This window comes from Nonomuraea sp. NPDC001699, from assembly GCF_053596455.1.
The window spans coordinates 70,114-127,088 of sequence record NZ_JBSFGF010000014.1 but is presented as its reverse complement, the minus strand read 5'-3'; the positions used below and the strand labels follow the sequence as shown (position 1 = coordinate 127,088).

51 protein-coding genes and 3 pseudogenes are annotated in these 56,975 nt (G+C 69.3%); 31 read left to right on the top strand and 23 right to left on the bottom strand.

Annotated elements, in window-relative coordinates; all coding sequences use genetic code 11:
* Positions 1-41 precede the first annotated feature (41 nt).
* The 8 genes from rimP (at position 42) to truB (ending at position 7,854) form a co-directional block, all read left to right on the top strand.
* The gene (gene rimP / locus ACWCSU_RS34375) at positions 42-536 is read left to right on the top strand and encodes a ribosome maturation factor RimP (RefSeq protein ID WP_364094057.1); all 495 of its coding nucleotides are present in this window, start codon (positions 42-44) and stop codon (positions 534-536) included.
* A gap of 12 nt (positions 537-548) precedes the next feature.
* Complete coding sequence (gene nusA, locus ACWCSU_RS34370; protein ID WP_357694420.1) at positions 549-1,553, top strand: transcription termination factor NusA; 1,005 nt, start codon at positions 549-551, stop codon at positions 1,551-1,553.
* On the top strand, positions 1,537-1,836 hold the full coding sequence (locus ACWCSU_RS34365) for a YlxR family protein (protein ID WP_357694418.1): 300 nt from the start codon (positions 1,537-1,539) through the stop codon (positions 1,834-1,836). The genes nusA and ACWCSU_RS34365 overlap by 17 nt, the downstream gene beginning before the upstream one ends.
* Before the next feature lie 125 nt (positions 1,837-1,961).
* Positions 1,962-5,072: a translation initiation factor IF-2 gene (gene infB, locus ACWCSU_RS34360; RefSeq protein WP_449940552.1), complete on the top strand. Its 3,111-nt coding sequence runs from the start codon at positions 1,962-1,964 to the stop codon at positions 5,070-5,072.
* 120 nt (positions 5,073-5,192) lie between these two features.
* The gene (locus ACWCSU_RS34355) at positions 5,193-5,489 is read left to right on the top strand and encodes a DUF503 domain-containing protein (protein ID WP_357694667.1); all 297 of its coding nucleotides are present in this window, start codon (positions 5,193-5,195) and stop codon (positions 5,487-5,489) included.
* A gap of 39 nt (positions 5,490-5,528) precedes the next feature.
* Positions 5,529-5,969: a 30S ribosome-binding factor RbfA gene (rbfA, locus tag ACWCSU_RS34350; protein ID WP_364094065.1), complete on the top strand. Its 441-nt coding sequence runs from the start codon at positions 5,529-5,531 to the stop codon at positions 5,967-5,969.
* Positions 5,966-7,000 carry a DHH family phosphoesterase gene (locus ACWCSU_RS34345; RefSeq protein WP_449940550.1) on the top strand — a complete coding sequence of 345 codons (1,035 nt, stop codon included), beginning with the start codon at positions 5,966-5,968 and terminating at the stop codon, positions 6,998-7,000. Before rbfA ends, ACWCSU_RS34345 begins: the two co-directional genes overlap by 4 nt.
* Positions 6,982-7,854, top strand: coding sequence for a tRNA pseudouridine(55) synthase TruB (gene truB / locus ACWCSU_RS34340; RefSeq protein ID WP_357694410.1), 873 nt, complete (start codon positions 6,982-6,984; stop codon positions 7,852-7,854). Before ACWCSU_RS34345 ends, truB begins: the two co-directional genes overlap by 19 nt.
* Before the next feature lie 79 nt (positions 7,855-7,933).
* Here truB and ACWCSU_RS34335 read toward each other — a convergent pair whose 3' ends face one another.
* Positions 7,934-8,953, bottom strand: a complete 1,020-nt coding sequence (locus tag ACWCSU_RS34335; RefSeq protein ID WP_364094072.1) for a TRM11 family SAM-dependent methyltransferase — start codon at positions 8,951-8,953, stop codon at positions 7,934-7,936.
* Positions 8,954-9,055: 102 nt separating this feature from the next.
* Between ACWCSU_RS34335 and ACWCSU_RS34330 the strand changes: the two genes are divergently transcribed.
* The 8 genes from ACWCSU_RS34330 (at position 9,056) to ACWCSU_RS34295 (ending at position 18,194) form a co-directional block, all read left to right on the top strand.
* Entirely contained in the window at positions 9,056-9,982 is a 927-nt protein-coding gene (locus ACWCSU_RS34330) for a bifunctional riboflavin kinase/FAD synthetase (RefSeq protein WP_357694406.1), read from the top strand.
* 186 nt (positions 9,983-10,168) lie between these two features.
* Positions 10,169-10,438, top strand: coding sequence for a 30S ribosomal protein S15 (gene rpsO / locus ACWCSU_RS34325; protein ID WP_195896693.1), 270 nt, complete (start codon positions 10,169-10,171; stop codon positions 10,436-10,438).
* A 397-nt stretch (positions 10,439-10,835) separates the two neighbouring features.
* Positions 10,836-13,172: a polyribonucleotide nucleotidyltransferase gene (locus ACWCSU_RS34320; RefSeq protein ID WP_364094077.1), complete on the top strand. Its 2,337-nt coding sequence runs from the start codon at positions 10,836-10,838 to the stop codon at positions 13,170-13,172.
* Positions 13,173-13,218: 46 nt separating this feature from the next.
* Complete coding sequence (locus ACWCSU_RS34315) at positions 13,219-14,526, top strand: M16 family metallopeptidase (protein WP_357694402.1); 1,308 nt, start codon at positions 13,219-13,221, stop codon at positions 14,524-14,526.
* 113 nt (positions 14,527-14,639) lie between these two features.
* On the top strand, positions 14,640-15,377 hold the full coding sequence (gene dapB / locus ACWCSU_RS34310; protein WP_189652749.1) for a 4-hydroxy-tetrahydrodipicolinate reductase: 738 nt from the start codon (positions 14,640-14,642) through the stop codon (positions 15,375-15,377).
* Positions 15,378-15,522: 145 nt separating this feature from the next.
* Positions 15,523-15,996, top strand: a complete 474-nt coding sequence (locus ACWCSU_RS34305) for a GNAT family N-acetyltransferase (RefSeq protein WP_357694400.1) — start codon at positions 15,523-15,525, stop codon at positions 15,994-15,996.
* Between the two features lie 9 nt (positions 15,997-16,005).
* Positions 16,006-16,668 carry a TenA family protein gene (locus tag ACWCSU_RS34300; protein ID WP_357694398.1) on the top strand — a complete coding sequence of 221 codons (663 nt, stop codon included), beginning with the start codon at positions 16,006-16,008 and terminating at the stop codon, positions 16,666-16,668.
* Positions 16,659-18,194 carry a PucR family transcriptional regulator gene (locus ACWCSU_RS34295; RefSeq protein WP_357694397.1) on the top strand — a complete coding sequence of 512 codons (1,536 nt, stop codon included), beginning with the start codon at positions 16,659-16,661 and terminating at the stop codon, positions 18,192-18,194. The genes ACWCSU_RS34300 and ACWCSU_RS34295 overlap by 10 nt, the downstream gene beginning before the upstream one ends.
* Here ACWCSU_RS34295 and ACWCSU_RS34290 read toward each other — a convergent pair.
* Entirely contained in the window at positions 18,181-18,417 is a 237-nt protein-coding gene (locus tag ACWCSU_RS34290; RefSeq protein ID WP_449940542.1) for a glutaredoxin domain-containing protein, read from the bottom strand. The genes ACWCSU_RS34295 and ACWCSU_RS34290 overlap by 14 nt on opposite strands.
* A 130-nt stretch (positions 18,418-18,547) precedes the next feature.
* Between ACWCSU_RS34290 and ACWCSU_RS34285 the strand changes: the two genes are divergently transcribed.
* Genes ACWCSU_RS34285 through ACWCSU_RS34265 form a run of 5 tightly spaced genes read left to right on the top strand, consistent with a single transcriptional unit; the run spans position 18,548 to position 25,677 of the window.
* Positions 18,548-20,173, top strand: coding sequence for an ABC transporter substrate-binding protein (locus ACWCSU_RS34285; protein WP_449940540.1), 1,626 nt, complete (start codon positions 18,548-18,550; stop codon positions 20,171-20,173).
* Positions 20,173-22,134 carry a prolyl oligopeptidase family serine peptidase gene (locus tag ACWCSU_RS34280; RefSeq protein ID WP_449940538.1) on the top strand — a complete coding sequence of 654 codons (1,962 nt, stop codon included), beginning with the start codon at positions 20,173-20,175 and terminating at the stop codon, positions 22,132-22,134. Before ACWCSU_RS34285 ends, ACWCSU_RS34280 begins: the two co-directional genes overlap by 1 nt.
* Entirely contained in the window at positions 22,134-23,087 is a 954-nt protein-coding gene (locus tag ACWCSU_RS34275) for an ABC transporter permease (RefSeq protein ID WP_364094097.1), read from the top strand. The genes ACWCSU_RS34280 and ACWCSU_RS34275 overlap by 1 nt, the downstream gene beginning before the upstream one ends.
* Positions 23,084-23,926 (top strand): ABC transporter permease, encoded by an 843-nt coding sequence (locus tag ACWCSU_RS34270; RefSeq protein WP_357694387.1) that lies wholly within the window; start codon positions 23,084-23,086, stop codon positions 23,924-23,926. Before ACWCSU_RS34275 ends, ACWCSU_RS34270 begins: the two co-directional genes overlap by 4 nt.
* Before the next feature lie 2 nt (positions 23,927-23,928).
* Complete coding sequence (locus ACWCSU_RS34265; protein ID WP_449940728.1) at positions 23,929-25,677, top strand: ABC transporter ATP-binding protein; 1,749 nt, start codon at positions 23,929-23,931, stop codon at positions 25,675-25,677.
* Here ACWCSU_RS34265 and ACWCSU_RS34260 read toward each other — a convergent pair.
* The 10 genes from ACWCSU_RS34260 to ACWCSU_RS34215 all read right to left on the bottom strand — a co-directional run bounded on the left by ACWCSU_RS34260 (position 25,674) and on the right by ACWCSU_RS34215 (position 35,360).
* Positions 25,674-26,249, bottom strand: coding sequence for a helix-turn-helix domain-containing protein (locus tag ACWCSU_RS34260; RefSeq protein WP_357694385.1), 576 nt, complete (start codon positions 26,247-26,249; stop codon positions 25,674-25,676). The genes ACWCSU_RS34265 and ACWCSU_RS34260 overlap by 4 nt on opposite strands.
* Positions 26,250-26,298: 49 nt before the next feature.
* On the bottom strand, positions 26,299-27,117 hold the full coding sequence (locus ACWCSU_RS34255; protein WP_449940535.1) for an alpha/beta fold hydrolase: 819 nt from the start codon (positions 27,115-27,117) through the stop codon (positions 26,299-26,301).
* Positions 27,118-27,124: 7 nt separating this feature from the next.
* Entirely contained in the window at positions 27,125-27,850 is a 726-nt protein-coding gene (locus ACWCSU_RS34250) for a GAF and ANTAR domain-containing protein (protein ID WP_449940532.1), read from the bottom strand.
* A gap of 92 nt (positions 27,851-27,942) precedes the next feature.
* Positions 27,943-28,941: an adenosine deaminase gene (locus ACWCSU_RS34245; RefSeq protein ID WP_357694379.1), complete on the bottom strand. Its 999-nt coding sequence runs from the start codon at positions 28,939-28,941 to the stop codon at positions 27,943-27,945.
* A gap of 2 nt (positions 28,942-28,943) precedes the next feature.
* A complete protein-coding gene (locus ACWCSU_RS34240; RefSeq protein WP_357694377.1) occupies positions 28,944-30,683 on the bottom strand; it encodes an adenine deaminase in 1,740 nt (579 codons plus the stop codon).
* Positions 30,680-32,029, bottom strand: coding sequence for a purine-cytosine permease family protein (locus tag ACWCSU_RS34235; RefSeq protein ID WP_357694375.1), 1,350 nt, complete (start codon positions 32,027-32,029; stop codon positions 30,680-30,682). Before ACWCSU_RS34235 ends, ACWCSU_RS34240 begins: the two co-directional genes overlap by 4 nt.
* Before the next feature lie 107 nt (positions 32,030-32,136).
* Entirely contained in the window at positions 32,137-33,012 is an 876-nt protein-coding gene (locus tag ACWCSU_RS34230; protein WP_449940527.1) for a 1,4-dihydroxy-2-naphthoate polyprenyltransferase, read from the bottom strand.
* A 12-nt stretch (positions 33,013-33,024) separates the two neighbouring features.
* Positions 33,025-33,513 carry a GNAT family N-acetyltransferase gene (locus ACWCSU_RS34225; RefSeq protein WP_357694371.1) on the bottom strand — a complete coding sequence of 163 codons (489 nt, stop codon included), beginning with the start codon at positions 33,511-33,513 and terminating at the stop codon, positions 33,025-33,027.
* 164 nt (positions 33,514-33,677) lie between these two features.
* Positions 33,678-33,857 (bottom strand): CGNR zinc finger domain-containing protein, encoded by a 180-nt coding sequence (locus ACWCSU_RS34220; RefSeq protein ID WP_449940727.1) that lies wholly within the window; start codon positions 33,855-33,857, stop codon positions 33,678-33,680.
* Between the two features lie 99 nt (positions 33,858-33,956).
* Positions 33,957-35,360, bottom strand: coding sequence for an aminotransferase-like domain-containing protein (locus ACWCSU_RS34215; RefSeq protein WP_449940525.1), 1,404 nt, complete (start codon positions 35,358-35,360; stop codon positions 33,957-33,959).
* Here ACWCSU_RS34215 and ACWCSU_RS34210 point away from each other — a divergent pair.
* From ACWCSU_RS34210 to ACWCSU_RS34200, 3 genes are all read left to right on the top strand, one after another.
* Positions 35,359-36,474 carry a DMT family transporter gene (locus tag ACWCSU_RS34210; protein ID WP_449940523.1) on the top strand — a complete coding sequence of 372 codons (1,116 nt, stop codon included), beginning with the start codon at positions 35,359-35,361 and terminating at the stop codon, positions 36,472-36,474. The two genes, ACWCSU_RS34215 and ACWCSU_RS34210, sit on opposite strands and share 2 nt — an antisense overlap.
* Positions 36,475-36,568: 94 nt before the next feature.
* Entirely contained in the window at positions 36,569-37,591 is a 1,023-nt protein-coding gene (locus ACWCSU_RS34205) for a hypothetical protein (protein ID WP_364094119.1), read from the top strand.
* Between the two features lie 9 nt (positions 37,592-37,600).
* Positions 37,601-37,999 (top strand): ASCH domain-containing protein, encoded by a 399-nt coding sequence (locus ACWCSU_RS34200; protein WP_364094121.1) that lies wholly within the window; start codon positions 37,601-37,603, stop codon positions 37,997-37,999.
* 486 nt (positions 38,000-38,485) lie between these two features.
* Here ACWCSU_RS34200 and ACWCSU_RS34195 read toward each other — a convergent pair whose 3' ends face one another.
* The 4 genes and pseudogenes from ACWCSU_RS34195 to ACWCSU_RS34180 all read right to left on the bottom strand — a co-directional run bounded on the left by ACWCSU_RS34195 (position 38,486) and on the right by ACWCSU_RS34180 (position 42,022).
* Complete coding sequence (locus ACWCSU_RS34195; RefSeq protein ID WP_357694361.1) at positions 38,486-38,764, bottom strand: GntR family transcriptional regulator; 279 nt, start codon at positions 38,762-38,764, stop codon at positions 38,486-38,488.
* A 42-nt stretch (positions 38,765-38,806) separates the two neighbouring features.
* Entirely contained in the window at positions 38,807-39,283 is a 477-nt protein-coding gene (locus ACWCSU_RS34190) for a GntR family transcriptional regulator (RefSeq protein WP_397042918.1), read from the bottom strand.
* A 517-nt stretch (positions 39,284-39,800) separates the two neighbouring features.
* A pseudogene (locus ACWCSU_RS34185) lies at positions 39,801-41,046 on the bottom strand (IS256 family transposase).
* 664 nt (positions 41,047-41,710) lie between these two features.
* A complete protein-coding gene (locus ACWCSU_RS34180; protein ID WP_357694357.1) occupies positions 41,711-42,022 on the bottom strand; it encodes a hypothetical protein in 312 nt (103 codons plus the stop codon).
* 552 nt (positions 42,023-42,574) lie between these two features.
* Between ACWCSU_RS34180 and ACWCSU_RS34175 the strand changes: the two genes are divergently transcribed.
* The gene (locus ACWCSU_RS34175) at positions 42,575-42,790 is read left to right on the top strand and encodes an SDR family oxidoreductase (protein WP_357694355.1); all 216 of its coding nucleotides are present in this window, start codon (positions 42,575-42,577) and stop codon (positions 42,788-42,790) included.
* A pseudogene (locus ACWCSU_RS34170) lies at positions 42,787-42,939 on the top strand (short-chain dehydrogenase); the annotation flags it as partial. The gene ACWCSU_RS34175 and the pseudogene ACWCSU_RS34170, both read left to right, overlap by 4 nt.
* Before the next feature lie 441 nt (positions 42,940-43,380).
* Here ACWCSU_RS34170 and ACWCSU_RS34165 read toward each other — a convergent pair.
* The 3 genes from ACWCSU_RS34165 to ACWCSU_RS34155 all read right to left on the bottom strand — a co-directional run bounded on the left by ACWCSU_RS34165 (position 43,381) and on the right by ACWCSU_RS34155 (position 47,451).
* Entirely contained in the window at positions 43,381-43,848 is a 468-nt protein-coding gene (locus ACWCSU_RS34165) for a transposase (RefSeq protein ID WP_449940518.1), read from the bottom strand.
* Positions 43,849-44,507: 659 nt separating this feature from the next.
* A complete protein-coding gene (locus tag ACWCSU_RS34160) occupies positions 44,508-45,164 on the bottom strand; it encodes a JAB domain-containing protein (RefSeq protein ID WP_449940516.1) in 657 nt (218 codons plus the stop codon).
* Positions 45,165-46,734: 1,570 nt separating this feature from the next.
* On the bottom strand, positions 46,735-47,451 hold the full coding sequence (locus ACWCSU_RS34155; RefSeq protein ID WP_357694351.1) for a GntR family transcriptional regulator: 717 nt from the start codon (positions 47,449-47,451) through the stop codon (positions 46,735-46,737).
* Between the two features lie 881 nt (positions 47,452-48,332).
* On the opposite strand from ACWCSU_RS34155, the gene ACWCSU_RS34150 reads away from it, so the two are divergent.
* The 3 genes from ACWCSU_RS34150 (at position 48,333) to ACWCSU_RS34140 (ending at position 51,674) form a co-directional block, all read left to right on the top strand.
* On the top strand, positions 48,333-48,779 hold the full coding sequence (locus tag ACWCSU_RS34150; RefSeq protein ID WP_449940513.1) for a GNAT family N-acetyltransferase: 447 nt from the start codon (positions 48,333-48,335) through the stop codon (positions 48,777-48,779).
* A 237-nt stretch (positions 48,780-49,016) separates the two neighbouring features.
* A complete protein-coding gene (gene dapA, locus ACWCSU_RS34145; protein WP_449940511.1) occupies positions 49,017-49,934 on the top strand; it encodes a 4-hydroxy-tetrahydrodipicolinate synthase in 918 nt (305 codons plus the stop codon).
* Between the two features lie 54 nt (positions 49,935-49,988).
* Positions 49,989-51,674: a ribonuclease J gene (locus tag ACWCSU_RS34140; RefSeq protein ID WP_357694345.1), complete on the top strand. Its 1,686-nt coding sequence runs from the start codon at positions 49,989-49,991 to the stop codon at positions 51,672-51,674.
* Between the two features lie 100 nt (positions 51,675-51,774).
* Here ACWCSU_RS34140 and ACWCSU_RS34135 read toward each other — a convergent pair whose 3' ends face one another.
* From ACWCSU_RS34135 to ACWCSU_RS34125, 3 genes and pseudogenes are all read right to left on the bottom strand, one after another.
* Positions 51,775-52,551 (bottom strand): ABC transporter permease subunit, encoded by a 777-nt coding sequence (locus tag ACWCSU_RS34135; protein WP_449940510.1) that lies wholly within the window; start codon positions 52,549-52,551, stop codon positions 51,775-51,777.
* Positions 52,548-53,312 (bottom strand): ABC transporter permease subunit, encoded by a 765-nt coding sequence (locus ACWCSU_RS34130; protein ID WP_449940509.1) that lies wholly within the window; start codon positions 53,310-53,312, stop codon positions 52,548-52,550. The genes ACWCSU_RS34135 and ACWCSU_RS34130 overlap by 4 nt, the downstream gene beginning before the upstream one ends.
* Before the next feature lie 65 nt (positions 53,313-53,377).
* Positions 53,378-54,028, bottom strand: a pseudogene (locus tag ACWCSU_RS34125) (ABC transporter ATP-binding protein); the annotation flags it as partial.
* 112 nt (positions 54,029-54,140) lie between these two features.
* Between ACWCSU_RS34125 and ACWCSU_RS34120 the strand changes: the two are divergent.
* Positions 54,141-55,502 carry a sensor histidine kinase gene (locus ACWCSU_RS34120; protein WP_449940507.1) on the top strand — a complete coding sequence of 454 codons (1,362 nt, stop codon included), beginning with the start codon at positions 54,141-54,143 and terminating at the stop codon, positions 55,500-55,502.
* Positions 55,499-56,140 (top strand): response regulator transcription factor, encoded by a 642-nt coding sequence (locus ACWCSU_RS34115; protein WP_357694337.1) that lies wholly within the window; start codon positions 55,499-55,501, stop codon positions 56,138-56,140. Before ACWCSU_RS34120 ends, ACWCSU_RS34115 begins: the two co-directional genes overlap by 4 nt.
* Positions 56,141-56,461: 321 nt before the next feature.
* Here ACWCSU_RS34115 and ACWCSU_RS34110 read toward each other — a convergent pair whose 3' ends face one another.
* Entirely contained in the window at positions 56,462-56,908 is a 447-nt protein-coding gene (locus tag ACWCSU_RS34110; RefSeq protein WP_449940725.1) for a transposase, read from the bottom strand.
* Between the last annotated feature and the right edge of the window lie 67 nt (positions 56,909-56,975).

The following is a 56,975-nucleotide window of genomic DNA, read 5'->3' as shown; positions in this document are numbered from 1 at the left end:
GAGGTCCGCCCGGCTGAGACATGACAATAGGGGAGGTCGATATGGGCAGCGCATCATCCCGCGACCACCTGATGAAGCTCCTGGAGCCTGTGGTCGGCGCGGAGGGCCTCGATCTGGAGGACGTCACGGTCACCCAGGCGGGCAAGAGGCGGTTGCTGCGCGTGATCGTCGATCGCGACGGCGGCGTGAGCCTCGACGACATCGCCGACGTGAGCCAGGCCGTCTCCACCGCGCTCGACGAGGACGACGTGATGGGGCAGGCCGCCTACACGCTTGAGGTCTCCTCTCCGGGCGTCGACCGCCCGCTCACCGAGCCGCGCCACTGGCGCCGTGCCGCCAAGCGGCTGGTGAAGGCCGAGATGAGAGACGGCACCGTGATGGAGGGCCGCATCCTGGCGGCGGACGAGAGCGGCGTCGACCTCGACGTCGCGGGCTCCGCGCGCCGGCTCGATTACCAGGACCTGACCCGAGGCCGGGTGCAGGTGGAGTTCCGCCGGATCGACGACACCGACGACGTCGACGGCGACGAAGGCTAAGGGGGAAGCCTCGTGGACATCGACATGAGCGTCCTGCGCAGCCTGGAGCGGGAGAAGGACATCTCCTTCGACCTGGTCGTCAAGGCGATCGAGGACGCGCTGCTGATCGCCTACTTCCGCACCGAGGGCGCTGCGCCCAAGGCACGCGCCGAGCTCGACCGCGGCAGCGGCCACGTCACGATCTGGGCGGCCGAGCTCGACGACGAGGGCGACGTCGTCAGGGAGTTCGACGACACTCCGGGCAATTTCAGCCGGATCGCCGCGACCACCGCCAAGCAGGTCATCCTGCAGCAGCTCCGCGACGCCGAGGACGAGATCAACTTCGGCGAGTTCGCCAGCCGCGAGGGCGAGCTGGTCTCGGGCGTGATCCAGCAGGGCAAGGACCCGCGCGTGGTGCTGGTCGACCTCGGCAAGATCGAGGCCGTCCTGCCGCACGCCGAGCAGGTCCCCGGCGAGGACTACGTGCACGGCGAGCGCATCCGCGCCTACGTGGTGCAGGTGAAGAAGGGCCACAAGGGGCCGTCGGTGACGCTGTCGCGCACCCACCCCGGCCTGGTCAAGAAGCTCTTCGCGCTGGAGGTGCCCGAGATCGCCGACGGCACCGTCGAGATCGCCGCGGTGGCCCGCGAGGCCGGCCACCGTACGAAGATCGCGGTCAGGTCGCGCAAGCCGGGCGTCAACGCCAAGGGCGCCTGCATCGGCCCGATGGGCTCGCGCGTCCGCAACGTGATGACCGAGCTGCACGGCGAGAAGATCGACATCATCGACTGGTCCGAGGATCCGGGCGACTTCGTGGGGAATGCGCTGTCTCCTGCGCGTGTTTCCCATGTCGAGGTTCTCGATCTCGAAGGACGGGTCGCAAGAGTGACGGTCCCCGACTACCAGCTTTCGCTGGCCATCGGTAAGGAAGGGCAGAACGCCCGGCTTGCCGCCAGGCTCACCGGATGGCGCATTGACATCCGGCCTGACACCCAAGCCGAGGATGCCGCCGGTTCCGTAGATGCGTCAACACGGTAAGCTGGAATATGGTGGCCACGCGGCCCCACAGCGCACCTGTGTGGGCTGCAGGGTTCGCACGGCTAAGTCCGAGCTGCTCCGTCTGGTGCGGATCGAGGACCATGTGGTCCCTGATCTGCGAGGACGGCTTTCTGGCCGCGGTGCATCACTGCATCCGTCCTTGAGCTGTCTGGAGCTCGCCGAGCGCCGCCGAGCGTTCCCGCGCGCGTTCCGCGTGCCGGGGCCGCTTGACGTCGCAGGTGTGCGGGCACACCTGGAGGGAGAATCACGAAATGTCATGTAGGACGCCGAGTTGATGGGCGGAGTCAGATTGCTATGAGCGCCTGATGAGCACGCGGCGATGAAGACGTCAAGTTAACGACGGTCCGGACGGCACAGCCAGCCTCCCGGGCCGAGTAAGGGAGTGCAGTGGCGAAGGTCCGGGTATACGAGCTCGCTAAGGAGTTCGGCGTAGAGAGCAAGGTCGTCATGGCCAAGCTCCAAGAGATGGGGGAGTTCGTCCGTTCGGCGTCCTCGACCATCGAGGCGCCGGTGGTCCGCAGGCTCACCGAAGCTCTGGGCGCATCGAAGGGTGGGCCCTCCAGGGGCGGCGGTTCGTCGTCCAACAGGCCGCAGCCGCCGAAGGCTGCGCCCCGTCCGGCCGAACAGCAGGCCGGCAACGGCGCCGCGGAGGCGCCGACCCCAACTGCTCCGCGTCCAGGTCCGGGTCCGAGGCCCGGCCCGCGTCCCGGCCCCGCGACCGGCGCTCAGCCGCGTCCGCCGGTGCCGATGCCCCACCAGCCGCAGCAGCAGCCCGAGGCGGCGCGCGGCGAGACCTCCGGGGCTCCGCAGGCCCGCTTCGAGAGCGCGGCCGGTTCCGGCGCGCCCTCGCGTCCGACTCCGGGGCCGCGTCCGGGTCCCGCCGCCCGTCCGGGTCCCAAGCCCGGTCCGGCGGCTCGTCCCGGGCAGCCTTCCGGTGGCGGCGGCGGTCAGCAGCAGGCTCCGCGTCCGGGTGCGCCCGCAGGCGGCGGCCCGCGTCCTGGTCCCGGTCCCAAGCCGGGTCCGCGTGGCCCGCGTCCGGGCAACAACCCGTTCTCGTCCAACGCCAGCGGCATGGGCCAGTCCCGTCCGCCGCGTCCCGGCGGTGGCCGCGACGGCGGTGGCCCCGGCCAGCGCGAGCGTCGTGAGGGTCCGCCGCGTGACGGCGCGGGTCCCCGTCCGCCGCGTCCCGGTGGCGGCGGCGAGGCCGGTCCGCGTCCCGCTGGTCCGCGTCCCGGTCCGCCCGGTGCGGCCGGTCCGCGTCCCGGTCCCGGCGCGGGTGGTCCCCGTCCGGGTGGGCCGCGTCCCAACCCGATGATGATGCCGCAGGGTCGTCCTGCCGGTCCGGGTGGTGGCCCGCGTCCCGGTGGTGGCGGCGGTGGCGGTCGTCCCGGCGGCGGTGGCGGCGGTGGCCGTCCCGGCGGTGGCGGCGGTCGTCCCGGTGGCGGCGGCGGTTTCGCCGGTCGTCCCGGTGGCGGCGGCGCCGGTCCCCGTACCGGCACCGGTGGTCCCGGTGGCGGCGGCGGTGGTTTCGCCGGTCGTCCGGGTGGCGGCGGCCGTGGTCGCGGCGGTGGCACGGCGGGCGCGTTCGGGCGTCCCGGTGGCCGTCCCGCGCGTGGTCGTAAGAGCAAGCGTCAGAGGCGCCAGGAGTTCGACAACATGTCGGCGCCGGCGATCGGCGGTGTGCAGGTCGCTCGCGGCAACGGCGCGACGATCCGCCTGCCGCGCGGTGCGTCGCTGTCCGACTTCGCCGACCGCATCGGCGCGAACCCCGCCTCGCTCGTGCAGATCATGCTGCACCTCGGCGAGATGGTGACCGCGACCCAGTCGGTCAACGAGGAGACGTTGCAGCTCCTCGGCGCGGAGCTCGACTACAACATCCAGGTCGTCAGCCCGGAGGAGGAGGACCGCGAGCTTCTCGAGGCCTTCGACATCGAGTTCGGCGAGGACGAGGGCGACGAGGGCGACCTTGCCGCGCGTCCGCCGGTCGTGACCGTCATGGGTCACGTCGACCACGGTAAGACCAAGCTGCTCGACGCCATCCGCAAGACCAACGTGGTGGCGCGCGAGGCCGGTGGCATCACCCAGCACATCGGTGCCTACCAGGTCCCCGCGGTGCACGAGGGCGAAGACCGGAAGATCACCTTCATCGACACCCCGGGTCACGAGGCGTTCACCGCCATGCGTGCCCGAGGCGCCAAGTCCACCGACATCGCGGTGCTGGTGGTCGCGGCCGACGACGGTGTGAAGCCGCAGACGATCGAGGCGCTCAACCACGCCCAGGCGGCCGACGTGCCGGTCGTGGTCGCGGTCAACAAGGTCGACAAGGAGGGTGCCGACCCCAACAAGGTCCGCGCCCAGCTCACCGAGTACGGCCTGGTCGCCGAGGAGTACGGCGGCTCGACCCTGTTCGTCGACATCTCGGCGAAGAACGGCACGGGCATCGACAACCTCCTCGAGGCCATCCTGCTCACCGCCGACGCCGAGCTCGACCTGCGGGCCAACCCGACGATGGACGCCCAGGGCATCGCGATCGAGGCCCACCTCGACAAGGGCCGCGGCCCCGTCGCGACCGTCCTGGTCCAGCGCGGCACGCTGCGCGTGGGCGACTCGATCGTGTGTGGCGAGGCCTTCGGCCGCGTCCGCGCGATGCTCGACGACAACGGCGACGCGGTCGAAGAGGCCACGCCGTCGCGTCCGGTCCTGGTGATGGGTCTGACGGCCGTTCCCGGCGCCGGTGACAACTTCATCGTCGTCACCGACGACCGCATGGCCCGCCAGATCGCCCAGCAGCGCGCGGCGCGCAAGCGCAGCGCCGACATGGCGAAGTCGAGCCGCCGCCTCACCCTCGAGGAGCTGTTCAGCAACCTCGAGAAGGGTCGCGTCGACGAGCTCAAGCTCATCATCAAGGGTGACGTGTCCGGTTCGGTGGAGGCCCTGGAAGACGCCCTGCTCAAGATCGACGTCGGCGACGAGGTCAGGCTCCGTGTCCTGCACCGCGCGGTCGGCGCCATCACCGAGTACGACGTCAACCTGGCCGTCGCCGACGACAACGCGGTCATCATCGGCTTCAACGTCCGCCCCGAGCCTCGGGCGCGCGACCTGGCCGAGCGCGAGGGCGTCGACATCCGCTACTACTCGGTCATCTACCAGGCGATCGAGGAAATCGAAGCGGCGCTCAAGGGCATGCTCAAGCCCGAGTTCGAAGAGGTCCAGATGGGCACCGCCGAAGTCCGCGAGGTCTTCAAGGTGCCGAAGATCGGCAACGTCGCCGGTTCGCTGGTCCGCTCCGGCACGATCGTCCGCAACAGCAAGGCCAGGGTGATCCGCGATGGCGTCGTCATCGCCGACAACCTGACCGTTTCGTCCCTGCGTCGCTTCAAGGATGACGCCACCGAGGTCCGTGAGGGCTTCGAGTGCGGTATCGGTGTCGGCTACAACGACATCCGGATCGACGACACGATCGAGACGTTCGAGATGCGGGAGAAGCCGCGGGTCTGACCCGCGGCCGGGCGCCCGGCGGAACCTCCGCCGGGCGCCTCTCGCACGTCCGGGCCCCCTTCCCACCGCAGTGGACCGGCCGTGCTTCCACCCCACCAGGCCAAGCGGTGGTTTCACACGATGTATGTGGGTGCTCTGACCCTGGACATCCTGCTCGGCGACGTTCGGTCGCTGAAGCAGAAGCGCTCTGTCGTCCGGCCTCTGATCGCGGAGTTGCAGCGACGTTACCCGTCCATCGCGGTGGCCGAGACCGGTCATCTTGACCTGCATCGCAGGTGCGAGGTCGGCGTCGCGGTGATCTCCGCCTCCGCGGGTAACTGCAAAGAGGTGATGGACGCCTGCGAGCGGATGGTGGCCTTCCGCCCTGACATCGAGTTGCTGTCAGCCAGACAGCGCCTCTACAACGACGAAGATTGAACGACAGCACGGCCAGGTCGTGCGTGAGGGGGAGCGAACATGGTGGATGCCGCACGAGCGCGCAAGCTCGCCGACCGCATCCAGCAGATCGTCGCCGAGATGCTGGAGCGCCGGATCAAGGACCCGCGCCTGGGCTTCGTCACCGTGACCGACACACGCATCACGGCTGACCTGCGCGAGGCGACGGTGTTCTACACGGTGTTCGGCTCCGACGCTGAGCGGTCCGACAGCGCGGCCGCCCTCGAAAGCGCCAAGGGCATCATCCGCGCCGAGGTGGGCCGCCAGACCGGCGTGCGTTTCACCCCGACGTTGACGTTCCGGCACGACCCGCTGCCCGACAGTGCCCGCCAGCTCGACGACCTGATCAACGCCGCCAGGGCGCGGGACGCCGAGGTGGCGCGCAAGGCCGAGGGCGCGGCCTACGCCGGAGAGTCCGACCCGTACAAGAAGCCCGATGAGGGTGAGGACGACCAGGCGTGACGTCCCACGTGGCCCGAGCCGAGTGGCCCTCCCAGGAGACCTTGGGCATCCCCAAGGCCGCCTGGGAGCGCGCGATCCAGCTCATCGACCAGGTCGACGAGGTCGCCCTGGCCTGTCACGTGTCGCCCGACGGCGACGCGCTCGGCTCGATGCTGGCCGTCGGTTACGTGCTGCGCTCGATCGGCAAGCGGGTCGTGGCCTCCTTCGGCGACGAGTACTTCGCGGTCCCGCGGATCCTGCGGTTCCTGCCGGGGCAGGAGATGTTGTGCCCGCCGGCCGACTACCCCGAGGCGCCGGCGTTGATGATCACCTTCGACTCGTCCACGTTCGAGCGGCTGGGCCTGCTCAGCCCCAACGCGGCCAGGGCCGAAGAGGTCATCGTGATCGACCATCACCCGTCCAACGCCGGGTTCGGCACGCACAGCCTCATCGACCCGCAGGCGGCGGCTACGGCCATGCTGGCCGAGCAGCTCATCTACCGGCTCGGCGGCAGTCTCGACCGGGACATCGCCACCTGCCTGTACACGGGGCTGGTGACCGACACGGGGTCCTTCCGCTACGCCTCGACCACGCCTGCCGTGCACCGGATGGCGTCCCGGCTGGTGGCCACCGGCCTGCACACCGACGAGATCGCCCGCGAGCTGTGGGACCGCGCGCCGTTCGGCTACCTCAAGGTGCTGGCCAGGGCGCTCGACCGGGTGCAGCTTGAGGGCTCGATGGTCTGGACGTACGTGCCGCGGGTCGACCGGGCCGCGTACGGGCTGCCGTACTCGGAGATCGAGGGCATGATCGACATCGTCCGGCGGACCGACGAGGCCGAGGTCGCGGTCGTGCTCAAGGAGGACGACCACGGCGACTGGCAGGTGTCGACCAGGTCCAAGGGCGAGGTCGACGTGGCAGCCGTGTGTGCCGCGCTGGGCGGCGGCGGGCATCACAACGCGGCCGGGTTCACCTCCTACGACAGCGTGGAGGAGACCATGGCCAAGTTCAGACGAGAGCTGGGGAAGGCTGGATGGCCGAGAGCGGTCTGATCATCGTCGACAAGCCGGGCGAGTGGACCTCGCACGACGTGGTGGCCCGGATGCGGCGCATCGCGGGCACCCGCCGGGTCGGGCACGCCGGCACCCTCGACCCGATGGCCACCGGCGTGTTGGTGATCGGCGTGGAGAAGGCGACCCGGCTGCTCGGGCACCTGGCGCTGACGGAGAAGGTCTACGAGGCCACGATCCGGCTGGGCGTGACCACCAACACCGACGACGCCGAGGGCGAGACCGTGGCCACGGCGTCGGCGGCGGAGGTCGAGGCCGCCGAGGTGCACAAGGGCGTCGCGGCGCTCACCGGCGCCATCATGCAGGTGCCGCCGCAGGTCAGCGCGATCAAGGTGAACGGGCAGCGGGCGTACAAGATGGCCCGCGCGGGCGAGGAGGTCGCGCTCGCGGCCCGTCCCGTGACCGTGTACGGCTTCGACGTGCTCGACATCAGGGCCGCCGGCGACGTCGTGGACGTCGACGCGGTCGTGACCTGCTCCAGCGGCACCTACATCCGGGCCCTGGCCCGCGACCTGGGCGCCGCGCTCGGCGTCGGCGGCCACCTGACGAGCCTGCGCCGGACCCGGGTCGGCCCCTACGACCTGTCGCTGGCCCGGAGCATCGACCAGCTCGCCGAGGAGTGCGTGGTGCTGCCGATCGGCGAGGCGGTGGCGGCGGCGTTCCCGCGCCGGGACGTGACCGCCGAGGAGGCGCGCGTGATCGGCCACGGCGGCCGGCTGCCCGCGGCCGGGCTCGGCAGCGGGCCCATCGGCGTGTTCGGGCCGGAGGGCGAGCTGCTGGCGCTGGTGGAGGAGCAGGGCCGGATCGCCAAGCCGCTGGCCGTCTTCGCCGGCTGAGCGCCCGCCGCCGGCTGAGCGCCCGCCGCCGGCTGAGCGCCCGCCGCCGGCTGAGCGCCCGCCCCCGGAGAGGCGGCGGTCAGGCGGGTTTGCGGGCGACCAGGATGTCGCGGACGATCGCCTGGTCGACCCAGTGCTCGAAGTCGGGGTAGTCCATGACCTCCAGGCCGGCGCCGGTGAGGATCGCGGCCAGCTCGGCGCTCTTGCCGCCGTAGGTGTTCCAGGAGATGCCCATCGCGCCGCCGGGGCGCAGCAGCTCGGCCCAGACCGGCACGGCCTGCCTCAGCAGCTCCAGCGGGCTGCGGGACAGGCCGCCGCCGCCCTTGCTGCCGTGCTGGACGCCGTAGGGGGCGTCGGTCACGACGACGTCGAACGAGCGGGGCCTGAAGAACTCACGGCTCTTGAGGGTGTCGGCGTTGACCACGGCGAGCTGCTGGACGTCGCCCTCCTTGACGGCCTCCTTGGACAGCCCGAACGTGACGTTGAGCCGCCGCCCGACCAGCGCCCGCGCCCGCCGCACCGGCACGGTCTCGGCGGTGTGCTTGAGCCGCTTGTTGCGCAGCCAGGTCTTGATGAAGTTCGTGTACGCCTCGAAGTCCTTGCCGTCGACGTCGAGGCCGTAGGCGTCGTAGCCGTACATGAGGGCCTGGTTGAGGGTGGTGCCACGGCCGCACATCGGGTCGAACACCGACAACCTGTCGGACATGGGCCGGTCGGCGGCGAGCACGGTGACGTTGAGCAGCAGCTTGGTGAAGTGCTCGTTGGTCTTGCCGGCGTATTTCTGGATGGTGAGCAGGTCGCTGCTCAGCCGGTCGAGCGGGCGCATGGCCAGCGGCCGGAGCAGGTCGCCCTCGACGCCGAAGACCGCGTAGACGGAGGAGAGGTTGGACAGCAGCGCGACGTCGGCCTCGGAGAGCGGCTCGGCGGTCTCGAACGTGATGTACGGGACGCCGCCGATGGTGGTCTCCGCGCTGTCGAGCACGGTGTTCTCGATGGCGTGGTCGCTGAAGACGGCCAGCTCGCCCCTGGTCAGGCGTGGGGAGCTCTCGCCGTAGACCCGGTTGAAGGCGGGCAGGATCAGGAGCGCGTATCGAGGCATGATGGCTCATCCTACTTGCGGGAATACCGCGCTCCGCCCCTCGATTGGAGGTGAGCGGCAGGTGCATGGCAGGCTTGTGTCGGATTGATCTGCCACGAACGAATGGGGCCTAGCGTGCGGGGTTCGAGAGGGTCTGTGGTGACCATCGGCGTGTACGACGGGGTCCATCGCGGGCATCGCGAAGTGATCGAGCGGACGGTCGGGCTGGCCCGCGAGCGGGGGGCGCGCAGCGTGGCGGTCACGTTCGAGCCGCATCCCGACGAGGTGGTGCTGCCGGGCACCCGGCGGGCGCGGCTGACCACGCTCAAGCGGCGCGCCGAGCTGCTGGCCGAGCTGGGCGTCGACGACGTCGAGGTGGTGGAGTTCACGCTCGACCTGTCGCGGACGAGCCCCGACGACTTCGCGCGGGCCGTGCTGAGCGAACGCCTCGGGGCCGCGGTCGTCGTCGTGGGGGCGGACTTCACGTTCGGCCACGGCGCCGCCGGTGACGTCGAGACGCTGCGCGCGCTGGGCGACAAGTACGACTTCGAGGTCGAGGTGGTGCCGCTGCTCGACGGCGTCTCCTCGACCTCCGTGCGCCGGCTGATCGTCGCCGGTGACGTCGAGGGGGCCGCCGCCGAGCTGGGCCGTCCCCATCGCGTCGAGGGCGTGGTCGTGCGCGGCTACCAGCGGGGGCGGCAGCTCGGCTTCCCGACCGCCAACGTCGAGACGCCGCAGCAGACGGCCATCCCGGCCGACGGGGTCTACGCGGGGTGGCTGGAGTGCGTCCCGGTGGCCAACCTGCCCGCGCCGTACGAGGGTGAGCGGTGGCCGGCGGCGATCTCGGTGGGGACGAACCCGACGTTCGAGGGCGTGCCGCGTACAGTGGAGGCGTACGCGCTCGACCGCGACGACCTGGAGCTCTACGGCGTGCACGTGGCGGTGGAGTTCGCCGCCCGGCTGCGGGGCAACACCCGGTTCGAGTCGATCGAGGCGCTGATCGACCAGATCCACGCCGACGTCGACGCCGCCCGCCGCATCACCTCGTGACACCGGGCGGGGCCTGATCGTCGCGGGCGCGAAGCACTTGACTCCGATGGTAACCTTGCATGTCGGCTCTGTAACGGGAGCGCTGCTGCGCTGCCCAACGACGGCCTTCACGCGGCGACTGTAGGCACGCACGGTCGTTCGCACTCTTCATCTCATTCACGCGTGTCCGTAGATCGAAGGAGAGCCGTGTCCCTCGACACCGCTGCCAAGAAGACCATCATCGGCGAGTACGCGACGACCGAGGGCGACACCGGTTCGCCCGAGGTGCAGATCGCGCTGCTCAGCAAGCGCATCAGCGAGCTCACCGAGCACCTGAAGACGCACAAGCACGACCACCACAGCCGTCGTGGCCTGCTTCTGCTCGTCGGTCGCCGGCGTCGTCTGCTGAAGTACCTGCAGAAGGTCGACATCCAGCGTTACCGGTCGCTCATCGAGCGACTCGGTCTGCGCCGATAACATGAAAGGGAGCGGCGCTCGACGCCGCTCCCTTCTCATATGGCTCCGCCCATGTGGGTAGGAGCACACGCGACCGGCGCGTCGTGGCGGGCAACCGCCGCGCCGTCGGCGTACAACTGAATATCCGAGACACACAGCCCCCGCGTCCGATTCAGCACCATGCGACCCGCGACGCCTGCGGGCCGGTCCTCGGTAGTGGCTTCCGGTAAGAACGACCGGGCGCTTCGATCGAAGACCGGCGCTGCACCTTCTATGGGGAGACGTGCTGACCGACCGCCGCCACGGTGCCGACCGGGCACGACGGATAGGCGGCGGTCTGACGAGCAGATCTCCTCATAGGCACGAGGGTGCCGGTGAGAAAAGAGGGCGCGGGTGACCGACCACAAGGAGGTCCCCCGTGGAGGGTGTCCACACCGCTGAAGCCGTCATTGACAACGGCTCGTTCGGCACGCGCACGGTCCGGTTCGAGACCGGCCGTCTCGCGCGCCAGGCGGCGGGTTCCGCCGTCGCCTATCTCGACAACGACACGATGGTGCTCTCCGCCACCACCGCGTCCAAGGCTCCCAAGGAGAACCTCGACTTCTTCCCGCTCACGGTCGACGTCGAGGAGCGCATGTACGCCGCGGGCCGCATCCCCGGCTCGTTCTTCCGCCGTGAGGGCCGTCCGTCCGAGGACGCGATCCTGACCTGCCGCCTGATCGACCGGCCGCTGCGCCCGTCGTTCGTCAAGGGCCTGCGCAACGAGATCCAGGTCGTCGCCACGGTCATGGCGCTCAACCCCGACCACCTCTACGACGTGGTCGCCATCAACGCCGCCTCGCTGTCCACGCAGCTCGCCGGGCTGCCGTTCTCCGGCCCGATCGGCGGCGTGCGGGTCGCGCTGATCGAGGGCCAGTGGGTGGCCTTCCCGACGCACCCCGAGCTGGAGCGGGCCACGTTCGACATGGTCGTGGCGGGCCGCCTGCTCGACGACGGCGACGTCGCGATCATGATGGTCGAGGCCGAGTCCACCAAGGACACGCTCAAGCTGGTCGCCGACGGCGCGGTCGCGCCGACCGAGGAGACCGTCGCGCAGGGTCTTGAGGCCGCCAAGCCGTTCATCAAGGTGCTGTGCGAGGCGCAGTCCCGCATCGCGCAGGTCGCCGCCAAGGAGACCGCCGAGTACCCGGTCTTCCTCGACTACCAGGACGACGTCTACAACGCGGTCGAGGCCGCGATCAAGACCGAGCTGGCCGCCGCGCTGACCATCGCCGGCAAGCAGGAGCGCGAGACCGAGCTCGACAAGGTCAAGGCGCTGGCCGCCGAGCGGCTGCTGCCCGAGTTCGAGGGGCGCGAGAAGGAGATCTCCGCCGCGTTCCGCTCGGTCATGAAGAAGCTCATGCGCGAGCGGGTCGTCAACGAGGGCCTGCGCATCGACGGCCGTGGCACCAAGGACATCCGCGCCCTGTCGGCCGAGGTCCACGTGGTGCCCCGGGTGCACGGCTCGGCCCTGTTCGAGCGCGGCGAGACCCAGATCCTGGGCATCACCACGCTGAACATGCTGCGCATGGAGCAGAACATCGACACGCTCAACCCCGAGCGGACCAAGCGCTACATGCACAACTACAACTTCCCGCCGTACTCCACCGGTGAGACGGGCCGCGTGGGCTCGCCCAAGCGCCGCGAGATCGGTCACGGCGCGCTGGCCGAGCGGGCGCTCATCCCGGTGCTGCCCTCGCGCGAGGAGTTCCCGTACGCCATCCGCCAGGTCTCCGAGGCCCTCGGCTCCAACGGCTCCACCTCGATGGGCTCGGTCTGCGCGTCCACGATGGCGCTGCTGGACGCCGGTGTGCCGCTCAGGGAGATGGTCGCCGGCATCGCGATGGGCCTGATCAGCGAGGGCGGCAGCTACGTCACGCTGACCGACATCCTCGGCGCCGAGGACGCCATGGGCGACATGGACTTCAAGGTCGCCGGCACCAAGGACGTCATCACCGCCCTCCAGCTCGACACCAAGCTCGACGGCATCCCCGCCTCCGTGCTGGCCGCCGCGCTGAAGCAGGCCAAGGGCGCCCGTCTGGCGATCCTCGACGTGATGCAGGAGGCGATCGACTCTCCGGCGGAGATGAACCCGACCGCGCCGCGCATCATCACCATCAAGGTCCCGGTGGACAAGATCGGCGAGGTCATCGGCCCGAAGGGCAAGATGATCAACCAGATCCAGGACGACACGGGCGCCGAGATCACCATCGAGGACGACGGCACGATCTACATCGGCGCCACCGACGGGCCCTCGGCCGAGGCCGCCCGCACGGCGATCAACAGCATCGCCAACCCGCACATGCCCGAGGTCGGCGAGCGTTACCTGGGCACGGTCGTCAAGATCGCGGCCTTCGGCGCGTTCATCTCGCTCATGCCCGGCAAGGACGGCCTGCTGCACGTCTCCCAGATCCGCAAGCTGCACGGCGGCAAGCGCATCGAGAACGTCGAGGACGTCATGGGCGTCGGCGAGAAGATCCAGGTCGAGATCGCCGAGATCGACGGCCGGGGCAAGCTCTCCCTCGTGCCCGTCGAGGTCATCGAGAAGGAGGCCGCCGAGAAGGAGGCCAAGGCCGCGGCCGGCGCCGAGGACGGCGAGGCCCCCGCGCCCGAGGCCGACTCCGCCGCCGCCGAGGAGAAGTCCGACCGGCCGCGCCGCACCCGGACCCGCGTGCGCACCAGCCGCCCCAACGAGGGCGACGACCGCAACTCGTGACCGGCCAACCACAGATCTCGGCACCCCCGAAGCAGGAGGCCTCGTGATGACCACCACGCTGCACCCCGGCAAGGACGGAGCCGGGGTCGTCAGGCGCACCGTCCTGCCGGGCGGGCTCCGTGTGGTGACCGAGACCATGCCGACCGTGCGTAGCGTCGCGGTCGGCATGTGGGTCGGCATCGGCTCGCGTGACGAGGCCCCCGAGCACATGGGGGCCACCCACTTCCTCGAACACCTGCTGTTCAAGGGCACGCCCACGCGGGACGCGATGGAGATCTCGGCCTCCATCGAGGGCATCGGCGGCGAGATCAACGCCTTCACTGCCAAGGAGTACACCTGCTACTACGCGCGGGTCCTCGACGAGGACCTGCCCGTGGCGGTCGACGTGCTCGCCGACGTGGTGACCAGCTCGCTGGTGACCGAGGAGGACGTCGAGTCCGAGCGCGGGGTGATCCTGGAAGAGATCGCCATGCACGACGACGACCCGTCCGACGTGGTGCACGAGCAGTTCGCGGCCGCGCTCTACGGTGACTCGCCGATCGGCCGGCCCATCCTGGGCACGGTCGAGTCGATCAACACCCTGGGCCGCGAGCGCATCGCCGAGTACTACCACCGCTACTACCGGCCGCGTACCACCGTGGTGTCGGTGGCGGGGAACGTGCGGCACGAGGAGGTCGTCGAGCTGGTCGCCCGCGCGTACGAGCGGGCGGGCGCGCTGGAGGGCCCCTACGAGTTCGCCGCGCCGCGCACCAGCGGGCCCGGCGCCGAGACCCGTTCCGGGGTCAGGGTGCTGGACCGGCCGACCGAGCAGGCCAACCTGGTGCTCGGCACGACCGGCATGTCCAGGACCGACGACCGCAGGTTCGCGCTCGGCGTGCTCAACGCCGCGCTGGGCGGCGGCATGTCCTCGCGGCTCTTCCAGGAGATCAGGGAGAAGCGCGGGCTGGCCTACTCCGCCTACAGCTACACCTCCGCCTACGCCGACACCGGGCAGTTCGGGATCTACGTGGGCTGCCTGCCCTCGAAGATCGACGACGTGCTCAAGATCTGCCGGGACGAGGTGTCCCGGGTGGTGGCCGAAGGGCTCTCCGCGGACGAGATCATGCGCGGCAAGGGGCAGATGCGCGGCGGGCTCGTGCTCGGGCTGGAGGACACCGGGTCGCGCATGTCGCGCATCGGCAAGAACGAGCTGGTCTACGACGAGCTGATGTCGGTGGACGAGGTGCTGGCGCGGATCGAGGCGGTCACCCCCGACGAGATCGGGGAGGTCGCCCGCGACGTCCTGAGCCGGCCGCTCACGCTGGCGGTCATCGGGCCGTACGGGGACAAGGACTTCTCCGAGGCCATCGCCTGACGCCCTGAGGTTCTGTTCTGAGATGGGGGAGTTCCCGGTCGGGGAGCTCCCCCATCGCTCTGCGGTCCCGGGGGTTGCTTGGGAGGGGGAGCCGGGCGTAATAGGGTTGGGCTGTGATCAGGGTTGGTGTGCTGGGCGCGCGTGGTCGCGTGGGCGTCGAGGTGTGCAAGGCCGTCGAGGCGGCGGACGACCTGGAGCTGGTGGCCGCGCTGGACAAGGACGATCCCGTCGAGGGGCTCGAAGGCGCCGAGGTGGTGGTCGACTTCACCCATCCCGACGTGGTCATGGGCAACCTGGAATGGGCCATCGCCCATGGCGTGCACCCGGTGGTGGGCACCACGGGGTTCGACGCCGGCCGGCTGGAGACCGTGCGCGGGTGGCTGGAACGCTCGCCGGGCGTCAACTGCCTCATCGCTCCCAACTTCGGCATCGCGGCCGTGCTCATGATGCACTTCGCGCAGCAGGCGGCCCGCCACTTCGAGTCCGTCGAGATCATCGAGCTGCACCACCCGAACAAGGCCGACGCCCCTTCGGGCACCGCCCGGCGTACCGCTGAGCTGGTGGCCGAGGCGCGCGGGAAGGCCGGGCTCGGCGGGATGCCCGACGCCACCAGCACCGCCCTCGACGGCGCCCGCGGCGCCGACGTCGGCGGCGTGCACGTGCACGCGGTGCGCCTGGCCGGGCTGATCGCCCACCAGGAGGTGCTGCTCGGCGGCGACGGCGAGATCCTCACCATCCGGCACGACACGATGAGCAGGTCGGCGTTCACGCCTGGCGTGCTGCTGGGCGTGCGCCGGGTGCGCGAGCTGCCGGGCCTCACCGTGGGCCTGGAGCCCCTGCTCGACCTGTGACCGCTGCACGACGTGCCCATGACCGCAAGGGATGGGGTCATGGGCACGTCGTGAGGAGAGGGTCCCGGCTCCGCACAGCCGGGCCTACGATCATCAACACTAATACGAGCGGCGTGGTCCGCCCGAAACGTGAGACCGTGTCGTCATGGTGCGATGGGCTGACCCGGACGAGCTCCCCGGGCTGATCTCCGTGGAGCTGGCCGCCGACAAGCTGTTCGAGCAGGCCGGAATCGTCTTCCCGCCCGGCACGACGATGGTCGAAGATGTCGACGACCCGGCGTCGGTGCTGGTCGAAGGCGATCCGCCGGCCGGGTTCGCGCTGATCGGGTGGGTCGACGGCAACCTGCACCTCGACCAGCTCGCCGTGCACCCGGACAACATGCGGCAGGGCGTCGGCGGGCGGCTGGTGGAGGCGGTGGCCGACCACGCGCGGGCCGTCGGGGCACCGGCGGTCACGCTGACGACCTTCCGTGACGTGCCCTGGAACGCCCCCTGGTACGAGCGGCACGGCTTCGCGGTGCTGCCAGAGTCCGAGTGGGGCCCGGAGCTGCGCGAGCTGGTGGAACACGAGCGCGAGCTGGGCATCGAGGTGGCGCCGCGGGTCGTGATGCGCCGATAGCCTGAGTGGGTGAGCCGGTTTCGTGATGAGTTGTGGCAGGTCGTCGGCGGTGTGTACGACCAGATCCTGGCCCACCCGTTCCTGTCGGGGCTGACCGACGGATCCCTGCCGCGCGAGGCGTTCCGCCACTACGTGGTGCAGGAGGCGCACTTCCTGCCCGACTACGCCAGGGCGCTGGCGGCGTGCGCGGCGCGTTCGCCCGAGCCGTCCGGTGTGCAGCGGTTCGCCCGCGACGCCGCCATGACCGTCGAGGTCGAGCACAGCCTCGTGGTGGAGCTGCTGGCCGCGTTCGGGCTGGACGAGGCCGACGCGCGCAAGACGCCCGCCGGGCCCACGACGGTCGGCTACACCTCGTACCTGGTGCGCACGTGCTCGCTGGGGACGTTCCCCGAGGCGCTGGGCGCCATCGTGCCCTGCTACTGGATCTACGCCCGGGTCGGCGAGACCCTGCTCGGCCGGTCCTCTCCCGACCCGCTCTACGCCTGGTGGATCGACACCTACGGCGGCGAGGGCTACCAGGAGACCGTGGCCGGGGTGCTCGACCTGCTCGACGGGCTCGCGCCGGGCGGCGAGGAGCGGCTGCGGCTGCTCGACCGCGCCCTCACCACGGCCCGCTACGAGTGGATGTTCTGGGACGCGGCCTGGCGCCGGGAAGGCTGGCCATGCGGCTGAGGGACCTCCTCCAGGCCGACCAGCTGGCCCTGAAGGTGCTGACCGGGCACGACCTGCTCGACCGGCGCGTACGCGGTGTCGCGACGACCGACCTGCCCGACCCCGCCATGTTCGTCAAGACGGGCGAGCTGGTGCTGACCGAGCTGACCTGGCACACCGGCCCGGCCTCCTCCCGCGACTTCGTCACCAGCCTCGGGGACGTGGCGGCGCTGGTCGCGGGCACCGCGCTCAAGGTTCCGCCCGCCGACCTCATCGACGCCTGCGCCGAGGCCGGGTTGCCGCTGCTCACCCTGCCGGTGGACGTGCCGTTCAGCCAGGTCACCGAGCACGTGCTGCGGGCGCTGATCGCCGAGCTGGGCACCCCGCCGCGGCCCGCGTACGCCGCCCGCAGGCGCCTGGCCAGCACCCTGGTCGACGGCGGCAGCCTCACCAAGCTCGTCACGGCGGTGGCGGGCGAGCTCGACGTGCCCTGCTGGGTGCTCTCGCCGACGGGCCGGGTGATCGTCGGCTCCCAGCCGCTCGGCGCACCGGCCCGGCTGCGGCTGGCGCACACGTTCCTGACCGCGCGTTTCCTGCCGGGGATGGTGACCCAGGAGGACGGCACGACGCTGTCGGTGTTCCCGGTCGGCAAGGGGGCGCCGCATCGGATCGCCAACTGGTTCCTGGCCTACGCGGGCGAGCAGGTGCAGGGGGAGAACGAGGACCTGATCGTCGAGCTGGCCGCGCTCGTGGCGCTGGAGCGCTCGCGGCTGGAAGCGGCGCAGCGGATCGAGCGGCGGGTGCTCGACCAGCTCCTGACGCTGCTGGAGTCGGGGGACGCGGCGCTGCCGGGCGTGGTCTCGCGCCTGCACACGCTGCACGTGGAGACCGAGCACGGCCTGCTGGCCGTCGCCCTGTCGGCGCGGCTGGACGGCGGCGCCGACGAGGTCGCCGTGCCCGTGCTGGACGAGCTGCTGCGGCCGCTCGCGCCCGGCATCGTCACGGCCACCGGCGCGGCCGAGGCGGTCGCGCTCGTCCCGCTGGCGGGCAACACGGCCGAGGAGCTGACCGCTCACGTGCTCAGGGGCGCGCGCACCCTGGAGGCGGGGCTCGGCCAGGGCCGCATCACGCTCGGGCTGAGCAGCGTGACGACCGGCCCGGCGGCGCTGAGCAGCCTCATCGAGGAGGCCAGGCACGCGCTCACGCTGGCCGCGCTGAGCGGCGACCGGGTCAGCGTGATCACCGGCGACGACGTCAGCTCCCATCGCACCCTGCTGGCGGCCATCCCGGGGGAGCTGCGCCGGGCGTTCCGGTCACGGCTGCTGGGACGGCTGGAGTCGTACGACGCGGCCAACCAGACGGACCTGCTGGAGACGTTGCAGGCGTACCTGGAGGAGTCGGGCTCCTTGGTGGCCACCGCCGAACGCCTGCACGTGCACGTCAACACCCTGCGCTACCGGCTGCGCCGGATCGAGGAGCTGACCGGCAGGTCGCTGAACTCCTGGGACGAGCGGGTCGACTTCCTGCTGGCGCTCAGGATGCGCTGAGGCGGGCCTGTACCTCGTCCACGCTGGGGTTGACCAGGGCGGAGCCGTCCGGGAAGACGACCGTGGGGATGAGCCAGGAGCCGCCGTTCAGCTCGGCGATGAGGTCCACGGCGCCGGGGGTCTCGTCCACGTCGAGCTCGGTGTACGGGATGCCGGCGCGGGAGAGCTGCGCCTTCAGCCGGTGGCAGTGGCCGCACCAGGGAGCGCTGTACACGATGATCATGTATTTCCGATCCGTTGAGTGGGTTTGACGGGTGGCGCGAGCGCCGAATACTCTCATGTGCCAACTGGAGTTTACCGGTAGACACTGCAGCTAGGCGGGTTAACCGGTCGCGTGAAAGTAGGGTCCCCCGGTGACCGATCTGCCTATTTCCCGGCGTTCTGTCCTGCGGTCCGCCGCCTTCGCGGGGGCGCTCGCCGTGCTGCCCGGCCTGTTGTCGGCCTGCGGTTCGTCCGAGCCCGCCGGCACAGGCACGGGCGCCAAGAAGAGCCTCGACGTGCTGCGGGTCGCCCTGCCCTCCTCCATCGGCTCGCTGGACGCGGCCAAGGAGGCGGGCATCATGAACTACGTCGTCGCCCTGCTGGTGCAGGAGTCCCTGGTCGGCGTCGGCCCGGACGGCAGCCTCCAGCCGTCCCTGGCCGAGTCCTGGGCCAGGAAGGACGCCACCACCTACGTCTACAAGCTGCGCGGCGGCGTGACCTTCTCCGACGGCAGCCCGCTGACCGCCGCCGACGTGGTCGCCAGCCTGAACCTGCACGCGAAGAAGGGCTCGACCACCGCCTTCGCCTACGCCTACGCCAACGTGGACTCGATCGAGGCGACCGGCGACGCCGAGGTGACGATCAAGCTCAAGAGCCCCGACGCGGCGTTCGCGTGGGTGCCCACGCCCGGCACGCTGCTGGTGACCAGCGAGAAGTTCATCCAGGCCACCGGCGAGCGCATCGGCACGCCGGAGGGCAAGCTGCTGGGGACGGGGCCGTACAAGGTGGCCGAGTTCGCCCCCGACTCGCACGTCACGCTGGAGCGCAACGACTCCTACCGAGGTGGCAAGCCCGCCTTCCGGCAGATCAGGATCGACTTCATCCCCGAGGAGTCCACCCGGCTGCTGGCCATGCGCGGCGACAACGTGGACGTCGCGCTCAACGTCCCCGCCGAGCAGATCGACCAGTGGAAGGCGGTGCCCGGCGCCCAGGTGCTGACCGCGGGCGACCGTTCGCTGGTCACGCTGGCCTTCAACACGGCCAAGAAGCCCTGGGACGACGTCCACGTGCGCCGGGCCGTCGCCCACGCCGTGGACCGGGAGGGCATCGTCAAGAGCGTGCTGCGCGGCCACGGCAAGGTCGCCACCGCCGTCCCGGACCCGGCCCAGTGGGGCGGCGTGCTGGACGAGGCCGCGGTCACCGCCCTGTACGCGTCCATCCCCCAGTACGGCTTCGACCTGGCCCAGGCCAAGGCCGAGCTGGCGAAGTCGGCCACGCCGCAGGGGTTCGCCGACACGCTCACGTACCCCAGCAGCGGCCCGCAGCTCGGCCGGGCGGCGCTCACCCTGGCCGAGAACCTCAAGACCATCGGCATCACGCTGGAGGTCAAGGAGGTGCCGCTCGAACAGTGGATCGCCGACCTCGGCAAGCACGCCTCCGGGATCTACCTCGGCTGGTACTTCGCCACCACCGGCGACCCCGCCGAGTACATCCAGCAGCTCCTGCACGGCGGCGCCGTCGGCGAGAACGGCACCAACATCGCCGAGTACGACAACGCCGAGGTGACCGGCCTGCTGGACCAGGCCAAGGCGGGCACCGACGACGCCGCCCGGGGCAAGCTGCTCGGCCAGGCGCTGGTCAGGGCGGCGGCGGACGTGCCGTACCAGCCGTTGTGGTGGGGTGAGGCGGCCACCGCGCTCGGCAAGGCGGTCGCCGCCGAGGGCTTCGGCCCCTACTTCTTCGTCGGCCCGTGGGCGACGAAGGTGGCCGCACGCTGATGACCGACCCCACCGACGCGCGCCCGGCCGCGCCCCGACCGACCGCCCCCCTCGACGCGCGGCAGGCTGCGTCCCGAACGACCGACCCCACCGACGTGCACCAGGCTGCGGCCCCGACGCGTGACCCCCTCGACGTGCACCAGGCGCTGGCCGGGGTGCGGTATCCCGAGTCGGTGTCGCTGCACCCCGACGGTGACCGCGTCGCCTGCGTGATCGACGGCGTCGCGCACGTCGTCACGCTCGACGGCGTCCTGGAGGCCGTGGGCGACTGCCAGGGCCCGGTCCGGTGGCTCCCCGACGGACGGTTGCTGCGCACGCCGTCCCCGTCCGAGCTGGCCGTCGAGGGCTGGCGGGCCCGCGTGGACGGCGAGATCGAGGACCTGATCCCCGGCGAGGACGGCACCGTCCTGGTCCGGCTGGCCGACCCCGGCAGCGACCGCGACGGCAGCCACCTGGGCCTGCGCGTGCCCGACGAGTCCGACCCGTTCGTGCTCACGCCGGGCGGACGGCTGCGCCGCCTGGCCTGGTTCGAGCTCGGCGACGACCGTCCGCACGAGATCGTGCTGCCCGGCCTGACCGTGTGGGACGCCGACTGGCGCGACCGCCGCGCCCTCGCGGTGACCTCGGAGGACGAGACCCCCGCCGGCTACTACCGGCCCCGGCTCGACCTGGTCGAGGACGGCGAGGTGCGGACGTTGCACCGCACGTCCTGGCAGCTCAGCCGGCCCCGGCTGGCCCCGGGCGGGCGGACGGCTGTGGTGGTCGAGGGGCTGTCGATCGTCTCGGGCCGCGTCCTGCGCGCCGACCTGGTCACGGGGGAGGTGGCGTACCTGGGCGAGCTGGACGACGTCACCGACCTCGGCTGGCTGGACGACCAGACGCTCTGGTTCACCGGCTGGTCGGGCACCGGCGTCCACGGCGGGGTGCTCGACGCCGCCGACGGCCGCGTGCTGAGCCGCTGGACGGCCCGCGGGACGCTGGGCGGCCGCGACGGCCAGCCCTCGTTGTCCGCGGACCGCGCCGGCACGGTGGCCGCGGCCTGCTGGGAGAGCCCCGAGCTGCCCCCAGAGGTCGCCGTGGCCGTCCTCGGAGAGGGCGAGTGGCGTCCGGTCACCGCGCTCAACGCCGGGCTGGCCGGGCTGGCGGTGCACCAGGAGGAGACCACCTGGACGGGCCGCGACGGCCTCCCGGTCAGCGGCCTGCTCCTCACCACCCCTGAGCACGGAGACACCACCCCTGAGCACGGAGCCGGGCCCAGGCCCTTGGTCGTCATGGTGCACGGCGGGCCCACCTGGTTGTGGTCCAGCTCGTTCGCCCCCGCCGAGTCGAACCAGCTGGCCGTGCCGCTCGCGCACGCCGGCGCCGCCGTCCTGCTGCCGAACCCGAGGGGCAGCAGCGGCCGCGGCCAGGACTACGCCCGCGCGGTCATCGGCCAGGCCGGCGAGGCGGACCTCGACGACGTGCTGGCCGGCGTGGACCACCTGGTCGCCACCGGCGTCGCCGACCCGGACCGCGTCGCGATCATGGGCCTGAGCTACGGCGGCTATCTGACCGCCTGGGCCGTCACCCGCACGGACCGTTTCCGCGCCGCCGTCGTCATGTCCGGCGTGAGCGACTGGCTGAGCTTCTCGACCGCCAGCAACCTCGCGGGCGGCTTCGACCCGCTCTACCACGCCGGGGCCGACCCGGCCACCGCCGAGGGACGCGAGCGCCTGGCCGCCCGCTCACCCGTCCACCACGCCGCCAAGGCCGCCACCCCGACCCTGATCCTGCACGGCGAGCGCGACCGCACCACCCCTCCGGGACAGGCGGAACAGCTCTATCGTGCCTGGTCGGCGGCGGGCGTGAGCACTCAACTGGTCCTCTACCCTCGGGAGGGTCACGAGCTGGTCGAGCCCGCCCACCGCAGGGACGCGGCACAGCGCGTGATCGGCTGGCTGACCGGGGGCGGGGTGTTGTGATGGGCTGGGCCGGGTTCCTGCTGCGCAGGTCCGCGGGCACCGCCGCCGTCGTGCTGCTGCTGTCGGCGGGCGTGTTCGGCCTGCTCTACCTGGCCCCGGGCGACATCCAGCAGACCCTGCTCGGCACCCGTCCGGCCACCGCCGAGACGATCGCCGCCCTGCGCGCCCGCTACCACCTCGACGACCCCGTCGCCGTCCAGTACCTGCGCTGGCTCGGCGGCGTGCTCGGCGGCGACCTCGGCACCTCCATCAGGACCGGGCAGCCCGTCGCCGACATGCTCGGCGAACGCCTGCCGCGCACGCTCGTCCTGACCGGCTACGGCACGCTCCTGGCCGCGCTGATCGGCCTGCCGCTGGGCGTGCTGGGCGCGTTGCGCAAGGGCCGGGCCAGCGACCGCCTGGTGGTGACCGCCGGAGTGGTGGGGCTGAGCGCGCCGCCGTTCGCGGTCGGCCTGCTGCTGCTCGTGGTGTTCGCGCTGGGGCTCGGCTGGTTCCCCGTCTACGGCACGGGGGAGGGGTTCGCGAGCGAGCTGTGGCACCTGACGCTGCCCGCCGTCGCGCTCGCGGCGGGGGCGGCCGGGATGTTGCTCCGCTTCAGCAGGGCCGCGCTCGTGCGTGAGCTCGACCAGGACTACGTGGTCTTCGCCCGCGCCCGCGGCCTGAGCGCGCCCGTCGTGCTCGGCTACGCCATGCGCAACTCGCTGGTGCCCGTCCTGACCGCGGCCGGGCTCGTCGTCACCGGCATGCTCGCCGGGACCGTGCTGGTGGAGGTCACGTTCGCGCTGCCGGGGCTGGGGTCGCTGCTGGTCGACTCGGTCACGTTCAAGGACGTGCCGGTGGTGCAGGCGCTCGCGCTGCTGCTCACCTTGCTGATCGCCGCCGTCAACCTGCTGGTGGACGTCGCCTACTCGGTGGCCGACCCCCGCGTACGGCTCGGCGGGGGTGCGTCATGACCGCGCCGGGCCGCACGCGGAGGCGGGCCCTCGTCCCCCGGTTCCCGCTCGCGGTGCCGCTGGCCCTGGCCGTGCTCGTGCTCGTCGTGGCCGCCGCCGCGTTCGCCCCCTGGCTGGTCCCCGGCGCCACCGCCCAGGACCTGATGACCGGCATCTCCATGCCGGGCCCCGGCCACCCGCTCGGCACCGACGACCTCGGCCGCGACGTGCTGAGCCTGCTGGTCGCGGGCGCGCGCACCGCCGTGCCGGGGGCGTTCGCCGTGGCGGCCGGATCCATGCTGATCGGCAACCTGCTCGGCCTGGCCGCCGGCTACTTCGGCGGCTGGACGGACACCCTGGTCATGCGCTGGGCCGACCTGATGTTCTCGCTGCCCGCGCTGCTGGTCGCCATCGTCGTGGCGGGAGTGCTCGGCGGCGGCTACGGCCTGGCCGTCGCCGTGCTGGTCGTGCTGTTCGCGCCCACCGACACGCGGGTGGTGCGCGGCGCGGTCCTGGAGCAGCGGCACCGGCCCTACGTCGAGGCGGCGCTGCTCAAGAACCTGTCGTCCTGGCGGATCATGACCCGGCACATCTGGCCGAACATCGTCCCCGTCAGCCTGGCCTCGGCCTTCCTGAACTTCGCCTTCGCCCTGGTGTCGCTGTCGTCGTTGTCGTTCCTCGGGCTGGGCGTGCCCGCCGGCTCGCCCGACTGGGGGCGCACGCTGGCCGACAACCGCACCCAGCTCCTGGCCAACCCGTGGGCGGTCATCGCGCCCGGCCTGGCGGTGATCGTCACCGCCGCGGCGCTCAACCTGGTGGGCGACTGGCTGCACGAACGCTTCGAGCGGAGGGCGCGGTGACCATGCTGCGGGTCGCGGACCTGACCGTACGGCAGCCGGACACCGGCCGTACGCTGCTGTCGCAGGTGTCCTTCGAAGTCGCGGCCGGTGAGTCGGTGGCGATCGTGGGCGAGTCCGGCTCGGGCAAGTCGCTGACCGTGCGGGCGCTGCTCGGGCTGCTGCCCGCCGGCCTGGAGTCCACCGGCCTGGTCGAGATCGACGGGCGGCGGGTCGACGACGACCCCAGGGCCAGGCGACGGCAGCGCGGCGGCACGGTCTCGCTGCTCATGCAGGACCCGTTCACGCTGCTCAACCCGCTGCGCCGGGCCGGGAAGCAGATCGCCGACGGCCTGCCCGAGGGCGCCGACCCCAAGACCGAGGTGCCGAGGCTGCTGGCCGAGGTGGGGCTGCCCGGCGAAGTGGCCGGACGGTACCCGTTCCAACTCTCGGGCGGCATGCGGCAGCGGGTGGGCCTGGCCTGCGCGCTGGCCGCCGCGCCGCGCATCCTGCTGGCCGACGAGCCGACCACCGCCCTCGACGCCACCACGCAGCGGGAGGTCCTCGCCCTCATCCGCCGCATCCAGCGCGAACGGGACATGACGTTCCTGCTCATCACCCACGACCTGCGCCTGGCCTTCTCGATGTGCGACCGGGTCGTGGTCATGTACGCGGGCCGGGTCATGGAGGTCGGGCGGGCCGCCGAGCTGCGGCAGGAGCAGCGGCATCCGTACACGCGGGCGCTGCTGGCCGCCGAGCCGCCCGCCGACCGGCGGCTGCCGGTCATCCCGTCCGTGCCGGGCTCGGTGCCGGCCCACGACGCGGTCGCCGGGCGTTGCGGGTTCGCCGACCGGTGCGCGTACGCGGTGGAGGAGTGCCGGACGGGCGTGCCCGGCCTGGTCGCCGTGCCGGGCGGGCAGGCGCGCCTGTCGGCCTGCGTACGGGCCGCCGCGCTGCCCGCCGCGCCGCCGCCCCCGCAGGGCGTGCCGTCGCCGCCGCGGACCGCCGCCAAGCCCCTGCTGGAGGTCGCGGGCCTGCGCAAGACCTACGCGGGCGGGTCGCGTCCGGCCCTGGCGGGCGTGGACCTGACCGTGGCGCCGGGCGAGGTCGTGGCCGTCGTCGGCGAGTCGGGGTCGGGCAAGACCACGCTGGCCCGCTGCGTCACCGGCCTGGAACGCCCCGACGCGGGCGTCATCACCCTCGACGGGCTCGACTGCTCCGACCACGCCGGTATGTCCCGCCAGGCCGTGCGCCAGGCCCGCCGGACCACGCAGATGATCTTCCAGGACCCGTACTCGACGCTCAACCCGGCGCGTACCGTCGGGGCGACGCTCAAGGAGGCCCTCGCCGCCGAGGGACGCCCCACGGACGTCGGCGCGCTGCTGCGCCTGGTGGGCCTCGACCCCGCTCTCGCCCGCAAGCGCCCGGCCGGCCTGTCGGGCGGCGAGCGGCAGCGCGTGGCCATCGCCCGCGCCGTGGCCGGCGAGCCCCGCCTGCTGGTCTGCGACGAGCCCGTCTCCGCCCTGGACGTCTCCGTGCAGGCGCAGGTGCTCACCCTGCTCGCCGGGCTCAGGGAACGCCTGGGCATGGGCCTGCTATTCATCACCCACGACCTGGCCGTCGTCCGCCAGCTCGCCGACCGCCTGTACGTGCTGCGGGCCGGCGAGTGCGTCGAGACCGGCGACGTGGACCGGGTGCTGGACGCCCCCGCGCACCCCTACACCCGCGAACTGCTGGCCAGCGTGCCCGACGGAAGCAGCCGCTGGCCCGGCTAGTCGTAGGAGATCAGCGTGAGCACCCGGCAGCCGCGCTCGCCGGTGGCGTAGACGTGGTCGACCTCGGCCCCGAACCGGACGGCGTCACCCTCGGCCAGCCGCACCGACCACGTGTCGCTCTCGACCGTCACCTCGCCGGACACCACGTAGGCGTGCTCCACGGACCCGTGCCCGTGGGCGCTCCTGGCGCTGCGCGTCAGCGGCGGCAGATCGCCCTCGGCCAGCTCGAACCGCCGCCGGTCGGCCGTGGCGAACAGGCTGCGCACGGTCGTGTCGCCCACGGTGACCGGCATGCCCTCGCCCCTGCGCAGCACCTCGGGCTCGGGCAGGTGGGTGCGGGTCAGCTCGGCGAACGTCAGCTCCAGCGCCGCCGCCAGCCGCGTCAGCACCTCGATCGTCGGATTGGCCACCCCGCGCTCGATCTGCGAGATCAGCGCCTTGCTCACCCCGGTCAGCTCGGCCAGCTCGCGGACGCTGAACCCGCGGGCCAGCCGCGTGCCGCGCAGGTTGCCGGCCAGCGCGCCGCGCACCCCGGCGGCCTGTCCGTTGGTCAACGCGAGTTCCTGCCGCACGTGGTGAGTCCTTCCTGTCCCGGCGTCCACCCCCATCATGCCCTGCGCGTCAGGCCACCTTGTCCAGGAAGCCGGACACCGCTGAGACGAACGCGGCCGGGTCGTCCACCCATGGGAAGTGCCCGGCGCCGGGCAGCGTCACCAGGGTGGCGTCGCGGAACAGGGCGGCGAAGGCCGGCGCGGACAGGCGGCAGGGGTGGGCGTCCAGGTCGCCGGTCAGCAGCAGCGCCGGCGCGTCCAGCGTGTCCAGCCCGGCCCTGACCTCCTCGGGCGTCACCGGGGACGGCGCGTAGAAGCCGTCCGCCGCGGCCTCGGCGCACTCGTCCTCGGCGCCGGCCGCGTGCGCGGCCGTATGCTCGGTCCAGGGGCCGTAGAAGAAGCGGTGGCGTTCCACGCCCTCGTCGGCCAGAAAGGCGGCCAGGGCGGCGGGGTGCCACGGCTCGTCCTTGCGCAGGTCCAGCCCGGCCTGCCAGTCCTCCTCCGTCGGCGGGAGGCCCGCGGCGACCGACGAGGGCGTGACCAGGCACAGGGATCTCACGCGGGCCGGATGCAGCCCGGCGTACCGGACGGCCACGTTCGCGCCCGCCGAGTGGGCCAGCAGGTCCATCCGGGCCAGTCCCAGATGCTCCCGCAGGGCCTCGACGTCCTCGGCCAGCCGGTCCCACCGGTACGTCCCGGGGTCGGTCGGGATCGCCGAGTCGCCGGTGCCCCGGCCGTCCAGCAGGATCAGCCGCCGGGGCAGGCCGCCGAGGTCGCCGAGGTAGCGGGAGGCGCGGCCCGGGCCGCCAGGCAGGCACACCAGCGGCTCGCCCGTCCCGTGTACGTGGTAGGCCAGCTCGGTCCCGTCGTGCGCGAGAAAGGAGGGCATGCGGTGATTATGCCGGGTGTCCCTGGTCGCCGGGAGGCGGCGGATCGTCGAACCGGGGCCGCTGCGGCGGGCCGCCGCTCACCGACCGCACGATCGTCGCCGCGACGTGGTGCACCTTGAGGTTGCGGTCCTGGGAGACGTTGCGCAGGATCTCGAACGCCTGGTGCGCGGTGCAGCGGCGCTGCGCCATGACGATCCCGAGGGCCTGGTCGATGACCGGGCGCGTGCCGAGCGCGTCCTTGAGCTGCGCCGCCACCTCCCGTGTGCGGGCCGCGTCGATCGCCACGTCGAACAGCACGCCGACCAGCGCGGCGCCCACCTCGGCCGCCGCGTGCGTGCGGGCGGCGAAGCCGTCCACGCCGGCCGAGTAGAGGTTCAGCGTGCCCAGCAGCCGTCCCTGGGAGATCAGCGGCTCGGCGTGCAGGCTGCGGACCCCGTGCGGCACCGGGCAGAAGGCTCCCCAGCGGGTCTCGTCGGCCGCGAGACCGGCCGCCGTGACCGGACAGCCGGTCTCGATCGCGTCGAAGCTCGGCCCCCGCCCGGCCGACGACTGCAGGCCGTCGAGCACCCTGGCGCGGGCATGCGCGCACGCCGCCGAGCGGATGCCACGCTCGGTGCACAACGTCACGCTGACCAGCGGAGAGTCGGGCATCGCGCGGGCGGCGACGACGACACTCCGTGCCAGCGCCCGTTCGAACTCGTCGATTCCGGCCGGAACAGCGGTCCTGTTCAACAAATCCCTCGCGCTTGGCTGCGGCTCACGCCTGCGACCAGACAGCCTGCCCCTCCAGCGGGGTTCTAAGCCCGCCCCGCCGGGGGATTTTGTCAGGCGAGGTAGCGGTCGATCTCGGCCAGGTAGGCGTCCTTCAGGTGGCGCGGAAGCCAGGTGATCTCGAACGCGTTGCGCTCCAGCTGGGCCAGCTCCTCCCGGGTCAGCTGCAGCTCGCCCTGCAACGCCACCAGGTTCTCGCTCACGTACCCGTCGAAGTACGCCGGGTCGTCGGAGTTGACCGTCACCCGCACGCCGAGCTCCATGAGCTTGCGGATGCCCTCGGACTTCATGGAGTCGGTGACGTACCCGTTGGAGATCGGGCAGCAGGTCAGGCCGATGCCGCGGGCCAGCACCAGGTCGACCAGCCGCTGGTCCTCCAGGATGTTGACGCCGTGGTCGACGCGGTCGACGCCGATCTCCTCGATCGCCTGGCGGATGTGCTCGATCGAGTTGTCCTGGTCGACGTCGCAGTGCATGGTCAGCAGGTAGCCCTCCTGCCGGGCCCGCTCGTACACGGCGGCGAACTTGGCCGGCGGGTTGCCCTTCTCGTCGGAGTCCAGGCCGATGCCGACGATCCACTCCTTGTACGGCAGCGACTCCAGCAGGGTCGCCATCGCGTACTCGGCCTGGAAGTCGCGCAGGAAGCACATGATGAGCTGGGCCCGCACCCCGAGCTGCCGGTCGGCGTCGATCAGCGCCCGCCGCAGGCCCCGGATCACCACGTCGAACGGCACCCCGCGCGAGGTGTGCGCCTGCGGGTCGAAGAAGATCTCGGCGTAGCGCACGTTCTGCTCGGCGGCCTTGCGCAGGTAGGCCATGGCCAGGTCGTAGAAGTCGGGCTCGGTGCGCAGCACCTGCATGCCCTCGTAGTAGACCTTGAGGAAGGACGGCAGGTCGTCGAAGGAGTAGGCGGCCCGCATCTCCTCGACCGAGGCGTAGGGCAGCGCGAGACCGTTCCGGCGGGCCAGGTCGAACTTGAGCTCGGGCTCCAGCGTGCCCTCGATGTGCAGGTGCAGCTCGCACTTGGGCAGCCCGGCGATGAAGTCCTTCATGATCAAACCTCCGTGAGGATGGGGTCGACGACCTCGAGCCGTACGCAGTCGACCAGCCCGAGGTCGGTGACGGCGTAGTCGGGGATCGCGGTGATCGACAGGAAGAACAGGTACATCAGCGGCGCCGGCAGCGTGCAGCCCAGCTCGCGGGCCAGGTCGTCCAGCCGCTCCTCCAGCACCGCCATCTCGGCGGCGGGCAGGTCGGAGACGATGCCGCCGACCGGCAGCGGCAGCAGCGCCCGCACCTCGCCGTCCACCACCACGGCCTGGCCGCCGCCCTGCTCGGCGACGGTGTTGACGGCCAGCGCCATGTCCTCGCGGGAGGCGCCCACGCAGATGATGTTGTTGTCGTCGGGGGCGGCGCTGGTGGCGATCGCGCCGGCCCGCAGTCCCATGCCGCTGACCATGGCGACCGGCTTGTTGCCGGTCTTGCCGTAGCGCTCGACGACCGTGACGAGCAGGGCGTCCTGCTCCACGGACGGCTCCACGACGCCGTCGGCCACCGGCAGCGTCACGTCACGCCGCCGGCGGACGAAGACCTGCTCGGTGAACCCCAGGGTCAGCACGGTCGCCTGGTCGCCCTCGGCACGCAGCACCAGGTCGTCGGCGGTGACCGGCTCGATCGGGAACGGCCGCACCGGGCCGCGCTCGGGGGCGGGCGTCGGCGTGACCATCCGGCCGTCCCTGGCGGCGGGCACGCCCTTGGCGATCACCTCGCGGACCCGGAAGTCCTCCAGCGAGTCCACGATCAGCACGTCCGCGAACCGGCCGGGGGACAGGCTGCCCACCAGGTGGTCGATGCGGTACATCTCCGCGCAGTTCACCGTGGCCATCTGGATCGCCGTCACCGGGTCGACCCCCGCCGCGATCGCCATCCGGACGAGCTTGTCCATGTGCCCGCCCGCCAGCACGTCGGCGGCGTGCACGTCGTCGGTGCAGAACGCCAGCCTGCGGGAGCCGGCCAGGGCCACAGCCTTGATGTTCTCGTCGAGGAAGTGGGCGACGGACGACTCGCGGATGATGCCGTACATGCCGCGGCGCAGCTTCTCCAGCATCTCCTCGTGCGAGTACGACTCGTGGTCGAGCCGCACCCCGGCGGCCGCCAGCCCGCTGATCCGGCGCGGGTCGGACAGCGGCGCGCAGCCGAACACCGGCAGCCGCCGCTCCCGGGCCAGGTCGAGGGCCTCCATGACGGCGGGATCGGAGTGTTCCACCATCTCCTGGACGGTCTCCCAGATACCCACACATTCCGGCCATTCGTGGGCGATCCTGTGCTCAGCCGGGCCGAACGGGTGCCCGACGGTCGACTCCGGCACGGTGTAGGGCGCCTTGGCGGGTGCACCCCACCAGATTCGCATGCCGGTCGCCGCCGACTCGTCCAGGAAACGCCGTACGCCCGGCAGTCCCTCGGCCACGAGGATCTGGTCCAGCCCCGACACCACGCTCGTCGTGCCGAACGGCACCACCAGGTCGGCGAAGCTGGTGACCGACAGCTTGCTGCACTCGATGTGCAGGTGCCCGTCGATCAGGCCGGGCACCAGGTAACCGCCCCGGGCGTCGATGACCTCGGTGTCCGGGCCGCGCTCCAGCACCGGCTCGACGGCGGCGATCCGGCCGCCCACGATGCCGATCTCGGCCGGATAGAGCTCGCCGGTCAGCACGTTGACGAGCGTGCCGCCCGTGATGATCGTGTCCGCGGGCCGCCGCCCGTACGCCACGTCCAGCAGGTCGCGGTCCATCATGCCTCCACAGTCCGTACGGCGGGCCGGGGCACGAGCAGCGCGTACGCCGCGCCCGCCACCAGGAAGCCCGCGAAGATGCTGAAGTCGCTGCCGCCGGTCGCCTCCGACAGCGGCCCGACGAAGACGGCCGAGTTGATCCACAGGGCCGCCGCCACCATGCCCAGGACCTGCGCGATGATCGCCGGCCACCGGACCTGGCCGGGCGCCTGCTCGTCGAACAGCGCCTCGGCGTCGTAGCGTCCCCTCCTGCGCAGCCAGTCGGTGAGGTAGACCCCGGCCCAGGGCGCCAGCCAGATGATCAGCAGCGCGAGGAAGTTGTTGAGCATGGTGTTGAAGTTGTTCGAGGTCACCGCCACGAACGTGATGATCACACAGAGCACGAGGTCGCCCACGACCGCCACCCAGCGCTTGACCTTGATCCCGGCCGCCTGGAGGTTCAGCCCCGAGGAGTACAGGTCAGTGGTGTTGACCGCGAACAGCGACACGATCGCCAGCAGCAGGTACGGCACCACGAACCACTGCGGCAGCGCGCTCGGCAGCCCCGAGATCGGGTCGGTGTTGTCCTTGACCACGGTCGCCACGGCCGCCCCGAGCGTCATCAGCAGCACGTACGGGACGAACCCGCCGAGGGCCGCGTAGCCGAAGACCGCCTTCTTGGAGGAGTTCGCCGGCAGGTAGCGGGAGTAGTCGCCGCCCAGCGGCCCCCACGACAGCCCGCCCGCCGACATGATCATTGCGATCGCCATCGTGAACGTGGCGAAGTCCGCCGACCCGCCGCCGCCACCGAGCTGCACCTTGGGCGCGATCAGGATCGCCATCAGGCCGAACAGCACGACGAACACCCAGGTGAAGTACTTCTGCGCCTTCATCACCGCGGCGTGCCCGATCAGCGGCAGCACGAGCTGGATCGCCGCGGCCACCAGGATGACCACGATCTTGAGGCCGAGCCCCTGGTCGCTCACCCCGGCCTGCTCCAGCAGCGACAGCGCCGCGAACGTGATGAGCACCATGCCGCCGGCCTCGAAGCCCACCATGTTCAGCCAGCCGAAGAAGCTGAGCGCACGGGCGCCCTTGGGGCCGTAGGCGGCCCTGGAGACCGCCATGGTGGAGGTGCCGGTGGCCGGGCCCTGCAGGCTGGTCAGGCCGACCAGCGGGAAGGACAGCAGGTTGCCGATGACGATCGCGATGACCGCCTGCGTGAAGCTGAGCTGGAACGCCGCCACGATGGTGATGCCGTAGACGAGGGTGAAGATGCCCATCGTCGTCCCGGACCAGAGGAAAAGCAGGTCACGCGGGCGGCCGTACCTTTCGCCGGCCGAGACCAGTTCGATCCCGCGTTGTTCCATGGCCCCTCCTGAGGGTCGCTGGTGTGTGCGCACACAGTGAACCGTAGGGGGATGACCTGGTGATTTATCCAGACATACGAGCGTACCGGGGGGCAGTTGTGCCCTGGCTACAAAGTGATCGCCAAGCCGACCGCGAACAGCAGCCCGTACGCCATCTGGAGCTTGCCCGTCTGCTGCAGGACCGCGATCAGCGCCGGCCCGACCGCCTTGCCCAGCACGGTCCTGATCGGGGTGACCGCGAGCGGCGCGGCCAGTGCCGCGAGCGCCGCCCACGGCGTGACCGCGATCATCGCCAGCGCCACGACGAACGGCACCACCTGGCACAACACGTACAGCGCCCGGGTGCGCTCGGCGCCCAGCACCACGGCCAGGGTGCGCTTGCCCGACGTGCCGTCCGTCTGGACGTCGCGCAGGTTGTTGACCACCAGCATCGAGCACGACAGCAGGCCCACCGGGATCGAGGCGAGGAAGGCCGTCCAGCTCAGCTGCTCGGTCTGCACGTACGCGGTGCCCATGACCGGGACCACGCCGAAGAACACGAAGACGGCCAGCTCACCGAGCCCGCGGTAGCCGTAGGGACGCTTGCCGCCGGTGTAGAACCAGGCTGCCGCGATGCACGCGACCCCCACCAGCAGGATCCACCACGCCCGCGTCACGACCACCAGCACGAGCCCGAGCATCGCCGCGACCGCGAAGCAGCCCAGCGCCGCCGTCAGCACCTGCCGGGGCGTGGCCGCCCGCGAGCCCACGAGCCGCATCGGGCCGACGCGCTGGTCGTCGGTGCCGCGGATGCCGTCGCTGTAGTCGTTGGCGTAGTTGACGCCGATCTGCAGGGACAGCGCCACGAGCAGCGCCAGGACCGCGCGCCACCAGACGAATCCGCCGTCGCCGACCGCCACGCCCGTACCGACCATGACGGGGACTACGGCGTTGGGAAGGGTGCGCGGGCGCGCGCCCGCGATCCACTGACCGGGGGTAGCCATGCTGTCGAACCTCTAGCTGATATCCGTGGTGAGCCTGACCATGCGGATCGGACGGCCCATGTCGAGGACGCGTTCGGCCATGTCCTCGCCCCAGCCGGCCGACTCCAGGAAGCCGAGCACCGCGTAGTTGTCGGCGAACACCCACGTGACGATCTGGCGGAAGCCGTCCTCACGCAGGTAGTCGACGGTGGCGTTGAGCAGGCGGCTGCCGTGGCCGCGGCGGACGAAGTCGGGGTCGACCAGCAGCGTCAGCATCTCGGCGACCCTGCTGGGATCCAGGTCGGGATCCTCGGCGGGGGCGTGCGAGGCCAGCCCCACCACGCGCTCGCCGCCGCGCGGGGTCGTCAGCGCCGCGCTGCCGCCCGCGCCCAGGGCGGGGAAGCCCTCGGTGTCGAGGATGGTCTCCACCGCGACCAGCACCCGGTGCGTGGGGCTGGGCGGGGCGACGATCGCCTCGTCCCACTGGCGCAGCCACATCTTCTCGGCCGCCGGCCCCGTCATCTGCTCGAGTGGGCCTTCCGGGAGGAACTCCCGATATCCGTAGCGCCAGGCGCGGATCTGAGTATTCGCAACCTGAAGAACATCCTCGCGCCGGGCCGCCCGGACGCCTACGTCTGCCATCTCGGCCCGCTCCTTCGCCTGCCGTTCGTGCCACAAGGCACGAGTTACACCGTATCGGTGTTTGAGCCTTGGAGACGACGCGAACCCCGCTTCCTCGCCCGGTAAGCGCGTGTCTTGGTGCGGTCAGCGCATACCCGCATCGAACACCATGAGCGCGAACGATTCCCGGACGTGTCGATGAACGCCCGCTGACATGTTCCCACCCGCCCTGCTCCCGCACAGATCTTGAGCCGCTCCCGGGGGCGTCGGGCCTTGCCTCCGACCGGCGTGGCGCGGTCATCGGCCCCGCCCGCCCCCGGACCCGCACTCCATCGAGTGTCCGATCACGGCGCCTGCGAGTCCAGCGCCCGTCCGAGCCTTCGCACCCCCTCGGTCAGGACCTGCAGGTTGGCGGCGGCCATGTGCGTCACCCTGATCCGCGGGCCCGGCGGCTCCGACGGGTAGTACATGCGCCCCGGGCTCACCAGCGTCCCGTGCCGCCTGGCCGCCTCGACCAGCGCGTTCTCGTCCACATCCGGAGGCAGCCGCAGCCACAGGTGCAGACCGCCGATCGGCATCAGATGCACCTCCGCCCCCGGGACGTGGGCCGCCAGCGCCGCCGCGAGCGCGTCCCGCCTGGCGGCGATCTCGGCATGGACGGCGCCCAGATGCCTGCCCCAGGCCGACGAGCCCACGAACTCCAGCGCCGTCTCCTGCAACAGCCGCGCCACGAAGAACGACTCGACCAGCTGGGCGGCCCGCAGCCGGTGCGCGGCCGGCCCACGGGCCACGACCGCCGCCACCCTCAGGCTGGGGGAAAGGATCTTGGTCAGCGAGCCCACGTTGACGACGGTGCCGTGCGCGTCCATGGAGGCCAGTGACGGGGGAGCGGCGGGGGTCAGGTAGCGGGCGTAGTCGTCCTCGATCACGAACGCCCCCGCCGCCCTGGCCACCTCCAGCACCTGCGCGCGCCGGTCCGGGGGCAACGTCGCGCCCGTGGGATTGTGCAGGGTGGGCTGGCAGAAGAACACCCGCGCGCCGGTGACGGCGAACGCCTCGGCCAGCAGGTCCGGCCGTACGCCGTCACGGTCCATCGGCACGGCCGTGGCCCGCAGCCCGGCCGCCTTGGCCGCCGCCAGCGCTCCCGGGTAGGTGGGCGTCTCGACCAGCACCGGCGTGCCGGGGGCCGCCAGCGCCCTCAACGCGTGCGTCAGCGCCGCCTGGCCGCCGCTGACGATCAGCGCGTCCGCCGCCGTCACGTCACCCCCGGCCTGCCGGGCGAACCAGCCGCGCAGCTCGTGCAGGCCATTGAGCGGCGGCACGGCCCACACGTCCGGACGGCGTGCCGCCCGAGCGGCCGCCGCCGCGAGCTGCCTGTCCGGTCTCAGCCCAGGGTTCAGGTAGCCGCCGGTCAGCGGCACGACCTCCTCGGGCGGCTGGGCGAGCAGCGCCGCCACCGGCCCGTCGTCCACGACCCGGTCGCCGAGGGCGACCGTCTGCCAGGACAGGTCCACGGGATCCTGCCCGCGGACGGCCTGGCGCGGCGCCACGAACGCGCCACTGCCCGGACGCGACACCACCCGCCCTTCGGCGGCGAGCTGGCCGATGGCGCGCGAGACCGTCACGGGGCTGACGTTGTGCCGCCGCATGATCTCCCGGCTGGACGGAAGCCGCGCACCAGGCCCCAGCCGGACGGCCTCTTCGCGCAGTATCGCAGCAATCTGAGCAATACTGCTATCGTTGGACATGAAAGACAAGGATAGCGCTATCGCCCACCCCGCAGTAGCACTCCCACCTCCCACCCCCGAAGAGACCATCACCGCACCTCACGGCATCACCCCCTCCAAGGGCACCGCCGGCGCGCCCGCGCCCCCTCCTGCGACCCCTGGGAGGATCAGCGCCGCATCTCGGCCCGCCACCTCCCAGGGGACCGGTGCGTCGAACGGCCCCGATGACCCACACCGCGCCTCCACAGGGACCACCAGCGGGCCCGCCACGCGCGCCCGCCAAGGGACGATCCTGGCCTTCCTGGGCGTCCTGGCCTTCTCCGGCAGCTTCCCCGGCACCGTCTACGCGATGCGCGGCTTCGACCCCTGGCTGGTCGCCATCGGCCGCGCCGCCGTGGCCGGCGTCATCGCGCTGATCTGCCTGAAAGCCGCCCGCATCCCCCTCCTCCCGCCCCGCCCTCACTGGCCCGCGTACGCCGTGATCTCCCTGGGCGTCGTCTTCGGCTTCCCGGTCTTCAGCGGCCTCGCCCTCGACCTGGGCGCCAGCACCTCCCACGCCGCCGTGGTCATCGCCCTGCTCCCCGCCGCCACCGCCGCCTGCGCCGTCGTACGGGCAGGCGAACGCCCCCGCCCCCTGTTCTGGGCCGCCTGCGCCGCCGGCGCCGCCGCGATCCTCGCGTTCACCCTCACCCGGGGCCAGGACGGCGCCGCCTGGCCCGACCTGCTCCTGGTCGGCGCCCTCCTGTCAGCCGCGCTCGGCTACACCGAAGGCGGCCGCCTGACCAGGACGACCCCCGGCTGGCAGGTGATCAGCCACGCCCTCGTCCTCTCCCTCCCCGTGACCGCCGTGATCAGCGCGACCCTGGCCGTCACCACCCCCGTCGCGCCGACCGCCCCCGCCCTCGCCGGCTTCGCGTACGTGGCCCTGATCTCGATGTTCCTCGGCTTCATCCCCTGGTACGCCGGCCTCGCCAGGGGCGGCATCGCCAGAGCCGGCCAGACCCAGCTGGCTCAGCCGCTGCTGACCCTCGTCTGGGCCTGGGTCCTGATGGGCGAACGTTTCGGCCCGGCCACCGTGGCCGCCGCGCTCGCCGTCCTGGCCTGTGTCGCCGTCACGCAACGCACCCGCTCGTAGGACGGACCTGGCAGGACGACGTACGCGCCGGGTCGCGGCGATGCTTGCATGGCGTGACGCCCCCACGCAGGATGGGAGTGGAGGTGTCACAACCATGGCGGACCTCACGATCCCGGAGGGTGGTTTCTGGCCCGCGCCGGAGATCCCGCAGCCCAACATCTACCCGATGGAATGGCGCGTGGAGACGGAGAAACTCGCGGCCATCTACGAGAAGTCCAAGCGCAAACTCTGGAACCCCGCCGACCTCCCATGGGACGGCCTGAAACCAGAGGACTTCACCCGCGAACAGCGCCTGGGCATCATGTACTGGTTCGCCGTCCTCGCCAATTTCGACGCCTCGGGCCCGGCCGTCTTCGCCCGCGCCACCATCCAGGCTTTCGAGAAGCACGAGGAAGACCCGGTCAGGAAGTGCTTCTTCTCCATCACCCGCGACGAGATGAACCACGAGGAGTGCTGCCAGCGCACCATCGCCCGGCTGTGGCCCGGCGGCCCGCTCAGCTGGACCCCCGAAGACGATCTCGAAAGGGCCGCACACAACAACATCGGGTGGCTCTACCACAACGGCGGCCGCTACTGGAACGGCTACACCAGCGCCGTCGGGAGATACTCGCTCCCGGTCCTGTTCACGAGTTTCATGATGGGCGAGATGGCCGCGTCCACGCTGTTCAGGGGCATGGCCACGGGCACCCGGCATCCGGTGTTCGGCGAGATGTTCCACCGCATCGGCCTCGACGAGTCCCGCCATCTGCAAATCTGCATGACCATTCTGGAGAACGAATGGCCGGGCCTGACCGACGAGACCCGCGGCCTCATCACCCGCCAGCTCCGAGCCGGTTTCGTCTTCCTCTCCATGATTCTCTGGGAGCCTCCGGAAGGTTTCTGGGAACTGCCGCCGTACTTCCTCGACAATCACCGCGTCCTCATGGACCACGCCAGGGAGGCGGGCCTGGGCGTGCTCTCGTACGAGGAGCAGAAGGAGAACTGGCGCGTGGCCATGGCGAAGGTCCGCGCGATCGTCGAACGGTGGGGCATCGCCTTCCCCGCCATTCCCGAGCTGGACCTGGAAGGCGTCGAGGTGAACTTCATCGACCCGGAGGAGATCATCCCCGTCTTCTAGGATGCGCATATGTGGCCCCGCATCGACGGACTCAGAGTCCTCGCCCTCGGCACGCCCGGTGAAGTGCGTACCCTGCTGACCGATCTGACCCTCTCGGGCGCGAAGACCGCCACCGCCGGCCTGCTGCCCCTCGACTACGAGGCGGAAGGCGAGGAGGTCGAACACGTCGGCGAACACCTGATCCTGGTGAACGACGCCGGCGAGAAGGCCGCCACCATCGAGATCACCTCAGTGGCGCTGGTGCCCTTCGCCGAGGTGCCGTGGGAGTTCGCCGAGGCGGAAGGCGAAGGATTCACCTCGATCCAGCACTGGCGAGACGTCCACCACCGCTACTGGTCCTCCTTGGGCCACGAGGTGAACGCCACCTCCACAATCGTCTGCCTCCACTACCGCCTCCTGCCCTCCTAACCCCCTCACCCAACTCTCACGCCAGCTCCCTCCCCGCTACCGCTCCCCAGCCCCGCACTCCTGGGTCGCGGTCATCCCCACACTGCTGTCACTGCTGAGCGCGTCATCCCAGGGGTGCCGTCACTCCCATTACGGCACCGCTGGCGGCAGCCGCCTCAACCTGGCTCTCACCTGTCCCCGCGTTTGTTCTCCGCTTGGCCCAAGCCCTGCACGCTTGGGTTGCGGTCGTTCCCGCACTGCTGTCACTGCTGAGCGCGTCATCCCAGAGCTGCCGTCACCCATGTCGGCCAGCTGGCGATAGCCGCCTCAACCCGGTTCTCGCCCGTCCCCGCGTTTGCTCCCTGCTTTTGTTCCCTGCTTCGGCCTCAGCTCCGCACTCTTGGGTTGCGGTCGTTTCCCCGCTGCTGTCGTTGCTGGGCGCGTCATTTCAGGGGTGCCGACACTCCCGTTTCGGCACCGCCGGCGACACCCGGCCCAACCTGGCTCTCACACATCCCCGCCTGCGTCCCCACCCCCGCTGCCCTCCGAACCATCGCCACCGCCCCCGACGAATGTCCCCTTCCCCTTGACCGTGTGCACGAGTCGCCGCCTACGCAGTTCCCGCACCACGTTCCTGACAGTTGACCGCGCCACATCGAACTCGGCCTCCATGGCGAGCTCGCTCATCACCGCCTCGCCGGCCCGCAGTTCACCTCGCAGAATCTGACCCTGGATCATCTCTGCGATCTGCACGTAGATCGGCACAGGCCCGTCTCGGTCGAGCATGCTCAAACCTTAGACGTCTGGATACAAGCAGATGAGCGAACCTCAGACCTGGGGCCACGACTCTTCGGGCGACACGTAACTCCCGCGCTGCGGCACGGTGTAGATCCACCCCTGCTCCCGCAACAACGCCATGGCCCGCCGTACCGTCTCCCGTGCCACGTCGTACTGCTGCACCAACGCCGTCTCACCTGGAATCGGCCGCTTGGGCTGGAACTGCCCCGCCTTGATCTGGTCAGCCACATCCGACGCGATCTGCCGATAGAGCGGCTCTTTCCGCTGCTTACGCGGAGCTTCGTCAGGTACGCCGACGAACGTCCCCTCACCCTGAACCGTGTAGATGAGCCCTTCCTCGCGCAACACGTGGATGGCCCGACGAGCCGTCGTCCGAGCGACCCCGAACTCGTTCTGAATGTCGGCCTCGCTCGGCACGGGATGCCCGGACGCAAGCCCCTCGACCCGCCGCCGAAGGATCTCCGCGATCTGCACGTAGATGTGGGTGTCGCCGTCGTAGTCCAGCACACCGGCAAGATAGACGAACCCGTACGAGCCCGCCCATATCCTCCTGTCTGATCAGACAGAGTCGTCTTTCTGTACAGGCGAGCGGATACAACCAGACGTATGCTCCAACCATGGCCGAACTTCCTGCGAACGACGAACACTGCTTCGGCACCCACCCCCCTGACCCCCACCCCCACCCCGAACTCACCCGCATCCGCTGGTATCCCATGCGCCCAACCGGCGAACACGTACGGGTCCAGGCCTACACCTGCGCCTGCCGGCCCACGTCCTACGAGCTCTGCCAAATCGGAGGCCAGTGCTTCATCCGCCGAACCCGGCGCACCCGCAAGGGCGTCTACGTGGACGAGAGCCTCCGAAGCTCCGTAACCAGGACCTCTCTGCTCTGGGCAATCCTGCTGGCCGTCGACCCCGTAGAACCCGGCCTACCCACCCCAGACCTCGCTCCGCGCACACGTGCGGGGGTCGCGTCCACGGATGTGGGTATGAGTCGATCTTCGCGTGATCCTGTATCTGCAGGTTAAGCGGTCAGTGTCTGCGGGACCGGGGCCGAGGTGGGTGTGTCGCCGGGGACGAGTCGCAGACGGGCTTTGGCCAGCAAGTCCAACCCCATGTAGCGGCGAGCTCCGACCCACTCATCGCTCTGTTCGGCCAGGACGGCGCCGACCAGCCGGACGATCGCGGCTCGGTCGGGGAAGATACCGACCACGTCGGTGTGGCGGCGGATCTCCTTGTTCAGCCGTTCTTGCGGGTTTTTCGACCAGATCTGTTTCCAGATCTCGCGCGGGAAGGGGGCGAAGGCCAGCAGATCCTCCCGAGCGGCGTCCAGGTGCTGCGCAGCGGCTGGATGCTTGGCCTCCAGCGCGTCCAGCACCCAGGCGTGCTGGGCGCGCACCGAGGCGGCCTGGGGTTGATCGAAGATGGTCCGCACCAGCGTGGCCACGAACGGCTGTGCGCTCTTGGCCACGCAGGTGAGCAGGTTGCGCAGGTAGTGAGTCCTGCATCGCTGCCGGGACGCGCCCGCCAGTACGGCGCCGATCGCCGAGACCAAGCCGCAGTGGCAGTCGGAGATCACTTACCGGCTGCACGCCGGACAGACCGCGGGCGACCAGGCCGCGCAGGAACGCCAGCCGGCCCGCGCCGTCCTCGCCGGTGGTGACCTCCAGCCCGAGGATCTCCCGCCGCCCGTCGGCATTGACTCCGGTGGCCACCAGGCAGTGCACGTTGATGATGCGGCCGCCTTCACGCACCTTCTGCGTCAGCGCGTCCAGCCAGAGGAAGGTGTAGGGGCCTGCGTCCAAGGCCCGGGTGTGGAAGGCTTCGACCTGCTTGTCCAGGATCTTGGCCATCTGGCTGACCTGGCTTTCGGAGATGTGCTTGATACCGAGTTGCTCGACCAGCTTGTCCACCCACCGTGTCGAGACGCCGAGCAGGTAGCTGGTGGCCACCACGCTGATCAGCGCCTGCTCGGCTCGGCGGCGGTGTTCCAGCAGCCAGTCGGGGGAGTAGGAGCCCGACCGCAGCTTCGGGATGGCCAGCTCGATCGAGCCTGCGCGGGTGTCCCACTCGCGGGTGCGGTAGCCGTTGCGCCGGTTGGTCCGCTCGTCACTGCGCTCGCCGTAGCCTGCCTCGCAGAGGCTGTCGGCCTTGGCCGACATCAATGCCTCGGCCATGGTCTTGACCATGGATCGCAACACGTCGGGGTCATCGGTCTGGATCTGCTTCGCCAACCACTGCGCAGGCGTCACACTGTTGTCTGCGGCCATCGCCTTGATCTCCTTCGTTGTTCGCACTCGAAGGATCACGCGATGGCCGTCTCCATTTCACGGCCGCCACGCTTGTGACCAGATCAAGCTCGTACACGGCCGAGCAGAGCGACGAGTGGGTTGAACCTCGCCGCTACATGAACTGGACATGCTGGCCAAAGCCCCATCCTCGGCGACACACCCTCCTCGGATACAAAATCACGCGAAGATCGACTCACACACTCACATGCCATGGGCGTGCCCCACATGCGCCGGCCATGTGAAAAGCACCCATTCTCCGGGGGCGTACCCTGATTTCGCCATCCGAGCCTTCGCCCAAGTCGGACTTTCCTGATTAACGCGCAAGCACCGGTATTCTCTCCAGCCAACCCGAGATGACAGAAGTAGGAGCCACAGTTCCAGAATGGCTTTGCGCGCCACCTTGGACACGGCACACTGTTCTTCGCGGCCATCACGTAGGCTCCTTCGTTCTCGGACAAGGCTCTAGAAGGAACACGGGATGGCCGTCACCACTCCTCAAGGCAACCAGCGTCTCGCCGAGCTGCTCAAGCCGGACCTGAAATCGACGCCCATTGCTCAGCGCCATCCCGTTCGAGCAGTCAAGCAATCCGCGACAACCCCGGCAAGGCGAGCCCCCGACTTGAGTCGGGGGCTCAAATCCGCGCTACGCGTCATCCTTCGCCAACAGGCGATCAAGTCTGAGCCCTAGATCGTTCAGCTGGAACCGAAGGCCCTCCAGCATCGTCATCGTCTCCAACAGGCTGGCGCTGCAGCCCTCGTCGAACCGCTTCCGGAGACGTGCGATCTCGAAGTTGAGGATCTCGAAGTCCTGACTGACCCCCGAGCGAACATCGACGATCTCAGCCCTCGCAGCAGCCAACCCGGCCAACACCGCGTCGTGGCTCCCCGAGCACGAACGAGTCTCCAACGCCTGCAGACGGAGTTGTAGATCGAGGATCTCCACCTCAACGTTCACGTACCCCTACCCCTTACCAGTGGATGACGGGAAGCTCGGCCCCGCACTGGCGCCGAGCTCACTTTGTGCGAGCACATATTGACAAGCCGTCCGCGCCCGCCGCGATCGCCGGCAAGCACCTCTGGAGTGGTTTTCTTCTCCCGACAGCTCGAGCTTGTTCCAGGACGTTCTCATCTGTCCGGCATGTCGGAGGAAAAAAGACCACCTCGATAAGAGGCAGATCGTGCATATGTGTTAGCCGGGATCACTCACCCACTCGCAGACACTTACGAAATTGCGACTCCAATTCAGGCCTGCCTGACGCCACCGCAACGCAGGCGTGCCGAATGGCTGGAACCAGACCATTCCCAGCCGTCCGGCTGATTGAACGCAATCCCGAAAGCAGTAGAACGCCCCGGCGTCACCCAGACGACCTGCTCCTACCGCTGATTCGTCCCTGGCCTCCCGCCACAACCCGCCCGAACATGGCCACATGACGATCACCTTCGTCACCGGAGCCAACAAGGGGCTCGGTCACGAGACCGCCCGCCGCTCATCGAACTCGGTCACACCGTGCTGCTCGGCGCACGACATCCCGAGCGAGGCACGCAGGCCGCCACCGCACTCGGCGCGCGCCTTGTCCGCATCGACGTGACCGACGACGCGTCCGTCGCCGCAGCGGCCGCCGATGTCGCCGCCCACGAGGGTCGAATCGACACTCTGATCAACAACGCCGGCATCCACGGTCCTTCCGGCGCCCCGCCACCTTGTCCGGCACCAACGCCATGAACCTCTTCGACGCCAACCTCGCCGGCGTGGTCCGAACAACCACAGCCTTCCTGCCGCCGCTACGCCGATCACCCGACCCGGTCATCATCAACGTCAGCAGCGGCATGGGCTCGCTCGCCCACACCCATGAACCGTCCCGGCCCGAATCATCGGCGATCGCGTCGCCCTACACCGCCTCAAAGGCAGCGCTCACGATGACCACTCAGTACGCCAAGGCCCTGCCCACATCCGCAGCAACGCCGCCGATCCCGGCTACACCGCCACAGACCTCAACGGCAACAGCGGCCCCAACCGTCACCGAAGGCACGGACGCGATCGTCACCCTGGCCACAGAAACGCCCGGCGCGCTCCGGACGCTTCGTCGACCGAACCGGCGAGATCACCTGGTCCTGAACCCGTCGGCCCAAGGGAGAGCGGCCCGCAACGAGCGCTCTGACACCCCACATCCAGTTCCATCACCACACGGTTCCATGCCATGCACCATGTCGACTCCTGTAGTCCCCGTGATCAGGAACAGGCCAGTCGACGTCGCCACAGCAGGCGCCCTACGCCAACAACCGACCGGCGCCTGCTGCCACCAGCACCCGGCCTCAACCCTTACGTTTCGCCATGTTGATCACTTCGGTGAGACGGAGTGCCAGGCTCGCCAGCACAGGATCGCTGACCTGTACCGCCCCAGCCCCCTCCTCACGCGCAGCCTCAACCGAGGCCCCGACGTCGTAGCTCATGACAGCGCCAGGATGCACCACAACATCCCCGCTCATGTGGCCAGCAGTGCCCTGTGCCGCCTGCACATCCCTGAGCAGACGCCCCCAGGTCCCGTCCGCCGACCAGCGGCGCTGCCGTTTGTAGACCGTGATCCAACATCCGAACCGATCCGGGAGACTGCGCCAAGGCGACCCGGTACGCGCCTGGTACAGCACCCCGTTGATCACCATTCGCTGCTCTCCGTGCCGCCGCCGCTCAACTGCACCGTCAGGCAGCAACGGCACCAGCCGTTCCCACTCCGCATTGGTCAGATCCGTATGGCGCAATTTATCCCTACCCTCGACTGCCATCTGCTCTCAGCCTCGTCACCAGGGCAATAAGGACGGCCATCGCAAGTCCCCTTCGAATAGCAACGATTCAAGGGGTGAAGGAGGCTTGCAATGGCCGCAGGAACCAGTGTGCCTTCTCCGTCATGGGCAGCGCAGCAGATCGGCAAGGATTGGCCAAAATTTCCAGGCGGACGCGGCAGGAGGTGTATCCCGTCAACGACTAATCCTCATGACCAACGTCTTGTGCTCAACAGACGCAATTCAAGAGGCAAGGGGCAAACCGGCGCAGAGTCCTTCGGCGGTGATGCTTAAAGCCTCAGATCTGGGCGAATTGCCTCGGTATCGCCGGGCCATACTTCCTCAATGGGCGCAGCTGTGAACTTTCGATTGCTGCCGACCGTCCAGAAGAATCTGGGCAAACGGTCCACTCTCGCGACCGGCTCGCTGATCGGCCAAATCTTATTCGCGAGAAGGAGAAGCGTGGTCCCGCACTCTCCGGGATGCGCGGGACCACGCCAAGGCGGGTCTGTTGGCTGGCCGACGTCCATTACAGCCTCAACTCGCGCCATTAGATTCTCATAACTGCCCCATGTGTTTCTCCTGTTCGACGCTATCGGCGGGAAGATTCCCTTTGAGCCTCCCGAGCTCGAATCTCCGCCGAGGTCCCAGATGAAGGTGATTTACATGGAGATCCGCCTCCAGGCAGCGTCCGTGATGATCAGATGGTCGAGGAGGCGTAGCCCAACTGTCTGAGCGGCCTCGGCCAGGCGTGCCGTTACTTCCAGATCGGCATCGCTGGGATCGAGAGAGCCTCCAGGATGATTGTGGGCAACGCCGAACATGGCGCCACCGGTGGTGAGCACCAGAGAGATGGTCTCCCGCACCGGCACCGTCGTGTGATCGGCGCCCCCCTCCGCCAGCACCGAACGCTTCAGTACGCCGCCCCGCGTATCGCACACCACCACGACGAAGCGCTCGTGCCCGAGGCCACGCAGTAAAGGCGCGCAGACCTCCGCCAGATCGGATGTGCTGGCGATGCGGGCCCGCGCAGGCTCCGACGCCGCACGTCGTACGAGGTGAAACGCCGCCGCCACCCGCGCGGCCTTGGCCGGCCCTATACCTCGCAGTCTGAGCAGCCGATGCGGGTCCGCGCGCCCGAGCGCATCGAGATCACCGCAGTGTTCGATGACTTGACTGGCCAGCTCCAGCGCGCTCGCCCCACGAAAGCCGGAACCGAGCAGGACAGCCAGCAGCTCCCGGTCGGCAAGCACCGCCGCGCCGCTCGACATGAGCCTCTCTCGCGGCCGATCGCGCTCGTACAGATCTTTGACTCGCATTCGCAACCTCCGCACCCGTTCTATCAACGAGGACCGACAATCTCAGCTCCTCAATTCCGGGCCCAAGAAGCGTGCAATAGACGGAGATATCACGCTTGATCTACGCGGACGGCAGTCGTGGATCTTCAGTGAGAGGAATGGGCGGCTTCGTATCCATTCGACGCGGGCTCTGCCTTCAGGCAGTGCGCTCGTATGGCGACATGAGGGTAATCACTCTCTGTTCGTCATGTGGTCGCCTACTTCTGAGTATGCCGTCTACCAGCATCGATGTCAGCTTCGGCAGTGTTGGGAACCAGACGATGGTCCCTGGCTTCGGCCGACGCCGGCGCCTCCAATTCCGCCACAAGCTCCGGGCCGTCCTTGTCATCCGAGAAAGCGCCAGAATGCCTGGCCTATCAGCGCCGTGCTAGGAGAAGGCGGGCGAAGATTTGAACCGCTTGTCTACCGTGTCCACGAGGCGCCTTCCTGGTCTCGATGCAGTGTCGATCATTAAATGGGCATTATCGGGATAATTCCGATAGAGGCAGTGCGGCTCGTCAGTCCCTGCTCAAGGATCTCGTCGACCGCGAGCCGCTCGCACCACGCTGAGGCTTTCATTTTGGGGCCGTTGAAGGCAGTTGCTGATACTCAGCCGGGACACATCTCGACTCGAGTCGTGCGTCGACGCCCGATGTCGCCGATCGAATGCCCGAGATCTCAGAGGAGCGTGACCTCGTCGGCACGCCGACGGCTCGCTGAGGCGGCCGGGTGTCGTCCCAGGTAGGGCGGCAAGCGCGAGCACAGGCGGCTTGCGCCACAGGACCTCGGCGTCGGGATCGGTGCCATGGCCATCGTCTCGACGTCGGTGCGCGTCTGATCGGAGTCGATCTTCAGGAACACGTCATCTACGCGCAGGGTTGCGGCTCGTCATGAGCAAGGACGACCTCGACCTGCTCCACGTCGGCCAGATCGTGGGGATGGCCACCGGTGCCGCCAGGTATTGCGCGTCCGCACGGCTGACTGCGTCCCGCTGCCTGGCCGTCTCGTCCGCAACGCCGGGAGTTGGCCGGTCGAGCAGTGAGACATTTCTCGTCTGAAGCGCACCTGGCGGTCCGACGGCGGAGCGCCCGACTTGATCAGACCCTTGAGAGGCTCCTGGTGGATGGGTCGAAATCAGAGCACTGTGGGAAGAATCGCGCGCTGCTTCACTGCGCCGCAGCATCCTTGTCCCGCAGCACCCTGCCCCACGTCGCCGACAGCATCCAGTGCCACCGCACCGCCGGCGGCTCACGATGGCACCCGGCTCGCAGGAATCACCGGTTCCGGCCCACGTGGGCAACGGCGACACTTACGCGCCCGGTCGCCGGCTTCCCCCATCGGCACCACCGTCGCCGGGCAGTACGTCGGTGAAAATTCGACCTGCTTTGCCCAACTCACATCTTGTGCGCCAATCGGCCATGTCAACGGGCGTCATGACGGAAGCTGGGGTGTCGCCTTCGGCTCCCTGAGACGTCGCTTCCCGAGTGACTGTTTGCGGGCAGGCGAGGCTCCAGGCGGCGAGGCGCGGCGCCGCCCGGAGCTCTGAATCCGGTCAGACGGGCATGCTGTACATCATTCTGAAGCGATCACCTGGAATGACGATGTCGCTCGTTTCCACAGGACGTTCGCCGGCCCAATGCGTACGTTCGACATGGAGAACGTGAACCCCTGCCGCCAGGTCGAGCGCGTCGCTCTCGGCCGGTTGGGGCACCCGGGTGTGGATGCACTCGACCACCTCAGTGATCTTTATGCCATGGGCGTACATTCTCGCGACCAGACTCCGGCGCTCCTCCTCGGTGTGGGCGACGAACGCCATCGGCTCGTAGGCGGTGACAAGCTGGATCGGCTTGCCGTCGCCGCGAAAGACGTAGTTCGTTCTGGTCAGCGTGGATTGTTCGTCGATGCGTAGGCGTCTGGCGATGTCAGGGCTGGCATCGGCTGGTTCGCTGTGCCAATCCCACGTCACGCGCCTGCCTTGCGACTGCAGGTCGGACGCGAACGGCGCGGGGTGATCCAGGAAACGCCATCGATGCAAGGGGGTCAAATTTGGACGGTCCCTAACGTAATGGCCTGAACCGACGCGGCCGATGATGAGACCTTCGCCCGCGAGTACGCGGAGAGCGTGACGGGCAGCGGTCTCGCCGACCTGGTACTTGCGGGTCAGCTGCGCCCGTGAGGGGATGGGCGCGCCTGGGGGGAGGGTGCCGTCGAGGATCTGCCGCCGGATGTCTTCGACGACACGCAGGTAGACCGGATCTGAGGTGGCCACTAGTCCATCCCTGGGGGTTCGTGTGAGGCGTTGCCCCATGTTGCCGTATTCGACAGGTAACCGACCGTCATCGATGACTGCTGGAGCCCCAACTTTGCGATGGTGAAAAATTATCGGAGAAACCCTGTAACGCTGATGTAAGGGACACCGATTCTCCGGTAGAGGTCGTCGATGTGTGTACCCCCGAGCACATATCGGCGACCTCTTCCAATGCGCGCGCCGTCGAGAGCGGCCGTTGCGACGAGTTCGTCCAGCCCATTTGGTACGTTGCGCACTGGTTTGCGGGTTTTCTGACCTGTTACTGACCGAATTCCCGGTTCCGCGGCTGAAGGTGCGATCGCAGCGAGCTGAGCAAGAGCCTGTCGGACGGGACCGTGGACCACGCCATGCTGCGAAGTCCATGCGCAACCGTGTGACAGTAAGTAGTCATACTGCTCGCAGGCATGGAGGAGTCACGCGCAGGACGAGGACGCACATGATCCGTGGCCTGCAACGGATCTGGTTTCTGGTGGGCCAGGAGAGCGGCTGATGAGAGTCGCAACACACGCAGAGCCGTCAGCCTCGGCAAGGTCTTGCCCGTGACTCAGCCCTCATGTCCGAGGGGCTGCAGAGCGACGCCACCTTGCAGGTGACTCCGCGATCGGTAGTCGGCGACAGCATCGGGGCCCTGTAGCTTCGAGGCCCTGTGTGGGCCGGCCCTCATGAAGGTCAGCTTTTCGGCCTGGCATCAAGCGGAGTGGTCCTCTGATATCGCAAAGAAGTGGCTGTGTTGGAGAGGGCCACCTTGTCCCTAGGTTGTGACCTTCCGCCCTCGTCTCGACTGTTGGCTCCGTGTGCCCTTCGGGGGCGGCGTTCTGAGGCCGTGCCTGTAAGGAGTCCATGTGATCAGCATTGACAAGCTCATGCCGTCCGACCGGGACGTCTGGGAAGACCTGTTCCGGTCGTACATCCACTTCTACCAGCGAGTTGAACCGGATGAGATGTACGAACGGGCCTGGCAGGAATTCCAGGCGGACTCCCGGATGCACGCCCTCGGTGCAAGGTTGGACGGGCGACTCGTCGGCATCACGCACTTCCTGGTCCATGCCAGCACCTCGGCCCCTGACGCCGACGTCTGCTATCTCCAGGATCTGTTCACCGCTGCCGATGTCCGGGGCAGGGGAGTGGGACGCAAGTTGATCGAGGCCGTCGCCGACTGGGCTCGTGATCACGGCTGCTCCCGGGTCTACTGGAACACCCATGAATCGAACAGCACCGCGCGCCGTCTCTACGACAAGGTCGCCGAGAACCGAGGCTTCATCAAGTACCAGATCGAACTGTCGAGGTAAGGACTGCCCGGAGGCTGTCGAAGTTTCCCCTTCGATCCCGTTCAGGGAAAGGGAGAACTCGAGGATTCGCCTGCTGGCCGGGTGATCGCAGGCGAAGCTCATCGGGTTGCACCAAGCGGTCGCCCTTGTAGCCTTGCCCCTCCGAAGGCCCGCGAATGAGGGCAAATGCCCCCGCGAGGCAGGCAAAGCGGGGTGGCGACGTCCAACGCTTTTGCGAATCCAGGTAGCGTTCGCACTATGGCATCGCCAACTGGAACCGCCGAAGCACCCTTCGGTCGCATGCTGACCGCGATGGTCACGCCGTTCACCTCTGACGGCGACGTCGACTACGAGGGAGTACGACGCCTGGCCACCTACCTGGTGGACGAGCAGCGCAATGAAGGCCTGATCGTCAATGGGACGACAGGCGAGTCGCCCACCACCTCGGACGAGGAGAAGCGACGGATCGTCAGCGCCGTCCTCGAGGCTGTTGGCGACCGCGCGGCCGTAGTGGCGGGGGTGGGGACGAATGACACGCGTCACACCGTCAAGCTCGCGAAGCAGGCGGCGGACGTGGGCGCCCACGGGTTGCTGGTGGTGACTCCGTACTACAACAAGCCTCCGCAAGAGGGGCTCTTTCAGCACTTCACCGCCGTGGCTGACACCACCGAGCTCCCGGTGATGCTCTACGACATCCCCGGACGCAGCGGCGTTCCGATCAAGACTGAGACGTTGATCCGTCTGGCGCAGCACGACCGCATCGTGGCCGTGAAGGACGCGAAGGGCGACCTGTTCGCCGCCAGCCAGGTGATGACGGCGACCGATCTCGTCTTCTACTCCGGCGACGACCTCCTCAACCTGGCCTGGTTGTCCCTTGGTGCCGCTGGGTTCGTCAGCGTCGTCGGGCATGTCGTGGGCTCCGAACTGGCTCGCATGATCGAGCTGCACAAGAGCGGTGATGTGAAGCAGGCGCTGGAAGTACACGGTCAGGTGGCACCCGTGGTGGACGGGATCATGTTGAAGGCCGGTGGCGCGATCATGGCAAAGGCGGCGCTGAGCCTGGTGGGCGTGCCGGTGGGACCGGTACGTCTGCCGCTCGTGACCGCGACAGAGAAGCAAATCGCCGAGCTGCGTGCTTGCCTGGTGGCCGGCGGGGTGAAGTTGACGGACGCATAGGAACGGGGAGGAACCGGGAGTTTTGAGAACACGATTTGACCATGGGGGCCGGGCATGAGCCATCCGCATCCTGAGCTTGGCCCCCCGCCGGAGCTGCCTTACGGCGGCCTGCGCATCGTCGCGCTCGGCGGGTTGGGGGAGATCGGCAGGAACATGGCCGTCTTCGAATACGACGGCCGGCTGCTGATCGTCGACTGCGGGGTGTTGTTCCCCGAGCCCGACCAGCCGGGTGTCGACCTGATCCTGCCCGACTTCGAATACATCAGAGACAGACTCGACGACATCGAAGCCGTCGTGCTGACGCACGCCCACGAGGATCACATCGGGGCCGTGCCTTACCTTCTGCGCGAGCGGCGCAATATCCCGCTCATCGGATCCAAGCTCACCTTGGCCCTGATCGAGGCCAAGCTGACGGAGCACCGGATCCAACCGACCAAGGTCGAGGTCGTCGAGGGCGAACGGCACATCTTCGGGCCCTTCGACTGCGAGTTCCTCGCGGTGAACCACTCGATCCCCGACGCGCTGGCCGTGGCGATCAGGACGCCCGCCGGCATCGTCCTGCACACCGGTGACTTCCGGATGGACCAGTTGCCGAGCGACGGCCGGCTCACCGACCTCGGCGGCTTCGCCAGGCTCGGCACCGAGGGCGTCGACCTGCTGATGTCGGACTCCACCAACGCCGAGGTGCCGGGCTTCGTCACCAGTGAGCGGGAGATCGGGCCGGTCATCGACGAGGTGATCCGCACCTCCGAACAGCGCGTGATCGTGGCGAGCTTCGCCTCGCACGTGCACCGCATCCAGCAGGTAATGGACGCCGCTGCCAGGCACGGCCGCAAGGTGGCCCTGGTAGGACGATCGATGGTCCGGAACATGGGCGTGGCCCGTGACCTGGGCTACCTCAAGGTGCCGCCGGAGTTGATCGTCGACTCGCGCGACATCGAGGAGTGGCCGCCGGAAGACGTGGTGCTGGTCTGCACCGGCTCTCAGGGCGAGCCCATGGCGGCGCTGTCGCGGATGGCCAATCGCGATCATCCGATCCGCATCGCCGAGGGTGACACTGTGTTGCTGGCGTCGTCCCTGGTGCCAGGGAACGAGACCGCGGTCAACAAGGTGATCAACGGGCTCACCAGGTGGGGTGCTCGTGTCGTGCACAAGGGCAACGCCAAGGTGCACGTCTCCGGCCACGCGGCCGCAGGCGAGCTTCTTTACGTCCTGAACCTGACCCGTCCCTCGAACTTCATGCCGGTTCACGGCGAATGGCGGCACCTGCGGGCGCACGCCAAGCTCGCCGCGCTCACCGGTGTCCCCGACGACCACATCGTGATTGCCGAAGACGGCGTCGTGGTGGACCTGGTCGACGGCAGGGCGAGGATCGTGGGAGCGGTTCACGCCGGATACGTCTACGTCGACGGCACCTCGGTGGGCGAGATCACCGACACCTCGCTCAAGGATCGCAGGATCCTCGGCGACGAAGGGTTCATCTCGGTGGTCGTCGTGGTCGACTCCGCCACCGGCAAGCTCACCGCCGGCCCCGAGATTCATGCGCGAGGGTCCGGCATCGATCCGGCGCAGTTCGAGGAGTTCATTCCACAGATCGAAAGGGCTCTTCAGGACAAGGCCGCGGACGGCGTGGTCGACATGCAGGAGATCCGCCGGGTCGTGCGCCGCACGGTCGGCCGCTGGGTCAGCGACACCTATCGCCGCCGACCCATGATCATCCCTGTCGTGCTCGAAGTCTGAGCCACCGAGAGGTACGGCAGGCACCTGAGCCTGCCGTACCTGCGGTTGCAGAATCAGACGGCGGTGGAGACGCCTCGACAAGGTCCTTGGAGCAGGCATTTCAAGCGTCCCTCCTGCGTATGAGCCAGACGGCGGCCAGCAGGGGGAGCACCGCGTACGCCACCAGCACAGCGGCAGCCGCAGGCGGAGACAGAAGTGACCCGTACACCGACGTGGTGATGATGTCACCGGTGATCTCGCGGGGCAGTGCACCGATCATGATCGAGCCCAGCCGTTCACTCCAGGGCTCCGGGATGTTGCCCACGATCATCGGGATCACATAGATCAGACCCACCAACACAGTGATCGCCCCGGCGGCGGAACGCAGAAGTGCGCCCAAACCCAGGCCCAGCAGCGCGAAGACCGCCACCGTGAGGCTGGTGACGAGCAGGAACGGCAGCCTGTCCGCGAACGAGGTCAGATACGCACCGGAGAAGCGGTCGCCAAGCACCCAACGGGAGACGAAATACGTCCCGAACACCGCCAGCGGCCCAATGAGCAGGCTCATTGCGCCCACCACGGCAGACTTCGCAGCGAGAACCGGCCATCTACGGGGGACGATCGTCAGGCTCGTTCGGATCAAGCCCGTGGTGTATTCAGACGTGATGACCAATGTGCCCAACACGCCCATGCAAAGTTGGGGCACGATCACCAGAACCTCCTCCAGATCCGCTATCCGGGCGCTTGGGCGCTGCTCCATCGGGGCGTTGTCGTACATGCCGGCCGCCATGGAGGCCAGAGCCAGGCCGAGAAGGATCGTGCCGATACTGATGCCGACGATGAGATAGGAAGATCGGACCGAGCGGACCTTCCGCCACTCCGAGGCGAGAACACTCATACGTCCCTCCGCTTGAGCAAGATGAAACCGGCACCGAGCGCGATTGCCGGGTAGGCCAGGAGAGCCAGGAGCGCGGCCCAAGGTGGAAGAAGACCGTCCCCAAGCCGTGACGAGAGGCGATCGCCGACCAGTTGGGGAACCAGGTTCGGCAGCAGCAGTGATGCGGCACGCGTGTTCCACGGCGCCGGCAGATATCCGACAACACCGGGCAGGATGAACAACAAGGCCACGACCGAGGTGATCGCTCCGGCCGTTGACCTCGTGGCCACGCCCAAGCCGAGCCCCACCAGAGCGAGCGCCGTCACCGAGATCCCCGCCGCTAACAACATCGGCACGTCATCGGTCAGGGATGTCTCGTTGAAACCCAGCCGGTGGTTGTCGGCGATCAGACGGCTCGCCGAATAGGTGACCAGCAGGATGACGTGACCCGCTGTCAACGTGGCCAGGCCGACGACGATGGCCTTGGCCAGAAGTAAGGTGCCGCGCCGTGGAACGACGGTGAGACTGGCACGAATCATCCCCGTCGCGTATTCGGACGTGACCGCGAGCACGCCCAGCACAGTGAGGCTCATCTGAAGGAGCGGCAGGAAACCCTGTTCCGGCGCGGCTGCCTGCAGTGTCCCTCGCTCATCGGCGAGGCCGCTGACATAGATCGTCCACACCACGCCAAGTACTGCCATGAGGGCTGCCGCGCCCATCGCTCTCCACGTCGAAGTCACCGACCGGAGCTTCAGCCACTCGGCGAGCAGCGCTGCCCTCATCTCGCCGCGCCGAACTGGACACTGCTCGCCGTCAGGGCCATGTATGCGTCTTCCAGCGAGGGATGGCGCGCGGTCAACTCCGCTACCGTGGATTGCGCGACGAGCCGCCCCCGGCCGAGGATCACGATGCGTTCAGCGGTCAATGCCATCTCGCTCATCAGATGACTGGAGAGCAGGACGGTTCTCCCCTCTGCAGCCAGCGATCGCATGAGGTCGCGGATCCAGCGCACCCCGTCGGGATCGAGTCCGTTGACAGGTTCGTCGAACAACAGCACGCCAGGATCGCCGAGCAGCGCGGCCGCGATGCCGAGCCGTTGCTTCATGCCGAGGGAGAAGCCGGCCACGCGTTTTCGCGCCACATCCCCCAGGCCGACCTGCTCAAGCACGTCGGCCACCCGTGTGGCACCGATGCCGTTGGTAGTGGCCAGACAGAGCAGATGGTTGTAGGCGCTGCGCCCGCCATGGACCGCACCGGCGTCGAGCAGCGCCCCCACCTCGAACATGGGCTTGCTCAAGGAGGCATATCGTCTGCCGTTGATCAGGGCCTGGCCGGAGGTGGGCGCGTCCAAGCCCAGGATCAGGCGGAGCGTGGTGGATTTGCCGGCGCCGTTGGGGCCGAGAAATCCCGTCACATGGCCAGGCTCCACGTTGAAGGACAGATCGTCCACGGCGAGCGTGTCGTCGTAGCGCTTGGTGAGGTGCTGAAGTTCGATCACGCTGAAGAAGATGCGGCATGCCGGGTCCGCGGCGCATCAGACCACGGTTCGAATCTCGAGGTCAGACCCTGGGCTGACGTGCTCAGCTCGGCGAGAGGCTACCGTTCAACGCGTGAACGAGAACCATCCCTTCTTCGCCAGGCGTTGGAGCCGCGGTCAACTGATCGTGCTCGATCTGGCGGCGGGACTGGCCTTCACGTTCGTGTTCGTCACGGCGGCGGTTGCCACCCCAGGAGTGCCGCCGTGGATGAAGATCGCCCTTCCTTGCGGGTTGGGGCTGCCGTTGGCGGTGCGGAGGCTATGGCCCCTGTCCGTCTTCTGTCTCACGCTGCTGCTGGCCGTCTTCGCCGCCGCGGTAGATGTGGTGGGGTACGCCTGCATCGCACCCGCGTATGCGCTCTACATCGTGGCCATGACCGACAAGCGCGGCGCCCTGATACCGTCCTCAGCCATCGGCGTGGTCAGCATGATCAGTGTGTTGGGGCTGGTAATGGCAGGCGGCACACCGCGTGGGGGCGCTCCGGTCTGGCTGATGCACATCGATCAACCGCTGGTCGGTATCGCGGCGCTCGGCGGAGCCTGGACCATAGGGCGGGCGGTTCGGGAACGCAGGCTGTACGCCGCCAGGGAGGCCGAGCGATTGGCGGAGCACGCGGTGACGCAGGAACGGTTACGTATCGCGCGGGAGCTGCACGACGTCGTGACTCATAGCGTCGGCTTGATCGCGGTCAAGGCGGGCGTGGCCAATCACGTGCTGGCGACCAGACCGGAAGAGGCGCACGACGCCCTGCGCGTGATCGAGACCGCCAGCCGAAGTGCTCTGGTGGAGATGCGCCACCTGCTCGGAATGCTGCGTTCGACCCAGCTGCCAGATCTTGTCCCCGTTCCAGGGATCGAGGGTCTGCAGGGCTTGGCGGAGCAGGCCCGGCAAGCTGGGGTCGAGGTTGAGCTTGATCTCCGGCTCGCGGAGGAAGAGGCCGGCGGTGAGAGTGCGGGTGCGCGTGTTCTGGACGGAGGCACGCCACAGGTGCGGAGAGGAGGTGAGCCGCGTGAAGGGGAACACGCCGCGCTTTGGAACGACGACCAGGCGATGAATGATCGCTTGATCGGAGGAGCCGTTCCCGGCAATGGCATGAGGGGACGACGAGAAGGTCATGCGGCGGCGGGAAGACGGTTGCCGGATGGTGTGGAGTTGTCCGTCTATCGCATCGTGCAGGAGGCGCTCACAAACGTGGTCAAGCATGCCTCGCCGACTCGGTGCCGGGTATCCGTCGCCGCAGATGGGGGTGAGGTGCGGATAGAGGTGATCGACGAGGGCGCTGGAAGGCACATGTCGCCTGCGGACGGCTCCGGCCATGGGCTGATCGGGATGCGCGAGCGGGTCATGATGTACGGCGGAGTCTTCGAAGCGGGGAGTTTGCCTCGACAGGGGTTTCGTGTCTTCGCGCGCCTGCCCTACCAGGAGGTTTCGTGACCAGGGTCGTCGTTGCTGATGATCAAGCTCTGCTCAGGGGGAGCTTCACGATGCTGGTCGATTCCGAGCCTGACATGACGGTGGTAGGCGAGGCGTCAACCGGCACCGAAGCAGTGGCGGTCGTCTTGGAGCAGCGACCCGATGTGGTGCTTATGGATGTCCGCATGCCGGATATGGACGGTATCGAGGCGACTCGGCGTATTGGGAATGTCTCGCGGGTTCTCGTGGTGACGATGTTCGATCTAGATGCTTATGTCTACGATGCGCTTCGGGCCGGAGCGAGTGGCTTTCTGCTCAAGGACACGCCGCCTGCAGATCTGCTCGCTGCGGTTCGGGTGGTTGCGAGTGGTGAGGCCCTGCTTGCGCCCACGGTGACGCGGCGCTTGATCGAGGAGTTCACGAAGACTCCGGTGGTGCAGCGGCCGCAGGGGCTTGACAGGGTGACGGAGCGAGAGCGGGAAGTCCTGTTGTTGATCGCTCGCGGGCTGTCCAATGGGGAGATCGCTGATCATTTGCGGTTGAGCTTGGCCACCATCAAGACGCATATCAGCCGATTGCTTGCGAAGTTGGAGGCTCGTGACAGAGCACAGCTGGTCATCGCGGCATACGAGAGTGGGTTGGTCTCCGCAAGGCGGTGATTCACCTGGCATGGACTCGATCCTCTCAAGAGATCAGGTCTCCACCGAAGCCGGAGCGATTCAGCATGATGCCTGAAGCCTGACCCTGGGGTCGGGAACGCGGGAGCATGGGGCGTTGGGTTGGTGGGAGCCAGGGGCCGGCGCTATCACGACGGGTGCTTACCGGGTGGACATGCTGGGGCGCCGCCGTACTGCGCTTGATGTTTATGAGGGCGGGTTGTCTTGTCCGGGGGAGGGGGCATGGGTCTGGAATTGGTCTCCTTCACCGCTGCGGCCAGCGCGTTGCGCGACGCGTGGTTCTTAGAGCCTGCTGACAAAGGCTTAGGTGCTGGTGGGCATGGGCCCGTAGAGAGCCGGTCCGATCTTGTGGATGTAGCCCTGGTGGGACCATTGGCACAGCTGGACGCGGAAGCTGTTGACGTTCTCGATCCCGAGGATGGCGGCCAGTTCGCTTCCTCTCCCGGCTCGCCAGGGCTGAGGGGACAGGAGTTGCAGGACCTTGCCGCGCCGGTCAGGACTGCACAAGATCGGCAGAGGTGGTGGGCCGCTCCACCGGCTCACGGGTGGCCTGCCGACCAGTTCGCGTGTCAGGCGGCGGGTCATCGGGTGCACGCTGGCCCACCAGATCAGGGCTTCATGATGGTCGGGTCTGCGTTCGTAGACGCGCACCAGGCGGCGGTAGCGCACCAGCCAGGCGAACGTCCGCTCCACCACCCACCTGCGGGGCAGCACCACGAAGCCGCGCACGTCGTCGCTGCGCTTGACGATCGTGACGGCCAGGCCCAGGACCTGCCGGGCCCAGGCCTGCAGCCGCCCGGCGTAGCCGCATCGGCCC

Coding starts and splice junctions, on each gene's coding strand:
- ACWCSU_RS34165 (WP_449940518.1), bottom strand. CDS start 43,848: ATGGCAGTCGAGGGTAGGGATAAATTGCGCCATACGGATCTGACCAAT.
- ACWCSU_RS34225 (WP_357694371.1), bottom strand. CDS start 33,513: ATGACGGGGCCGGCGGCCGAGAAGATGTGGCTGCGCCAGTGGGACGAG.
- dapA (WP_449940511.1), top strand. CDS start 49,017: ATGGCATCGCCAACTGGAACCGCCGAAGCACCCTTCGGTCGCATGCTG.
- ACWCSU_RS34290 (WP_449940542.1), bottom strand. CDS start 18,417: ATGATCATCGTGTACAGCGCTCCCTGGTGCGGCCACTGCCACCGGCTG.
- ACWCSU_RS34135 (WP_449940510.1), bottom strand. CDS start 52,551: ATGAGTGTTCTCGCCTCGGAGTGGCGGAAGGTCCGCTCGGTCCGATCT.
- ACWCSU_RS34255 (WP_449940535.1), bottom strand. CDS start 27,117: ATGCCCTCCTTTCTCGCGCACGACGGGACCGAGCTGGCCTACCACGTA.
- ACWCSU_RS34235 (WP_357694375.1), bottom strand. CDS start 32,029: ATGGAACAACGCGGGATCGAACTGGTCTCGGCCGGCGAAAGGTACGGC.
- ACWCSU_RS34205 (WP_364094119.1), top strand. CDS start 36,569: ATGGCGGACCTCACGATCCCGGAGGGTGGTTTCTGGCCCGCGCCGGAG.
- ACWCSU_RS34210 (WP_449940523.1), top strand. CDS start 35,359: ATGAAAGACAAGGATAGCGCTATCGCCCACCCCGCAGTAGCACTCCCA.
- ACWCSU_RS34305 (WP_357694400.1), top strand. CDS start 15,523: ATGGTGCGATGGGCTGACCCGGACGAGCTCCCCGGGCTGATCTCCGTG.
- ACWCSU_RS34130 (WP_449940509.1), bottom strand. CDS start 53,312: ATGAGGGCAGCGCTGCTCGCCGAGTGGCTGAAGCTCCGGTCGGTGACT.
- ACWCSU_RS34215 (WP_449940525.1), bottom strand. CDS start 35,360: ATGTCCAACGATAGCAGTATTGCTCAGATTGCTGCGATACTGCGCGAA.
- ACWCSU_RS34160 (WP_449940516.1), bottom strand. CDS start 45,164: ATGCGAGTCAAAGATCTGTACGAGCGCGATCGGCCGCGAGAGAGGCTC.
- ACWCSU_RS34195 (WP_357694361.1), bottom strand. CDS start 38,764: ATGCTCGACCGAGACGGGCCTGTGCCGATCTACGTGCAGATCGCAGAG.
- ACWCSU_RS34365 (WP_357694418.1), top strand. CDS start 1,537: ATGCGTCAACACGGTAAGCTGGAATATGGTGGCCACGCGGCCCCACAG.
- ACWCSU_RS34240 (WP_357694377.1), bottom strand. CDS start 30,683: ATGATGGACCGCGACCTGCTGGACGTGGCGTACGGGCGGCGGCCCGCG.
- ACWCSU_RS34315 (WP_357694402.1), top strand. CDS start 13,219: ATGACCACCACGCTGCACCCCGGCAAGGACGGAGCCGGGGTCGTCAGG.
- ACWCSU_RS34335 (WP_364094072.1), bottom strand. CDS start 8,953: ATGCCTCGATACGCGCTCCTGATCCTGCCCGCCTTCAACCGGGTCTAC.
- rbfA (WP_364094065.1), top strand. CDS start 5,529: ATGGTGGATGCCGCACGAGCGCGCAAGCTCGCCGACCGCATCCAGCAG.
- ACWCSU_RS34275 (WP_364094097.1), top strand. CDS start 22,134: ATGGGCTGGGCCGGGTTCCTGCTGCGCAGGTCCGCGGGCACCGCCGCC.
- ACWCSU_RS34140 (WP_357694345.1), top strand. CDS start 49,989: ATGAGCCATCCGCATCCTGAGCTTGGCCCCCCGCCGGAGCTGCCTTAC.
- truB (WP_357694410.1), top strand. CDS start 6,982: ATGGCCGAGAGCGGTCTGATCATCGTCGACAAGCCGGGCGAGTGGACC.
- ACWCSU_RS34295 (WP_357694397.1), top strand. CDS start 16,659: ATGCGGCTGAGGGACCTCCTCCAGGCCGACCAGCTGGCCCTGAAGGTG.
- ACWCSU_RS34270 (WP_357694387.1), top strand. CDS start 23,084: ATGACCGCGCCGGGCCGCACGCGGAGGCGGGCCCTCGTCCCCCGGTTC.
- ACWCSU_RS34330 (WP_357694406.1), top strand. CDS start 9,056: ATGGGGCCTAGCGTGCGGGGTTCGAGAGGGTCTGTGGTGACCATCGGC.
- rimP (WP_364094057.1), top strand. CDS start 42: ATGGGCAGCGCATCATCCCGCGACCACCTGATGAAGCTCCTGGAGCCT.
- ACWCSU_RS34355 (WP_357694667.1), top strand. CDS start 5,193: ATGTATGTGGGTGCTCTGACCCTGGACATCCTGCTCGGCGACGTTCGG.
- ACWCSU_RS34200 (WP_364094121.1), top strand. CDS start 37,601: ATGTGGCCCCGCATCGACGGACTCAGAGTCCTCGCCCTCGGCACGCCC.
- ACWCSU_RS34230 (WP_449940527.1), bottom strand. CDS start 33,012: ATGGCTACCCCCGGTCAGTGGATCGCGGGCGCGCGCCCGCGCACCCTT.
- ACWCSU_RS34245 (WP_357694379.1), bottom strand. CDS start 28,941: ATGAAGGACTTCATCGCCGGGCTGCCCAAGTGCGAGCTGCACCTGCAC.
- ACWCSU_RS34265 (WP_449940728.1), top strand. CDS start 23,929: ATGCTGCGGGTCGCGGACCTGACCGTACGGCAGCCGGACACCGGCCGT.
- ACWCSU_RS34280 (WP_449940538.1), top strand. CDS start 20,173: ATGACCGACCCCACCGACGCGCGCCCGGCCGCGCCCCGACCGACCGCC.